Source organism: Sphingomonas gellani (assembly GCF_900110035.1).
In the GTDB taxonomy this organism is placed as follows: Bacteria; Pseudomonadota; Alphaproteobacteria; order Sphingomonadales; family Sphingomonadaceae; genus Sphingomonas; species Sphingomonas gellani.
Genome location: NZ_FOCF01000002.1, coordinates 286863 through 341340, shown reverse-complemented (window position 1 = coordinate 341340; position 54478 = coordinate 286863). Strand labels below are relative to the sequence as shown.

58 protein-coding genes (2 of these 58 only partly in view) are annotated in these 54478 nt (G+C 67.6%); 25 read left to right on the top strand and 33 right to left on the bottom strand.

Annotated features, from left to right (window positions below; genetic code table 11):
• Both recJ and BMX37_RS05835 read right to left on the bottom strand, forming a co-directional pair.
• A protein-coding gene (recJ, locus tag BMX37_RS05840; RefSeq protein ID WP_093664537.1) for a single-stranded-DNA-specific exonuclease RecJ crosses the window boundary here: on the bottom strand, nucleotides 1-1297 show its 5' portion. Its footprint begins 482 nt before the window's first position; 1297 of the gene's 1779 nt are visible here — the first part of the coding sequence; the start codon lies at nucleotides 1295-1297; its stop codon lies off the left edge, out of view.
• Nucleotides 1298-1692: 395 nt separating this feature from the next.
• Nucleotides 1693-1992 carry a hypothetical protein gene (locus tag BMX37_RS05835; RefSeq protein WP_093664536.1) on the bottom strand — a complete coding sequence of 100 codons (300 nt, stop codon included), beginning with the start codon at nucleotides 1990-1992 and terminating at the stop codon, nucleotides 1693-1695.
• 129 nt (nucleotides 1993-2121) lie between these two features.
• Here BMX37_RS05835 and BMX37_RS18460 point away from each other — a divergent pair, with 129 nt between their 5' ends.
• Nucleotides 2122-2349 (top strand): hypothetical protein, encoded by a 228-nt coding sequence (locus tag BMX37_RS18460; protein WP_139198034.1) that lies wholly within the window; start codon nucleotides 2122-2124, stop codon nucleotides 2347-2349.
• A 128-nt stretch (nucleotides 2350-2477) separates the two neighbouring features.
• Nucleotides 2478-2705 (top strand): hypothetical protein, encoded by a 228-nt coding sequence (locus tag BMX37_RS18455; protein WP_139198033.1) that lies wholly within the window; start codon nucleotides 2478-2480, stop codon nucleotides 2703-2705.
• 165 nt (nucleotides 2706-2870) lie between these two features.
• On the opposite strand, the gene BMX37_RS05825 is transcribed toward BMX37_RS18455, so the two are convergent.
• Nucleotides 2871-3557, bottom strand: a complete 687-nt coding sequence (locus BMX37_RS05825; RefSeq protein WP_093664534.1) for a prolyl hydroxylase family protein — start codon at nucleotides 3555-3557, stop codon at nucleotides 2871-2873.
• Between the two features lie 151 nt (nucleotides 3558-3708).
• On the opposite strand from BMX37_RS05825, the gene BMX37_RS05820 reads away from it, so the two are divergent.
• Nucleotides 3709-4872 carry an MBL fold metallo-hydrolase gene (locus BMX37_RS05820; RefSeq protein ID WP_093664818.1) on the top strand — a complete coding sequence of 388 codons (1164 nt, stop codon included), beginning with the start codon at nucleotides 3709-3711 and terminating at the stop codon, nucleotides 4870-4872.
• Between the two features lie 27 nt (nucleotides 4873-4899).
• On the top strand, nucleotides 4900-7095 hold the full coding sequence (gene uvrB / locus BMX37_RS05815) for an excinuclease ABC subunit UvrB (RefSeq protein ID WP_093664533.1): 2196 nt from the start codon (nucleotides 4900-4902) through the stop codon (nucleotides 7093-7095).
• Nucleotides 7096-7214: 119 nt separating this feature from the next.
• On the opposite strand, the gene BMX37_RS05810 is transcribed toward uvrB, so the two are convergent.
• The gene (locus BMX37_RS05810) at nucleotides 7215-7727 is read right to left on the bottom strand and encodes a thioredoxin family protein (RefSeq protein WP_425288435.1); all 513 of its coding nucleotides are present in this window, start codon (nucleotides 7725-7727) and stop codon (nucleotides 7215-7217) included.
• Between the two features lie 215 nt (nucleotides 7728-7942).
• Between BMX37_RS05810 and BMX37_RS05805 the strand changes: the two genes are divergently transcribed.
• On the top strand, nucleotides 7943-9037 hold the full coding sequence (locus tag BMX37_RS05805; protein ID WP_093664532.1) for a catalase family protein: 1095 nt from the start codon (nucleotides 7943-7945) through the stop codon (nucleotides 9035-9037).
• 182 nt (nucleotides 9038-9219) lie between these two features.
• On the opposite strand, the gene BMX37_RS05800 is transcribed toward BMX37_RS05805, so the two are convergent.
• Entirely contained in the window at nucleotides 9220-9591 is a 372-nt protein-coding gene (locus BMX37_RS05800) for a PRC-barrel domain-containing protein (RefSeq protein ID WP_093664531.1), read from the bottom strand.
• Nucleotides 9592-9702: 111 nt separating this feature from the next.
• Between BMX37_RS05800 and BMX37_RS05795 the strand changes: the two genes are divergently transcribed.
• Nucleotides 9703-10218, top strand: a complete 516-nt coding sequence (locus BMX37_RS05795) for a hypothetical protein (protein WP_093664530.1) — start codon at nucleotides 9703-9705, stop codon at nucleotides 10216-10218.
• Nucleotides 10219-10732: 514 nt separating this feature from the next.
• Here BMX37_RS05795 and BMX37_RS05790 read toward each other — a convergent pair.
• The 5 genes from BMX37_RS05790 to BMX37_RS05770 all read right to left on the bottom strand — a co-directional run bounded on the left by BMX37_RS05790 (nucleotide 10733) and on the right by BMX37_RS05770 (nucleotide 15868).
• Complete coding sequence (locus BMX37_RS05790; RefSeq protein ID WP_093664529.1) at nucleotides 10733-10981, bottom strand: hypothetical protein; 249 nt, start codon at nucleotides 10979-10981, stop codon at nucleotides 10733-10735.
• 58 nt (nucleotides 10982-11039) lie between these two features.
• A complete protein-coding gene (locus BMX37_RS05785) occupies nucleotides 11040-11795 on the bottom strand; it encodes an ATP-grasp domain-containing protein (RefSeq protein ID WP_093664528.1) in 756 nt (251 codons plus the stop codon).
• Complete coding sequence (locus tag BMX37_RS05780; RefSeq protein WP_093664527.1) at nucleotides 11792-12484, bottom strand: hypothetical protein; 693 nt, start codon at nucleotides 12482-12484, stop codon at nucleotides 11792-11794. Before BMX37_RS05780 ends, BMX37_RS05785 begins: the two co-directional genes overlap by 4 nt.
• A complete protein-coding gene (locus BMX37_RS05775) occupies nucleotides 12481-14001 on the bottom strand; it encodes a fumarate hydratase (protein WP_093664526.1) in 1521 nt (506 codons plus the stop codon). Before BMX37_RS05775 ends, BMX37_RS05780 begins: the two co-directional genes overlap by 4 nt.
• A gap of 130 nt (nucleotides 14002-14131) precedes the next feature.
• Nucleotides 14132-15868 carry a methyl-accepting chemotaxis protein gene (locus BMX37_RS05770; RefSeq protein ID WP_093664525.1) on the bottom strand — a complete coding sequence of 579 codons (1737 nt, stop codon included), beginning with the start codon at nucleotides 15866-15868 and terminating at the stop codon, nucleotides 14132-14134.
• A 268-nt stretch (nucleotides 15869-16136) separates the two neighbouring features.
• Between BMX37_RS05770 and BMX37_RS05765 the strand changes: the two genes are divergently transcribed.
• From BMX37_RS05765 to BMX37_RS05740, 6 genes are all read left to right on the top strand, one after another.
• The gene (locus BMX37_RS05765; RefSeq protein ID WP_093664524.1) at nucleotides 16137-16613 is read left to right on the top strand and encodes a DUF2231 domain-containing protein; all 477 of its coding nucleotides are present in this window, start codon (nucleotides 16137-16139) and stop codon (nucleotides 16611-16613) included.
• On the top strand, nucleotides 16613-17911 hold the full coding sequence (locus tag BMX37_RS05760) for a PQQ-dependent sugar dehydrogenase (protein ID WP_093664523.1): 1299 nt from the start codon (nucleotides 16613-16615) through the stop codon (nucleotides 17909-17911). Before BMX37_RS05765 ends, BMX37_RS05760 begins: the two co-directional genes overlap by 1 nt.
• A gap of 17 nt (nucleotides 17912-17928) precedes the next feature.
• Nucleotides 17929-18378: a DUF3429 domain-containing protein gene (locus tag BMX37_RS05755; protein ID WP_093664522.1), complete on the top strand. Its 450-nt coding sequence runs from the start codon at nucleotides 17929-17931 to the stop codon at nucleotides 18376-18378.
• A gap of 340 nt (nucleotides 18379-18718) precedes the next feature.
• Nucleotides 18719-20638: a ribonucleoside-diphosphate reductase subunit alpha gene (locus tag BMX37_RS05750; RefSeq protein WP_244501414.1), complete on the top strand. Its 1920-nt coding sequence runs from the start codon at nucleotides 18719-18721 to the stop codon at nucleotides 20636-20638.
• A gap of 180 nt (nucleotides 20639-20818) precedes the next feature.
• The gene (locus BMX37_RS05745; RefSeq protein WP_093664520.1) at nucleotides 20819-21418 is read left to right on the top strand and encodes a serine O-acetyltransferase; all 600 of its coding nucleotides are present in this window, start codon (nucleotides 20819-20821) and stop codon (nucleotides 21416-21418) included.
• Between the two features lie 67 nt (nucleotides 21419-21485).
• Nucleotides 21486-21791: a hypothetical protein gene (locus tag BMX37_RS05740; protein WP_093664519.1), complete on the top strand. Its 306-nt coding sequence runs from the start codon at nucleotides 21486-21488 to the stop codon at nucleotides 21789-21791.
• Between the two features lie 119 nt (nucleotides 21792-21910).
• Here the strand turns inward: BMX37_RS05740 and BMX37_RS05735 are convergent, their stop codons facing one another.
• On the bottom strand, nucleotides 21911-22159 hold the full coding sequence (locus BMX37_RS05735) for a DUF2171 domain-containing protein (protein ID WP_093664518.1): 249 nt from the start codon (nucleotides 22157-22159) through the stop codon (nucleotides 21911-21913).
• Between the two features lie 86 nt (nucleotides 22160-22245).
• On the opposite strand from BMX37_RS05735, the gene BMX37_RS05730 reads away from it, so the two are divergent.
• Both BMX37_RS05730 and BMX37_RS05725 read left to right on the top strand, forming a co-directional pair.
• Nucleotides 22246-22446, top strand: coding sequence for a hypothetical protein (locus BMX37_RS05730; RefSeq protein ID WP_093664517.1), 201 nt, complete (start codon nucleotides 22246-22248; stop codon nucleotides 22444-22446).
• Nucleotides 22447-22590: 144 nt separating this feature from the next.
• Complete coding sequence (locus tag BMX37_RS05725) at nucleotides 22591-23646, top strand: ribonucleotide-diphosphate reductase subunit beta (protein WP_093664516.1); 1056 nt, start codon at nucleotides 22591-22593, stop codon at nucleotides 23644-23646.
• Between the two features lie 125 nt (nucleotides 23647-23771).
• Here BMX37_RS05725 and BMX37_RS19115 read toward each other — a convergent pair whose 3' ends face one another.
• Nucleotides 23772-24143, bottom strand: a complete 372-nt coding sequence (locus tag BMX37_RS19115; protein WP_342027845.1) for a thermonuclease family protein — start codon at nucleotides 24141-24143, stop codon at nucleotides 23772-23774.
• A gap of 370 nt (nucleotides 24144-24513) precedes the next feature.
• Here BMX37_RS19115 and BMX37_RS18740 point away from each other — a divergent pair, with 370 nt between their 5' ends.
• Nucleotides 24514-24651 carry a hypothetical protein gene (locus BMX37_RS18740; RefSeq protein WP_170841861.1) on the top strand — a complete coding sequence of 46 codons (138 nt, stop codon included), beginning with the start codon at nucleotides 24514-24516 and terminating at the stop codon, nucleotides 24649-24651.
• A gap of 70 nt (nucleotides 24652-24721) precedes the next feature.
• Here BMX37_RS18740 and BMX37_RS05715 read toward each other — a convergent pair whose 3' ends face one another.
• From BMX37_RS05715 to BMX37_RS05705, 3 genes are all read right to left on the bottom strand, one after another.
• Nucleotides 24722-25057 (bottom strand): HNH endonuclease, encoded by a 336-nt coding sequence (locus tag BMX37_RS05715; protein ID WP_244501413.1) that lies wholly within the window; start codon nucleotides 25055-25057, stop codon nucleotides 24722-24724.
• Between the two features lie 105 nt (nucleotides 25058-25162).
• Nucleotides 25163-25798, bottom strand: a complete 636-nt coding sequence (locus BMX37_RS05710; protein WP_093664514.1) for an opacity protein — start codon at nucleotides 25796-25798, stop codon at nucleotides 25163-25165.
• A 306-nt stretch (nucleotides 25799-26104) separates the two neighbouring features.
• On the bottom strand, nucleotides 26105-26449 hold the full coding sequence (locus tag BMX37_RS05705; RefSeq protein WP_093664812.1) for a DNA primase: 345 nt from the start codon (nucleotides 26447-26449) through the stop codon (nucleotides 26105-26107).
• Nucleotides 26450-26592: 143 nt separating this feature from the next.
• Between BMX37_RS05705 and BMX37_RS05700 the strand changes: the two genes are divergently transcribed.
• The gene (locus tag BMX37_RS05700; RefSeq protein ID WP_093664810.1) at nucleotides 26593-27549 is read left to right on the top strand and encodes an isopenicillin N synthase family dioxygenase; all 957 of its coding nucleotides are present in this window, start codon (nucleotides 26593-26595) and stop codon (nucleotides 27547-27549) included.
• A gap of 24 nt (nucleotides 27550-27573) precedes the next feature.
• Nucleotides 27574-28671, top strand: a complete 1098-nt coding sequence (dinB, locus tag BMX37_RS05695; protein WP_093664513.1) for a DNA polymerase IV — start codon at nucleotides 27574-27576, stop codon at nucleotides 28669-28671.
• A gap of 7 nt (nucleotides 28672-28678) precedes the next feature.
• Here dinB and BMX37_RS05690 read toward each other — a convergent pair whose 3' ends face one another.
• The 5 genes from BMX37_RS05690 to BMX37_RS05670 form a co-directional block, all read right to left on the bottom strand.
• Nucleotides 28679-30475 (bottom strand): sensor histidine kinase, encoded by a 1797-nt coding sequence (locus tag BMX37_RS05690; protein ID WP_093664512.1) that lies wholly within the window; start codon nucleotides 30473-30475, stop codon nucleotides 28679-28681.
• Nucleotides 30475-32376 (bottom strand): putative bifunctional diguanylate cyclase/phosphodiesterase, encoded by a 1902-nt coding sequence (locus BMX37_RS05685; RefSeq protein ID WP_093664511.1) that lies wholly within the window; start codon nucleotides 32374-32376, stop codon nucleotides 30475-30477. Before BMX37_RS05685 ends, BMX37_RS05690 begins: the two co-directional genes overlap by 1 nt.
• Nucleotides 32377-32464: 88 nt before the next feature.
• Complete coding sequence (locus BMX37_RS05680; protein WP_093664510.1) at nucleotides 32465-33382, bottom strand: ROK family protein; 918 nt, start codon at nucleotides 33380-33382, stop codon at nucleotides 32465-32467.
• A complete protein-coding gene (locus BMX37_RS05675; RefSeq protein ID WP_093664509.1) occupies nucleotides 33379-34302 on the bottom strand; it encodes a glycosyltransferase family 4 protein in 924 nt (307 codons plus the stop codon). Before BMX37_RS05675 ends, BMX37_RS05680 begins: the two co-directional genes overlap by 4 nt.
• The gene (locus tag BMX37_RS05670) at nucleotides 34299-34562 is read right to left on the bottom strand and encodes a hypothetical protein (RefSeq protein ID WP_093664508.1); all 264 of its coding nucleotides are present in this window, start codon (nucleotides 34560-34562) and stop codon (nucleotides 34299-34301) included. Before BMX37_RS05670 ends, BMX37_RS05675 begins: the two co-directional genes overlap by 4 nt.
• 243 nt (nucleotides 34563-34805) lie before the next feature.
• Between BMX37_RS05670 and BMX37_RS05665 the strand changes: the two genes are divergently transcribed.
• The 3 genes from BMX37_RS05665 (at nucleotide 34806) to BMX37_RS05655 (ending at nucleotide 35999) form a co-directional block, all read left to right on the top strand.
• Entirely contained in the window at nucleotides 34806-35183 is a 378-nt protein-coding gene (locus tag BMX37_RS05665) for a beta-barrel domain-containing protein (protein ID WP_139198032.1), read from the top strand.
• A 63-nt stretch (nucleotides 35184-35246) separates the two neighbouring features.
• Nucleotides 35247-35402 carry a hypothetical protein gene (locus tag BMX37_RS18735; protein ID WP_170841860.1) on the top strand — a complete coding sequence of 52 codons (156 nt, stop codon included), beginning with the start codon at nucleotides 35247-35249 and terminating at the stop codon, nucleotides 35400-35402.
• A gap of 105 nt (nucleotides 35403-35507) precedes the next feature.
• The gene (locus BMX37_RS05655) at nucleotides 35508-35999 is read left to right on the top strand and encodes a DUF1440 domain-containing protein (RefSeq protein WP_093664505.1); all 492 of its coding nucleotides are present in this window, start codon (nucleotides 35508-35510) and stop codon (nucleotides 35997-35999) included.
• A gap of 17 nt (nucleotides 36000-36016) precedes the next feature.
• Here BMX37_RS05655 and BMX37_RS05650 read toward each other — a convergent pair whose 3' ends face one another.
• From BMX37_RS05650 to BMX37_RS05630, 5 genes are read right to left on the bottom strand one after another with little or no spacing between them, the layout of a single operon-like run.
• Nucleotides 36017-36541 (bottom strand): hypothetical protein, encoded by a 525-nt coding sequence (locus BMX37_RS05650; protein WP_093664504.1) that lies wholly within the window; start codon nucleotides 36539-36541, stop codon nucleotides 36017-36019.
• A complete protein-coding gene (locus BMX37_RS05645) occupies nucleotides 36538-41565 on the bottom strand; it encodes a DUF11 domain-containing protein (RefSeq protein ID WP_093664503.1) in 5028 nt (1675 codons plus the stop codon). The genes BMX37_RS05650 and BMX37_RS05645 overlap by 4 nt, the downstream gene beginning before the upstream one ends.
• 60 nt (nucleotides 41566-41625) lie before the next feature.
• Nucleotides 41626-42735: a DUF11 domain-containing protein gene (locus tag BMX37_RS05640; protein ID WP_093664502.1), complete on the bottom strand. Its 1110-nt coding sequence runs from the start codon at nucleotides 42733-42735 to the stop codon at nucleotides 41626-41628.
• Nucleotides 42736-42766: 31 nt separating this feature from the next.
• On the bottom strand, nucleotides 42767-43192 hold the full coding sequence (locus BMX37_RS05635; RefSeq protein WP_093664501.1) for a hypothetical protein: 426 nt from the start codon (nucleotides 43190-43192) through the stop codon (nucleotides 42767-42769).
• Between the two features lie 47 nt (nucleotides 43193-43239).
• Nucleotides 43240-44124, bottom strand: a complete 885-nt coding sequence (locus tag BMX37_RS05630) for a hypothetical protein (RefSeq protein WP_170841858.1) — start codon at nucleotides 44122-44124, stop codon at nucleotides 43240-43242.
• Nucleotides 44125-44592: 468 nt separating this feature from the next.
• On the opposite strand from BMX37_RS05630, the gene BMX37_RS05625 reads away from it, so the two are divergent.
• Entirely contained in the window at nucleotides 44593-45279 is a 687-nt protein-coding gene (locus BMX37_RS05625; protein WP_093664499.1) for a response regulator transcription factor, read from the top strand.
• Between the two features lie 317 nt (nucleotides 45280-45596).
• On the opposite strand, the gene BMX37_RS05620 is transcribed toward BMX37_RS05625, so the two are convergent.
• Nucleotides 45597-45866 (bottom strand): hypothetical protein, encoded by a 270-nt coding sequence (locus tag BMX37_RS05620; protein ID WP_093664498.1) that lies wholly within the window; start codon nucleotides 45864-45866, stop codon nucleotides 45597-45599.
• A gap of 309 nt (nucleotides 45867-46175) precedes the next feature.
• On the opposite strand from BMX37_RS05620, the gene BMX37_RS05615 reads away from it, so the two are divergent.
• Entirely contained in the window at nucleotides 46176-47057 is an 882-nt protein-coding gene (locus BMX37_RS05615) for an alpha/beta fold hydrolase (protein WP_093664497.1), read from the top strand.
• Between the two features lie 21 nt (nucleotides 47058-47078).
• On the top strand, nucleotides 47079-48161 hold the full coding sequence (locus BMX37_RS05610) for a catalase family protein (protein WP_093664496.1): 1083 nt from the start codon (nucleotides 47079-47081) through the stop codon (nucleotides 48159-48161).
• Nucleotides 48162-48231: 70 nt separating this feature from the next.
• On the opposite strand, the gene pncB is transcribed toward BMX37_RS05610, so the two are convergent.
• Both pncB and BMX37_RS05600 read right to left on the bottom strand, forming a co-directional pair.
• Nucleotides 48232-49536 (bottom strand): nicotinate phosphoribosyltransferase, encoded by a 1305-nt coding sequence (gene pncB, locus BMX37_RS05605; RefSeq protein ID WP_093664808.1) that lies wholly within the window; start codon nucleotides 49534-49536, stop codon nucleotides 48232-48234.
• Between the two features lie 13 nt (nucleotides 49537-49549).
• Nucleotides 49550-50323, bottom strand: coding sequence for an NUDIX hydrolase (locus BMX37_RS05600; RefSeq protein ID WP_093664495.1), 774 nt, complete (start codon nucleotides 50321-50323; stop codon nucleotides 49550-49552).
• Nucleotides 50324-50382: 59 nt separating this feature from the next.
• Between BMX37_RS05600 and BMX37_RS05595 the strand changes: the two genes are divergently transcribed.
• Nucleotides 50383-50952 (top strand): cysteine hydrolase family protein, encoded by a 570-nt coding sequence (locus BMX37_RS05595; protein ID WP_093664494.1) that lies wholly within the window; start codon nucleotides 50383-50385, stop codon nucleotides 50950-50952.
• Between the two features lie 55 nt (nucleotides 50953-51007).
• Here the strand turns inward: BMX37_RS05595 and BMX37_RS18730 are convergent, their stop codons facing one another.
• The 5 genes from BMX37_RS18730 to BMX37_RS05575 all read right to left on the bottom strand — a co-directional run bounded on the left by BMX37_RS18730 (nucleotide 51008) and on the right by BMX37_RS05575 (nucleotide 53757).
• Nucleotides 51008-51184: a hypothetical protein gene (locus BMX37_RS18730; protein ID WP_170841857.1), complete on the bottom strand. Its 177-nt coding sequence runs from the start codon at nucleotides 51182-51184 to the stop codon at nucleotides 51008-51010.
• Nucleotides 51185-51313: 129 nt separating this feature from the next.
• Nucleotides 51314-52603, bottom strand: coding sequence for a glycoside hydrolase family 130 protein (locus BMX37_RS05590; protein WP_093664493.1), 1290 nt, complete (start codon nucleotides 52601-52603; stop codon nucleotides 51314-51316).
• Between the two features lie 115 nt (nucleotides 52604-52718).
• Nucleotides 52719-52943 carry a hypothetical protein gene (locus BMX37_RS05585; protein ID WP_093664492.1) on the bottom strand — a complete coding sequence of 75 codons (225 nt, stop codon included), beginning with the start codon at nucleotides 52941-52943 and terminating at the stop codon, nucleotides 52719-52721.
• 76 nt (nucleotides 52944-53019) lie between these two features.
• On the bottom strand, nucleotides 53020-53232 hold the full coding sequence (locus tag BMX37_RS05580; RefSeq protein ID WP_093664491.1) for a cold-shock protein: 213 nt from the start codon (nucleotides 53230-53232) through the stop codon (nucleotides 53020-53022).
• 132 nt (nucleotides 53233-53364) lie between these two features.
• Complete coding sequence (locus BMX37_RS05575) at nucleotides 53365-53757, bottom strand: hypothetical protein (protein ID WP_093664490.1); 393 nt, start codon at nucleotides 53755-53757, stop codon at nucleotides 53365-53367.
• Between the two features lie 534 nt (nucleotides 53758-54291).
• Between BMX37_RS05575 and BMX37_RS05570 the strand changes: the two genes are divergently transcribed.
• Nucleotides 54292-54478: the 5' end (the start) of a response regulator gene (locus tag BMX37_RS05570; RefSeq protein ID WP_093664489.1), read on the top strand. It continues 191 nt past the right edge of the window; 187 of the gene's 378 nt are visible here — the first part of the coding sequence; the start codon lies at nucleotides 54292-54294; its stop codon lies beyond the right edge, outside the window.

The following is a 54478-nucleotide window of genomic DNA, read 5'->3' as shown; positions in this document are numbered from 1 at the left end:
TCAGCAGGCCCGCCTCTCGCGCCGCCATCACCGCTGCGCCGAGATCGACACCGGAGATCGAACGGCCCGATCCCTTGCCAAGGCCATCCTCGCCCAAGGCGATGACGATCGCGGGCCGGCCGAGTTTCTCCTTCAGGCGCCCGGCGACGATGCCGATCACGCCCGGGTGCCAGCCATGGCCGGCCAGCACGGCGACCTGTGCCCCGCCCGGCAGGGCCTCCGCCGCCTCCTGCACCGTCGCCTCGATCGCGCGGCGTTCCTCGTTCAGCCGGTCGAGTTCGGCGGCGATAGCGCGCGCCTCGGCCGGGTCGCGGGTGGTGAGCAGCCGCACGCCCAGATCGGCGCGGCCGACACGCCCCCCGGCATTGATCCGCGGCCCAAGCGCAAAGCCCAGGTCGCTCGCGCCGACCGCCTTGGTCAGGCGGGCGGCATCCATCAAGGCGGACAGGCCGATATTGCCGCGGCGGGCCATGACCTTCAGCCCCTGTGCGACAAAGGCGCGGTTCAGTCCGCGGAGTTGCGCCACGTCCGCCACGGTTCCCAGCGCCACCAGGTCGAGCAGGTCGAGCAGGCGCGGCTCCGCCCGGTCCTTGAAGAACCCTCGCCCACGCAGCGTCCGCACCAGCGCGGCGGCGAGCAGGAAGCAGACGCCGACGGCGGCGAGATGGCCGTGGGCGGCGCCCTCCGCCACCTCGTCCAGCCGGTTCGGGTTCACCACGGCATGCGCGTGCGGCAGGGTGGCGGCGCATTTGTGATGATCCACCACCACCACGTCGACGCCGATGTCGCGCGCCACCGCCAGCGCCTCGAACGCCTGCGCGCCGCAATCGACCGTCACGATCAGAGACGCCCCCTCCCCCGCCAGCCGGGTCAGCGCGGGGCCGGACGGGCCGTACCCCTCGGTGAGCCGGTCGGGGATATAGGTGCGCGCCTCCAGGCCTAGCTCGCGCAGCACCAGCACCAGCACCGCCGAGGACGTCGCGCCATCGACATCATAGTCGCCGAAGATTGCGATCGCCTCGTGCCGCTCCACCGCGTCGGCCAGACGCTCGGCTGCGCGATCCATGTCGCGGAACACGGACGGGTCGGGCATGAAGCTCCGGATCGACGGCGCGCGGTGATGGTCGAGCGCCTCACGCGGAGCGCCGCGTGCGAGCAGCAACTGGGTGAGCAGATCGTCGGCGTCCGGTCCGCCGCCAAAGCCCCCCGTCGATCCGTCCCGCGCATCCGCCGCCAGTGCGCGCCAGCGCCACGGCTGCCCCAGGATCGAGCGCTCGATGCCGAGAACGTGGCTCATCGGCAGCCGTTCGCCGAGGTGAAGTGGAGAAAGTGGAGAGCTGAACGCATGGTCGTCATGTCGGGTCGGATGTGCCGGCCCGCCAGAGTCCGAGGCAAGCGATTTCGCATACGCCGGCATGGGTGAAGTGGAGAAAGTGGAGAGCTGAACGCGGTGTAGCGTGACTTGCCGCACGTGACCGCATGCCGGCGTACCATCACCGAAGACGGACGGCTGTGACCGGGATGGTGGAGTGTGACGAACATTCGCGACGCCATAGCCGGCCGGCAGGACTGTAGGACAGCGATGATCGCCAGTCCGACAGCTTGCACTGGCAGTGCGTCAGCGGGCGTCTAATCATCGCTGTCCGCCCTCAGCAAAGCGTACGCCGAAAGCGCCTTTAGGCCGCCATTCGGCTACCGCTTGAGCCGCGCAAGCCGACGCGTCAACGCAACCGCAGCCATCGCCGGCACCGCTCCGATGATGCACCCGACCGCGATCGAAAGGGCCTGCACGACCAACATGACAGCGAACATGCCGAAGTCCCGCCATGAAGCCGTGTACCAAGGCTGCATGAGCAGCACACCGAGGATATAAGAAAGAAGAAATGGTGGACGGAGAGTTGGCACATGTGACGACAAGGCCCTGACGCCGACGATCCACATTGCGGTGATAAGCGCCGCAAGCGGGGTCAGAAGCAGGCCCGAGATGTCCATATCAAATACTAGCCGCGGCTTTGGCGGCTTTCCACCCTCTCCCGGCGAAAGCCGAACGCCTGCTGTCCAGGCGATTGCCGACTTACCTGTTTTCGGGGTAGCTTTGCTTCGAAAAGGGGAACGAGCAGGATGTGGTGGAAGCTGGTGGCTTTAATGAGTGCTGCAACGGTGCTGATCTTCTGCATCATTCCGGTGCGAACCCATGCAGCCCTGTTCGATCCGGCCAATCTCCCACCAAAGCTGACCATCCGAACCATGGTGGCAAACATGTATTTCACCCCAGGAACAATAGTCGCAATCGCGGCAATCATTGCTGTAGCAACGGCGCTCGGCATTTGGATCGTACGCTCGGCCTGAAACTGCCGTCGCGAGGTAACCAACGCCCAATTTCGACTTTCCAAGTCGTCTGATCCTCGGCCTGATTGCGGACGTTCGCTTACCAGGCCACGACTCCTCATATAACGAGATGTCTTAAGGGCAGAGTTTTGAACAGGCTCGTTGCAGTTGCCCTCATAGTAGCGGCGTCCGCCTATACGCTCATGATCGTCTTCATGGTCGCGTTTACGTACGGCTCTTTCCGCTTCGGAGACATCGGCAACGATCTGACGGCGCTGGTCGTGTTCTGCCTGATGGCCGTTTCGCCGTTGGCGGTATGGCGGTATTGCCTGAAGCGGTCGAAAGCTTGGCTCAGGAGTGAACGCTCAGCCTTTTAGCACAAACCCGCCGGTGTGGCCGCTTAAGCTATTCATCGCCGACAGGCGGCCACTCCACCCCAGCACCGGAGCCGATCATCCCGCGCCTCATCTCCAGGCACGGCTTTGAAAGGGTCAGATGCTCGGGGGGACCGAGCGTGCTGCGAATTGGATCCGGGTTTTCGCTCAGCCTGCGCCGGACCAGCGGTTTTCGCGAAACCATTTGGTGATGATGTATTTGACGCCCTCACCGACCGCCATCCCCTCATGGATAGTCAGTTCGTTGGGGCTGCCGTCCGCTTTCATGTTGTTCCAGGTGAGCAGCATGCCGCGCCGGGGCGCGACCTTTATCCCGGCGGAGGGGAACCAGGTCGCGCCACCCTCGGCCACGTCGTTCAGGTAGATCATCGCGGTCCAGGTGCGCTGTCCGCCGCTGGCCTTCATCGCGGGCCAATAGCTTTCGGCCTCGTGGAAATAGTCGTGGTGGGCCTTGAACTGCTGACCGGGGGCGTAGCGCTGGCCCTGCATGGTTTCGGCATGGGCGGGATCGATGCCGAGCAGGGCCGCCACCGCCTCGTCGGTCGGCTTCACGGCCGGCGAGTTGCGATCCATGTCGCAGCTTTCGCTGGTGCGGAAATCGGGGCCGCCCTTGTTCGACAACAGCGTGGATGGGCGCCGGTTGGCATCGACCAGCGCGATCAGCGCTTCGCAGCGTTCCGCCGACAGGAAATCGAGCTGGTAGTAGATCTGCGCGCCGGCCAACTCCACCCGCTGCATGGCGGGATTGGCGTCCAGCCGGGCTGCGACGTCGCGGCCGACCGCCCCCCGGACCTTGGACGCATAGGGAGCCTGTTTGCGCGAAAAACCGAACATGGTCCGCGATGTCGCGCCGGGCGCGGCGAAAGGCAAGAGGACGTTCGGCCGGCATGACAGCCGGTCCGCGCCCCTTCTTCGCCGACACGGGACCTCGTGGCCGCAAAGGCGCGTTGGGGCGTCGGCACTGCAGGGAGGCGGCGTGAGACTTATCGGACGGCGGATCGGGGCCCTGCTCCTTTGGCTGGTAATCATCGCGGCCCTGATAGTGACGATCGTGCCCCGGTTCCTGGACCGCATCTATTATCGGGGTGACCCGTCGGGGCATTTCGACGGCGCGCGCTTCTTCAATCCCGATGGGGACGAGGACACGGTCCGGCCGCCGACCGGGCGTAGCCGGGGCGGTTTCCTGCTGCGCTATCTGAGCGGCAACGATGGGCGTCCCCCCTGGCCGGAGCATGTCGCGGTGACGCCCGTGGCACCGCCGGATCGCGTGGAGGGCGCACGCATGGTCGCGACCTGGGTCGGGCACGCGACGGTGCTGGTGCAGACGCAGGGGCTGAACATCCTGACCGATCCGATCTGGAGCGAGCATGCCGGACCGTTCGGCGTGGGGCCTAGCCGCGTGGCGGCGCCGGGCATCGCGTTCGATCAACTGCCGCGCATCGACGTGGTCCTCATCAGCCACGATCATTACGATCACATGGACCTGTCGACGCTGAAGCGGCTGTGGGACCGCGACCGGCCGCGGATTGTCACCAGCCTGGGGAACGACGCGGTGATCGGCAATGTCGGGGTGCCCGCGACCGCGCTAGACTGGGGCCGGCGCATGACGGTGAAGCCGGGTGTCGATGTGGTGGTGACGCGCAACCACCATTGGGGCAGCCGCTGGTTCGCCGATCGCAACCGCGCGCTGTGGTCCAGCTTTGTCGTGACGCTGCCCAGCGGGGGCAACATCTTCTTTGCGGGCGACACGGGCATGGGCGACGGGCGCTGGCCGGCAGAGGCGGCACGCTATGGCCCGGTACGGTTCGCGATGCTGCCGGTGGGCGCGTTCCGCTTCGGCCCCGGTCAAATGGGGATCGGCAGCCATATGGGGCCGGTCGATGCGGTGGAGGTCTATCGCCGGCTTGGCGCCGCGCGCGCGATCCCGATCCATTGGGGCACGTTCCGCCTGAGCTGGGAAGGTTATGACACGCCGCTCCGCCTGCTCGACGCAGCGATGGCGTGCACGCGGCAGGTCGGCTTCGCCAGGGTGGAGTTGGGGCAGCCGACCGAGATCGCGCCCTATGCGCGGCCGAGCGCGGTGCCGGAGATGCCGCGCGCGACGCTGCTCCGCTGTCTCGACACGCCTGCCGTGCGCGCGTTGCGCTGAGCCGCCGCGTTCCCATATTGTACCACGATGGCGATCCAGATCCGCACCACCCTGGCCGAACCCGAAACCGGCGAGGACTTCGTCCCCCACCGCCCGCAGCGCCCGCCCAAGGTCGAGGGGGGCAAGCGGTTCAAGCTGGTGTCGGAGTATTCCGCGTCCGGCGACCAGCCGACCGCGATCCGCGAACTGGTCGACACCGCGCTGGCGGGGGAAAAGGACCAGGTGCTGCTGGGCGTCACCGGGTCCGGCAAGACGTTCACCATGGCCAAGGTGATCGAGGAATTGCAGCGCCCCGCGCTGATCCTGGCGCCCAACAAAATCCTGGCCGCGCAGTTGTACGGGGAGTTCAAGTCGTTCTTTCCGGAGAACGCGGTGGAGTATTTCGTCAGCTATTACGACTATTATCAGCCCGAGGCGTATGTGCCGCGGTCGGACACGTATATCGAGAAGGAAAGCTCCGTAAACGAGGCGATCGACCGTATGCGCCATTCGGCGACGCGGTCGCTGCTGGAACGCGACGACGTCATCATCGTCGCGTCGGTGTCGTGCCTGTACGGCATCGGATCGGTGGAAACCTATTCCGCGATGATCTTCGACCTGAAAAAGGGTCAGTCCGCCGATCAGCGCGAGATCGTGCGCAAGCTGGTCGCGTTGCAGTACAAGCGCAACGACGCGGCGTTCCAGCGCGGCAATTTCCGGGTCAAGGGCGACAATCTGGAGCTGTTCCCCTCCCACTATGAGGACAGCGCCTGGCGGATCAGTTTCTTCGGGGACGAGATCGAGGACATCGTCGAGTTCGATCCGCTGACCGGGAAGAAGGTCGCGTCGCTGAACTCGGTTCGCGTCTACGCCAACAGCCACTATGTCACGCCGGGGCCGACCATGAAGCAGGCGACCGAGGCGATCCGGCATGAGCTGACCGAACGGCTGAAGGAGCTGGAGGCGGAGGGCAAGCTGCTGGAGCATCAGCGGCTGGAGCAGCGCACCAATTTCGACCTGGAGATGATCGCCGCTACGGGATCGTGCAACGGGATCGAGAATTACAGCCGCTTCCTGACCGGGCGCCTGCCGGGCGAGCCGCCGCCGACGCTGTTCGAATACCTGCCCGAGAATGCGGTGCTGTTCGTGGACGAAAGCCACCAGACGATCGGCCAGATCAACGGCATGTCGCGCGGCGACCACCGTCGCAAGATCACGCTGGCCGAATATGGTTTCCGCCTGCCCTCCGCGATCGACAACCGTCCCTTGCGCTTTAACGAGTGGGACGCGATGCGCCCGCAAACGGTGTGCGTGTCGGCGACGCCGGGCCCGTGGGAGATGGACCAGTCGGGCGGCGTGTTCGCGGAACAGGTCATCCGCCCGACCGGGCTGATCGACCCGCCGGTCGAGATCAAGCCGGTCGAGGAGCAGGTGCAGGACCTGATCGTCGAGTGCAAGAAGACGACGGAGCAGGGGTATCGCACGCTGGTCACGACGCTGACCAAGCGAATGGCGGAGGACCTGACCGAGTACATGCACGAGGCGGGGATCAAGGTCCGCTACATGCATTCGGACGTGGAAACGCTGGAGCGGATCGAGCTGATCCGCGACCTGCGCCTGGGCGTGTACGACGTGCTGATTGGCATCAACCTGCTGCGCGAGGGATTGGACATCCCCGAATGCGGGCTGGTCGCGATCCTGGACGCCGACAAGGAAGGGTTCCTGCGGTCGGAGACGTCGCTGATCCAGACGATCGGGCGCGCGGCGCGCAACGTCGACGGGCGCGTCATCCTGTACGCCGACCGCATCACCGGCTCCATGGAGCGGGCGATGAACGAAACGGCCCGGCGTCGTGAGAAGCAGGAAGCGTACAACCTCGAACACGGCATCACGCCGACCACGATCCGCCGGCAGATCGGCGACATCATTGCCCATGTGGCGAGCGGCGATCAGGTCACGGTACCGATCGACGAGGATCGCCCGCACATGGTCGGCCACAATCTGCGCGCGTACATCGAGGACCTCGAGAAGAAGATGCGCAAGGCCGCCGCCGACCTGGAGTTCGAGGAAGCGGGCCGCCTGCGCGACGAAATCCGGGGCCTGGAACAGGAGGAGCTGGGCCTGCCCGTCCACGAGCAGAAGGCGCCGATGATGGGCCGGTCGAACGAGGGCAAACCCGGCACGCGCAAGACGCGGTTCGGCAAGCAGCAGCAGATGCGCGCGGGGCGGCGGAGTTCGCGTTAGCCCGGTGGCCGGCCCCGCATCGGTGCCGGGCGGGGCAGCGTGCGTCGGCGTCGCGCGCACGGCGCCTTGATCGCGCCCGCCGGATGCGTCCCGGCCGCCCGCGCCTCAGGCGACCGGCGTCACGCCCATTGCGCGAGCCAGTCGGCCAGCGCCTGAGGCGTCATCGACCGGGCATCGGCCAGCGCAGTAACGCGGCCGGTATTGACCAGTCGGCCGGTGCGGGGGTCGACGATCAGGATGGCGGGCACACCCTCCAGCCGATCCTTTATGCCGTAGCGCGCGGCGATCTGGCCGTTCTTGTCGAAGCGGCCGATGTCCACCGTCACCACCTCGAAATGGCGGGCAACGAAGCCCTTCAGCTCCGGCAGGTCCATGATGCCGGCGAGGATGCGGCAGTCGAGGCACCAGTTGCCGCCCAGGTCGATCAACAGCCGGCGCCCGGTCGCCCGCGCCCGCTTCTGCGCGGCCGCGACCTGTGCGTCCGCATCGGCGCCCGTGTCATATGGCAGGGGCAAGGGGCGCGGCAGCTGCTCGACGCTGGCGATCCGTACATGCGGGGCCGCGGGCGCGGAGGCGGCGGACATGCCAGGCAGGGCGAGCAGGGTGGAGGCGAAAAGCAGGCGAAGCATCATGGGCGGCATCCCGATCGTGTCGACCGTCAGCGTAGCGGCTGCTGCCGCCGGGCCGAACCAAGTTCGTGCAGCATCGCCGACAAGTCCGGCTTTCCTGCCCGGACCACCCCCCTGCCGCGCAAGCGCCCGGTTTGACGGGCAAATTTAAGGTCAACCGGAACCAACCGCCCGATCCGCACGCTTCGCGATCCAGTTCAAAGTCACAGGAGCCGCGCATGTCCCAATCCCCTGTCCGCTATTCGGATGCCGTCGAAAAGCCGATCGACGATGAGGAGCAGGTTCACCGCGACCTGATCGACACGATGCGCTCGATCACCGAGACGACATCCAAGGATTACGGCCACGCGGTGCGCAGCGTGCATGCCAAGGCGCATGGCATCATCGGCGGCGAGCTGACGATCGCGGCGGACTTGCCGCCCGAATTGGCGCAGGGGCTGTTCGCGACGGCCAGCACGCACAAGGTGGTGATGCGGATTTCCACCAATCCGGGCGACATCCTGGACGATTCCGTGTCCGCCCCGCGCGGCCTGGCGCTGAAGATCCTGAACGTGGACGGCGAGCATCTGCCCGACGCGCAGGGCGAGACGACGCAGAACATCGTGATGGCCAGCGCGCCCGCCTTTGCCGCGCCGGATGCGGCGGCGTTCCTGAAAAGCCTGAAGCAACTGGCGGCCACAACCGACAAGGCCGAATGGGCCAAGAAGCTGCTGTCCACGACCCTGCGCGGCGTGGAAAGCGCGATCGAGGCCGTGGGCGGCAAGAGCGCGATGCTGACCACCATGGGCGGCGCACCGATCACGCATCCGCTGGGCGACACGTTCTACAGCCAGACGCCGTACCGGTATGGCGACTATATCGCCAAGTTCGCGCTGGTGCCGGTGTCGGAGAACCTTACCCGACTGACGGGCGACAAGGTCAACACCAGCGATCGTCCCGATGCGTTGCGCGAAGTGGTGCGCGAGGAGATCATCGAACAGGGCGGCACCTGGGAACTGCGCGTGCAGCTGAACACCGACCTGGACAAGATGCCTGTCGAGGATGCCTCCGTCGAGTGGGACGAAGAGGCCAGCCCGTATCGCACGGTCGGCCGCATCACGGTGGCCCCGCAATTGTCGATGGGCACCGATCTGGCAGGCGCGGCGGACGAGAACACCTTTTTCAGCCCGTGGCATGGGCTGGTCGCGCACCGGCCGCTGGGGTCGGTGAATCGCGCGCGGCGGCAGGCGTACGAGGACTCGTCCAATTTCCGCGCGAAGTTCAACGGGTGTCCGATGCACGATTCGCGGGCGCTGGAATCGCTGAACGCCTGACAAAAGTTGGCAAGGTGCGGGCGGTCTGGATGGCTGCCCGTCCCTGAAGATCGCGGCACTGTGCCGGGCGCGTTCGAGATCGAGTCGCCCTGCGATCCGTACACGGCGGAGTTCGCCGGCCCTAATCCTCAGAACATGATGGCCGGGCGGCGGTGATGCGCCGCCCGTCCGTTTGCCGTCGTTCAGCCGATCGTCAGGTCGTCGCTGGCGGCGCCGTAGTAGCTCGCCACGCGATCGGCATAGGCCTGGTCGAACACGGGCGCATTGTTTGCCCAGCTCGGCCCGCCTTCCAACAGGCGGCGATCGATCGTGACCACATAGAGGTCGCGCACCGGATCGAACTGCAGCAGCGAAAAGGGGATCGGGTAATAGCTTTTGCCCATGCCCAGAAACCCGCCCAGGCTGAGCACGGCGTGCGTGACCCGGCCCGACCGCTTGTGGACCATGAAGGAATAGACCGTGCCGACCGCGTCGCCGTCCCGGCTTTCCACCTTGACGCTGTGGGCGGTGTTCGCCTGAACCAAAAGCTGGGTAGGCGTGATGTTGTCGGCCATGGCATTCTCCTGTTGACGGGCTGTCGAACCGGCGGACCGCTTTGCCGGTTCCCGCAGCCGTATAGCGCGGCAGGCGTTGAGCCGGGCGGCATCGTACCGCATAAGCGCGCGATGCGCCGTTCCTTTCGTCTTCTCCCCCTGCTCGCCGTTGTCGGCTGTGTCCCACAGGCGGCCCCGCCGCCCGCACCGGCACCCGTCCCTGTCGCGCCGCCGCCGGCCGCGCCCGCCCCGTTGGCGCGCGATTGGCGCGACTGGCCGGTCACACCGGGCGACTGGACCTATCGCCGGGACGCGCGCGGCACGGTCGCGATGTTCGGCCCGCGTGGCGCGGACGCGGCGATGGTGCTGCGATGTGACGCCGCCCGGCGACAGATGTTCGTGTCGTTTCCGGGCGCCTCGGCGACCAACGCCACGGTCAGGACCAGCAGCGTCGCGCGCGTCCTGCCCCTGACGCCGACCGGCGGCACGCCCCCCTATGTGGCGGCGGCGCTGGCACCCACCGATTCCGTTCTGGACGCGATGGCGTTCAGCCGGGGACGCTTCGCGGTCGAGGGCGTCGGCGCGACGCCGCTGGTGGCGCCGGCCTGGGCGGAAATCGGACGTGTGGTGGAGGACTGCCGCGGGTGACGCGGACGGCGGCCCAAGCGGTCGAGTGTTGCGCCAAATCCTGCGCAAAACAAGGCTTGTAAGTCGCCGCGTCCCACCGCACATTCGCGTCTGTGAGCAGCTCTGTTCACATGGCTATCCACAAGCGAAAGGAGGTGATCCGATGTCTCATGGTTCAGCAATGGGGTCGGTTCAGTTCGTTCGGGGGACTGGCTTCTGATCGGGACGGTGCCGTGCGGGAGGGTTCCTCCTCTAGTCAACGCATAGGTGCCGGAACAACAGAGGTCCCATGGTCTCCCGGGCTGGAGCTCTCCGGCCGCTGACCATGTTTAGGGGTTGTCGGGCGCGTCGTTGAGGCCGCCCGGCAACCTCTTCTCATTTCTGGAGTATTGCGGACGGCTGGCTGCCGGCTCGTGCCAAGTTCGTGATGATGCAGAGCCAGTCGCGTCGGGCTTCCGCGGAATCAGAGCCGATGTTCGTCTTCCCGGTCGACATGACTCGGGCTGACTGCCCTGGTCTCCTCCCCCACGTTCCGTCAGGTCGTGTCGCCGTCCCCCAGGTCGTAGCGCGCGGCCACCTGCATCACGGCGCGGCGGCACAGTTCGTCCAGTCCTTCCGGGCAATAGACCGCGACATCCCAATTATGGTCGCCGCCCTGTTCGGGATCGGCCGGAGTGGGCAGCATGAACTCGATCTTGCCACCCTCCCCGTCCAGCGGCAGGCGCAGCGCGGCATGGTTGAGTTCGTCGCGGATCTGCTCGGCGGTTTTGACCATGCGCGCCATGTGGAACTCCCATTCCCACGCCCGCCGATCTGCGCCGCCCGGCGGCAGCGCCCAGGGGTCAGAGGGCGGCCAGATGCGCGTCGAGATAGGCGCTCACCTCGCCCACCAACGATCCACCGAAGCGCGGGTTCAGTTCCAGGATCATCGGGCGATCATCCTCGATCTTGTAGTTGAAGCAGCACGTGCCCTCGAACCCCAGCGCGTCCAGCATCGCGGTGCATGGCTCCAGCGCGGTGGCGATGTCGGCCGGCACGGTGGTCACCGGTCGGTCGGCCGCCCCGCGCACCGCCAGCGCCCCGGCCATGGTGTAGCGATAGGCGAGCGCATAGCGGACCCGGCCATCGACGCGCAGCAGGTGCAGCACCTCCTCGTCCGCTCCCGCCACGGCGCGCTGGCAGAAACTGTCGGGGAGCGGTGCGTCTTCGCCGGGCGCGCGCACCATGCGGATGCCCTGGCCATAGTCGCCGCGCCGGCTCTTGCGGATATAGGGATAGGTGTCGGGCGCGTCGCCCAGGAGGTCGGGCACGAAGGCGCCGAAGCCGAGGTCGATCAGCCGGCGGTTAAACGCCAGCTTGTCGTCGCAAAGGTCGAGCAGCTCCGCATCCGGCAACACCGCGCGCCGCCGCCCGTCCGCATTGGCGACGCGTGCGGGGGCGAACTGATCGATGCGGAGCGGTACGATCAGGTCGTAGGCGAGAAAATCGATGTCGGCGAATTCGGCGAACGAGACGTCGAAACGCGTGTGATCCACGAACTGGCGGATCGCCGGCATCTGGGTGCTGTGATCGCCGAACAGGACGCGCGGGCGGGTCACAGGCCGAACAGCCTGTCCACCGATCCGCCGTTGCGGGCCAGCTCGGCCGCGACGCGGCGGCGTGCGTCGAAATAGGCCAGCGCCGGCGCATGGGGGTCGCTCGCGCGCAGCCGCGCGGCATCGCCGGGCTTCAAACTGCTCTCCTGCGAGACGTAGTCGGCATATCCTTCGGCTTTCCAGCTTGGCAAAAAGGGCTCGCGCCACTCGCCGACATGGCGGGCGACCAGGATATGCGTGGTCTCATGGGCGATGGTGCCCGACAGCGTGCGTTGGTTGGCGACCGGCGCGTCGTTGAACACGCGGTCGGCGGCCACGTCGCTGCGGTTGAAGGTGAGCACGGTGCCGAAGGGGCGTCGCAACCCGAAGCCGCCCGCCGCGGTCAGCGACAGGACGCGCCAGCGCCACCCGCCGTCGGTCAGCACCACCGTGCGCGCGATCCCCGGTTGATCGATCGGACTGGCGGCGAGCAGCCGGTCGGCACGTGCCAGCACGGCGGGCATGTTGGGTGCGATCGGCACGTCCGACAGCACGGTGGTCGCGCCGAACTGCGCCCGGTACGGAAAGGCGAGCGCGGCGGGAACGTAGAGCACGGCCGCCAGCATCGCCCCGGCCACACCGACCGCGACGCCAGCCGGTCCGCCGCTCACCCGCGACACGATGCCGCGCCCCGATCGCCCCCGTCGCGTCACGCCGGCTGCAACAGGCGTTCGCGGGCGATCTTTTCCCGCCAGACCAGCGGCGCCAGCTGGTGGACGTTGGCACCGTCCGAGTCCACGGCGACGGTGACGGGGAAGTCCTCCACCTCGAATTCGTAGATCGCCTCCATGCCCAGATCCTCGAACCCGACGACCTTGCTGCCCTTGATCGCGCGGGCGACCAGATAGGCGGCGCCGCCGACCGCCATCAGATAGGCGCTCTTGTGGTCGCGGATGGCCTCCACCGCCGCCGGGCCGCGTTCCGCCTTGCCCACCATGGCGAGCAGGCCTTGGTCGAGCATCATCCGCGTGAACTTGTCCATGCGGGTCGCGGTGGTCGGGCCGGCGGGGCCGACCACCTCCTGCCCCACCGGATCGACGGGGCCGACATAATAGATGACGCGGCCACGAAATTCGACCGGCAGCGGCTGTCCCGCCGCCAGCATGTCCGCGATCCGCTTGTGCGCAGCGTCGCGGCCGGTCAGCATCTTGCCCGACAGCAGCAGGCGGTCGCCCTGTTTCCAGCCCTGCACCACCTCCGGCGTCAGGGTGTCGAGGTCGACCCGCTTCGCCGCACGGTCGGGCGTCCAGTTCACGTCCGGCCAGTCGGACAGCTTGGGCGTTTCGAGGAAGACCGGGCCGGAGCCATCGAGCGTGACATGCGCGTGGCGGGTGGCGGCGCAGTTGGGGATCATCGCCACCGGCTTCGACGCGGCATGCGTCGGCCAGTCCATGATCTTGACGTCGAGGATGGTGGACAGGCCGCCCAGCCCCTGCGCGCCGATGCCCAGCGCATTGACCTTGTCGAAGATCTCGATGCGCAGCGCCTCCAGGTCGTCGCGCGGACCCCGCTGTTTCAGCTGGGCCATGTCGATCTGGCCCATCAGCGATTCCTTGGCGAGCAGCATCGCCTTTTCCGCGGTGCCGCCGATGCCGATGCCCAGCATGCCGGGCGGGCACCAGCCGGCGCCCATCTGGGGGATCATCTCCAGCACCCAGTCGACGATCGAATCGGACGGGTTCATCATCTTGAACTTGGACTTGTTCTCCGACCCGCCGCCCTTGGCCGCGACGTCGATCGACACCGTGTCACCGGGCACCATCTCGACGTGAAGCACGCTGGGCGTGTTGTCGCGCGTGTTACGGCGGGTGAAGGCCGGGTCGGCCAGGATGGAGGCGCGCAGCCGGTTTTCGGGGTGAAGATAGGCGCGGCGCACGCCCTCGTCGACGACCTCCTGCAGGCTGCGGTCGCCCGACAGGCGGCAGTTCTGTCCCCATTTGACGAACACGGTGACGATGCCGGTGTCCTGGCAGATCGGGCGATGCCCCTCCGCGCACATGCGGCTGTTGGTCAGGATCTGCGCGATCGCGTCCTTTGCGGCCGGGCTTTGTTCGGCGGCATAGGCGTCGCCGAGCGCGCGGATGTAATCCATTGGGTGGTAGTAGCTGATGAACTGAAGCGCGTCGGCCACGCTTTCGATCAGGTCGGTGTCGCGGATGATGGTGGTCATGGTCGCCGCTGTAGCGCGGGCCGGCCCCCTGACTCAATCGCGGCGGCGTGTCCGAAAACACGCCGCCGCGACCGGCACCGCAGCCGAGGGAGGGGGGAAGCCGCGGTGCCTAGCTCTGATGCTATGCTGTTCAGGCGGCGAGCGCGGGGCGCCAGCCGGTGATGCGCGCCGGATGCTCATCGGTCGGCGGCAGGGTGAAGGCGGCGACCTGACGGGCGAGCGCGTCGGCCTCTCCGGCCAGGCTGCGCGTGGCGGCGTTGGATTCCTCCACCATGGCGGCGTTCTGCTGGGTCACGCCGTCCATCTCCGCCACAGCGATGTTGACCTGTGCCAGGCTGGACGATTGCTGTTCGGTGGAGGTGGCGATGGTGGCCACCACGCCGCTGATGTCGCCGACATGCCGGGCGATGCGGTCCAGCGCGTCGCCGGTTTCCCGGACGAAGCGCGCGCCGTGCGCGACCTGTTGCTCGCTGGAGCCGACCCGCGCCTTTACGTCGTTGGCGGCATCGGCTGCCCGCTGGGCGAGGGCGCGCACCTCTGCCGCGACCACCGCGAAGCCCTTGCCGGCGTCGCCGGCACGGGCGGCCTCCACGCCGGCGTTCAGCGCGAGCAGGTTGGTCTGGAACGCGATGCCGTCGATCAGGCCGATGATCTCGCCGATCTCCTTGGAGGAGCGCTCGATCGCGGCCATCGCCTCGATCGTGTCGCGCACCACCGCGCCGCTGCGCTCCGCTTCCTCGCGCGCTTGGGTGACGATGACGTTCGCACGCGCCGCACCCGCAGCCGAGTCGCGGACCGACACGGTGACCTCGTCCAGCGCCGCCGCAGATTCGGCCAGGCTGGCGGCCTGTTGCTCGGTGCGCTGGGACAGGTCGCCGGACGCGGTGCTGATCTCCTCCGATCCGGTGCGGATGGCGTCCGCGCCGCGCGCCACGGCGCCCATCGCCCGGCTGAGCGCGGCCACCGCCGCGTTGAAGTCGTCCTCCAGCTTGCGATAGCCGGCGGGCAGTCCGGACAGGCTGGCGGTCAGGTCGGACGCGGCCAGTGCGCCGAGGCCGCCGGCGACCGCGTCCACCGCATCGCGCTGTTCGGTGTCGGCGCGCCGCTTTTCCACGGCCGTGCGCTGGAACACCAGCACGGTGGAGGCCATGTCGCCGATCTCGTCGCGGCGCCCCTCTCCCGCCACCGCCACGTCCAGCTTGCCATCGGCCAGCGAGCGCATCGCGCCTGACAGCGACTGCACGGGGCGCGCGATGCTGCGCGTCAGGACCCAGCCCATCAGCAGCGCGATCAGCAGCGCCAGGAACTCGCCGACGATCAGCGACACGATCGCGCCATGGCCCGTCGACACCTGATCCGCCCGGCGGTCCGCGATCACCTTTTCCTGGATGGCCAGCATCTCGGCCGACAGCTTGCGCACCGCGTTCAGGTCGTTCTGATCGGCGGCGACCAGAACCTGGAAGCCGCTGGCCGTGTCGGCCGCGATCTTGCGCTGTTGCAGCGCCTGCCATTCATGGACCATGCCGCGCAGCCGTTCGGCGCGGTCCGCCTGGTCGGGCATCTTGGTGTGATGCTTGAACCGGTCCACGGCGTCTTCGAACGTGTCCCGGTGGCGTCGGAACGCGGCGAGGAAATCGCCCTTGCCGCTGGCTACCACGAAGCCGCGCACCGCATTCTGTTGTTCCAGCACGGCGGCCATCATCGCCTTGCCCGCCTCGGCGACCACGATGCTGTTGTCGTTGGCGGCGGCGGACGCCTCGATCTTCTTCAGGTTCGAATAGACCGACAGACTGGAGATCACCGAAGCCGTGATGAGCATAGCGAATGCGATCACCAGCTTGCGTGCGATCGATAGGTTACGAAACATATTCCTGCCCCTACGTGTTTCCCGTAGAGCTAATCCGGAAATCTAAACAAAATCAGAAACATCCGGATTCGATCTTAATCCAGGTTATTGCGTCCGGGCGGGTGCGGAGTGGGCGTGAAGTCAATCGGGAAACCCCCTTAGTCCCTGGCCCTCCACGCCGTTTCCGACCGCCGACGCGGCAAGTTGCCGGGCATCGCCCATCGCTTCGGAACGGAGCGCGTCGCCGAACGTAACCCATTCACTCTCCAGCAAGGATCGTGTCACCGCCATGGCCAGCATCTATACCGGCGGTTCCGCCGCGCGCGTCCGGCGCGCCCGATCGCATCCCATTCACGGCATCCTGTCCGCGTTCCCGCTGGCTCTGTTCACGGCGGCGCTGGTCGCCGACATCGCCTATGCCAACAGTGCGAACATGCAGTGGGCGAATTTCGCCGTGTGGCTGATCGCCGGCGGGTGCGCGGCGGGGGTGCTGGCGGCGGTGGCTGGCATCGTCGACGCGCTGCTCATGCGGCGGCACCGCACGTCGCGGCGCAGGCGGGGCGCGGCCGACCTGGCGCATGGGCTGGGCACGCTGGCGATGCTGTTGCTGGGGATCATCAACGGCTTCGTCCACAGCCGGGATGCCTGGACGTCCGTGGTGCCGACCGGACTGACGCTGTCGGTGATCGTCACGCTGCTTGCCTGGATCACGAGCTGGGTCGGGTACACCGTGCGCGACGAAGCCGTTGTCGAGGAGGTCCGCTGATGTCGCGCGCTCTTGCAACATGGTCGGGGCTGGCGCTCACGATCGCGCTGGCGGCATGCAGCGGCGCGGGCGGTGATGCCTCGTCGCAGCTGGGCCCCAACCCGCACCTGCCCGAACAGAACCAGTTCCTGGTGCCGCCGATGCATATCGCCCGGCCGGCGCCCTGGGGCAACGCAACTCCGACGGTCCCGGCGGGGCTGAAGGTCGAAGCATTCGCCACCGGCATGAAGAACGTGCGCGAGCTGTTCGTGCTGCCCAATGGCGACGTGCTGGCGGTGGAGCCGAAGGGTCCGCAGGAGCCGGTGTCCCGGCCGAAGGATATCCTGGTCAACTGGATCCAGGGCTTCGGCCATTCCAAGGTGAAGGGCGCCGACCAGATCACGTTGCTGCGCGATGCCGACGGCGACGGGCGGGCGGAGACGCGGTCGGTGTTCCTCGACCATCTGGTGTCGCCGTTCGGCGTCGCGCTGGTCGGCAGCGACCTGTACGTCGCCAACACCGACGCGATCGTCCACTTCCCCTATCAAACCGGACAGACTCGGGTGACCGCGCCGGGCACGATCCTGACCGACCTGCCCGGCGGTCCGATCAACCATCATTGGACCAAGAGCCTGACCGCCGGCCCCGATGGAAGCAAGCTGTATGTCGGCATCGGGTCGAATTCGAACATCACCGAAAACGGCATGGAGGCCGAAAAGGACCGCGCCCGCATCTGGGAAGTGGACCGGGCGACCGGCGCGCACCGCAACTACGCAACCGGGCTGCGCAACCCCAACGGCCTGACGTTCGAGCCGGCGACGAAGCGGCTGTGGACGGTGGTGAACGAGCGTGACGAGCTGGGCCCCGATCTGGTGCCCGACTATCTCACCTCGGTGACGCCGGGGGCGTTCTATGGCTGGCCCTACAGCTATTGGGGCAAGCACGTCGATCCGCGCGTCAAGCCGGAGCGGCCGGACATGGTCTCGCGTGCGGTCATGCCCGATTACAGCCTGTCGTCGCACGTCGCGCCGCTCAGCCTCGCCTTCTACCAGGGCGCGTCGATGCCGCAATTCCGCGGCGGTGCCTTTATCGGCGAACATGGCAGCTGGGATCGCGGCCATTTCAACGGGTACAAGGTGGTGTGGGTGCCGTTCCAGAACGGCAGGCCTTCGGGCAAGGCGGTGGACGTGGTCACCGGCTTTCTGGATGGCGAGAATCATGCGCGCGGCCGCCCGGTCGGTGTGGCCGTCGACCGCAGCGGCGCGCTGTTGATCGCGGACGACTTGGCCAACGTGATCTGGCGCGTGTCGCCGCGCTGATCCGGCCGCCCGCATCCATGGGATCGCCACGCGTCGACACGCCGGAGCGGACGCAGCCGCTGGAGCTGCTGCTCGGCTACGGCCCGGCCTGCGTCATCGCGCTGCTTGCGGGGATGGCGTGGGCGGGCATCCCCTATGCCGCGGAGGCGACGCGGATCTGGGGCGCTGCGATCCTGATCTTTCTCGCCGGGGTGACGCGGGGCCTGAGCTTCTTCACCGAGGGCGGCGCGCGCTGGGGCCAGTTGGCGGCGATGGCGCTGCGATTCTGGTGCGGGATCGCGGCCCTGGTACTGCCGGCGGTGATCGGCGTGGCGTTGTTGATCCTGGGCTATGCCAGCATCGCCGCCTATGATCCCGTCGCGGCGCGCGGCGGCACCGCGCCACGCTTCTTCGCGCATTTGCGGCCATGGCAGATGGCGATCGCGGTCGCCGGTCTGGTCGCGTTGGAGGTGCTGCTCCTTCGGTGATCGCGCGGGTGCTGGACGGTAAATATTTTCCGCACCATATTGCCTTTCCGCGACCCGGCATGAATCCACGCGTCGGCCGCTCTCCGACCCGGGACGACGATTTCGACCCCCACAATTGGTGTTGACGCCGCCGGCCCTGCCACTAATCCTTGTGTTCAACGCCGGGGGTGGCCCCAACCGATAGTTCAGACACATCGCTCCGCCTCCGCGCGGGCCGTGCCGCCCTGCGCCGGTCACGGCAGAAAGCGGTCCCTGTTTGTTCTTCCTTCGGCTACAATCGGGTGCCTGCCGATTCGACCCGGCGGGTGAGGAGCGTTCAGTGGATTTCAGGGACAGCGACATGGCGACCGACACGATCGAAATGGCTGGCGGGGCGGCTGGTGAAACCGCCGCTGCAAACGGCACCGCATCCACGCAACCGGCAGAGCGCGACAGCAAGTCGGTGCGCCCGCAGCCCTATCCGGTCGAGGTCGATCATGGCCGCGACGCGCTGTTGACCGATTTCGGCAAGGAAACGCTGAACGACCGCTACCTGCTGCCGGGCGAGAGCTATCAGGACCTCTTCGTCCGCGTCGCCTCCGCCTATGCCGACGACGCGGCGCATGCGCAGCGCATCTACGATTATATCAGCCGCTTGTGGTTCATGCCCGCGACGCCCGTGCTGTCAAACGGCGGCACCGGGCGCGGCCTGCCCATCAGCTGCTACCTGAACTCGGTGCCCGACAGCCTGGACGGCATCGTCCAGACGTGGAACGAGAATGTCTGGCTGGCCAGCCGGGGCGGCGGCATCGGCACCTATTGGGGCAATGTGCGCGGGATCGGCGAGCCGGTCGGGCTGAACGGCAAGACCAGCGGCATCATCCCGTTCGTGCGCGTGATGGACTCGCTGACGCTGGCGATCAGCCAAGGATCGCTGCGCCGTGGATCCGCGGCCTGCTATCTCGACATCAGCCATCCGGAGATCGAGGAGTTCCTGGAGATCCGCAAGCCCAGCGGCGACTTCAACCGCAAGGCGCTGAACCTGCATCACGGCGTGCTGGTCACCGACGCCTTCATGGAGGCGGTGCGCGAGGGCGAGGAATGGGTGCTGCGTTCCCCCAAGGACGGGTCGGAGCGGGCACGGGTCGACGCGCGCGCGCTGTTCCAGAAGCTGGTCGAGACCCGGCTGGCGACGGGCGAGCCGTACATCGTGTTCGCCGACCATGTGAACCGCACCATGCCCAAGCATCACCGCGACCTGGGGCTGAAGGTGTCGACCTCCAACCTGTGTTCGGAGATCACGCTGCCGACCGGCAAGGATCATCTGGGCAACGACCGCACCGCCGTGTGCTGCCTGTCGTCGCTGAATCTCGAGACCTGGGACCAGTGGAAGGATGCTCCCGGCTTCATCGAGGACGTGATGCGCTTCCTCGACAACGTGCTGCAGGATTATATCGAGCGTCACGAACCGGGCATGGAACGCGCCGCCTATTCCGCGGGCCGCGAGCGGTCGGTGGGCCTGGGCGTGATGGGCTTCCACTCCTTCCTCCAGGCGCGCGGTCTGCCGTTCGAAGGCGCGATGGCGAAATCGTGGAACCTGCGCATCTTCAAGCACATCAAGGCGCAGGTGGACGAGGCGTCGATGCAGCTTGCGGTCGAACGCGGCCCCTGCCCCGACGCGGCCGACATGGGCGTGATGGAGCGTTTCAGCTGCAAGATGGCGATCGCGCCGACCGCGTCGATCTCCATCATCTGCGGCGGCACGTCGGCCTGCATCGAGCCGATCCCGGCCAACATCTACACCCACAAGACGCTGTCGGGCAGCTTCGTGGTCAAGAACCCGTATCTCGAAAAGCTGCTGATCGAGAAGGCCAAGAACACCGACGCGGTGTGGAACTCCATCCTGGAGCAGGGCGGCAGCGTCCAGCACCTGGAGTTCCTCAGCCCGGAGGAAAAGGACTGCTACAAGACCAGCTTCGAGATCGATCAGCGCTGGCTGCTGGAACTGGCCGGCGACCGCACGCCCTATATCGACCAGGCGCAGTCGCTGAACCTGTTCATCCCGGCGGATGTCGAGAAATGGGACCTGCTGATGCTCCATTTCCGCGCCTGGGAACTGGGCATCAAGTCGCTCTATTACCTGCGGTCCAAGTCGGTGCAGCGCGCCGGTTTCGCCGGATCTGAGGGCCAGGGCGGGGTCGAGGCGGACAACACCATCGACAAGCCCCAGTTCAGCCTGGGCGAGTCGACCGACTATGACGAATGCCTCGCCTGTCAGTGATCGGCGGCAGGGCGGCGGGCGCACGGCCCGCCGTCACCGGGCATGTGCATGCGGCCTGCCGCGCATTCGCACCACATTTCCGCGAACCGTTGAATTCACGAGGTCGGGCGCGGCGCATGGAATCGGGACTGTCATCGATGTGGGTTAATGACGATCGGTCATTAGCGGGCAGGAACCACGATGATCGCGGCGGACGTGCATCGGCAGTTCGGGCGGTTCGGATGGGCTCGGGCGGCCAAGCTTTATCTGCGCGATCCGGGATTTCGACCGATCGTGACATTGCGCCTGTATCACGGCACGCGGGACACGCGGCCGGGACGGTTGATCCGGCCGCTGTTGTGGCTGTGCCATCGACAAGCGTCGCGGCAGGCGGGGAGAGACCTGCCGATCCGCACGCAGGTGAGACCGGGGCTGCTGATCGCGCACAGCATCGGCATCGTGGTGAACGCGGCGGTTCGCATCGGCCGCAACGTGACGCTGTTCCACGGCGTGACGCTGGGCCGGGGCGACCGGATCCATCCCGACGGCACGCGCACCTCCGGCTTTCCGGTGATCGGGGACGACGTGTTCCTGGGACCGCACGCGGTGGTCGCGGGCGACGTGCGGATCGGCGCGGGCAGTCGCATCCTGGCGGGTGCGGTGGTGGTGAAGGACGTACCGCCGCGATCGGTGGTCGCGGGCAATCCCGCCACGATCATCCGCACGGATTGCGAGCCGGACGTCGGCAACCGGGTGCCGTTCGATGACGCCGATGGAGATGCGTGCAATCAGCCTGCGTGATCTGGATCAAAGATCATGAGGGCGGATCATGCCTTGGTGACGGTCGCTCAACAGGAGGAGACCCGTCATGCCCATCGGAACGTTCCCGGCCCTGCTCACGCTGGCCATCGTCGTGACCCTGGTGTCCGGCGCATGGTTGCTGATCAACGCGCGATCGGTCGCCGCGCTGTTCCGCGACAAGGCGAAGAGCGGGCGCAACGAGATGCTGGCCGGACCTGGCAAGCGGGCGCAGCCGCATGGGCGGGTGTGGCTGTTCCTGGTCCTGTTCAACCTGGGTTGGCTGACCTGCATCGCGCTGTGGTACACGGTGGCGAGCGGCGTCGGAAACGACGTGGTGAAGTCGCACGACCCCAGCGTGCAGCGACCCTACTGACCGCGCGCGCCGCAGCGGCGCGTCGTTCGTCCTCCGGATACGAAAAAGCCCCGGCCCGCACCCTTTTCGCAAAGGGGCGGACCGGGGCGTCGCCGCACGTCAATCGTGCGGCGGGCGGCTTATTCCTCTTCCTCGAACTGCACCGCCTCGGCGCCGTTCGCGGACAGACGTACCTTGCCATCCTCGATGTCGGCGACCAGGCCGATCGAGATGAAGTGGTGCTTCGCGCCCTGACCGTCCTCAGTCTGCGGGCTGTCGTTCTTGGTCAGCTTGATGCGGTCGCCCTGGACATGGTCCACGGTGCCGACATGCGTGCCGTCCGCGCCGATCACTTCGGCATGTTCCTGAATCTGGCTGACGTCGACCATTGCTTGAACTCCTTCGATAAGGTCGGGGGCGGAACGAGCGGGTCGCGGTTTGGATGCATGGTCGCGTGCGACCTGCGGCTAGCCGCATGAGCTGGCAGGTCCTGATCATGTTCGCCGTCGCCGCGGTGCTGGCGCTGGTCGGCACCGGCCTGTTGCTGGCGCTGTTCCGGCCGAGCGGCCCTGCCAGGGTCTATGTGTTCCGCATGGCCGGCGTGATGCTGCTCGCCGCCGGGTTCGTGCTGGCCGCGTCCGCCTGGGCGATGCAGCAATGGAGCCTGGAGCCATGATGCGCCGTTCCAACCGAGCCGCCGCATCATCGGCGCGCGGCATGGCGGCATCGCCGCCACGCCACTCTGTTTCCGTTCACGCCGCCGACGCGTCGGCCGGCACCCCACCGCTTTCCAAGACACGATAAAGGCCGGAGCAACGCCATGTCCCTTCTCGACGCCCGCAAGACCTACAAGCCGTTCGAATACCCCTGGGCCTATGAATTCTGGAAGCGCCAGCAGCAGGTCCACTGGCTGCCCGAAGAAGTGCCGTTGGGCGAGGATTGCCGCGACTGGGCGCAGAAGCTGACCCATCACGAGCGCAACCTGCTGACGCAGATCTTCCGCTTTTTCACCCAGGCGGATGTCGAGGTGCAGGACTGCTACCACGAGAAATACGGCCGCGTGTTCAAGCCGACCGAGATCAAGATGATGCTGGCCGCGTTCAGCAACATGGAAACGGTCCACATCGCCGCCTATTCGCACCTGCTCGACACGATCGGCATGCCGGAAAGCGAATACGGCATGTTCCTCGAATATGCCGAGATGAAGGACAAGCACGATTACCTGCAGAAGTTCGGCGTCGATTCCGATGAGGATATCGCGCGCACGCTGGCGATGTTCGGCGGCTTTACCGAAGGGGTGCAGTTGTTCGCGTCGTTCGCGATGCTGATGAACTTCCCGCGCTTCAACAAGATGAAGGGCATGGGTCAGATCGTGTCATGGTCGGTGCGCGACGAAAGCCTGCACTGCGAGGGGATCATCCAGCTGTTCCACACCTTCGTGAAGGAGCGGAACTGCCTGACCAAGGCGGTGAAGGACGACATCGCGGACCAGTGCCAGACGACCATCCGGCTGGAGGATGCGTTCATCGACCTTGCGTTCGAGATGGGGCCGGTGAACGGCATGACGCCCAAGGACATCAAGAAGTACATCCGCTACATCGCCGACTGGCGCATGGGACAGCTGGGCCTGAAGCCGATCTACATGATCGACGAGCATCCCCTGCCCTGGCTGACGCCGCTGTTGAACGGGGTCGAGCACGCGAACTTCTTCGAGACGCGCGCGACCGAATATTCGAAAGCGGCGACGCGTGGCCAGTGGTCCGACGTGTGGGACAGCTTCGAAAAGCGTCAGAAGGCGAAGAGCGTGAAGATCGCCAACGAGGATGCGGCGGAAGAAGGCGACATGTTCGCCAGCGCCGGCGTCGCGGCGGAATGATCGGATAAGATGGAAAGGCGGGTCGGTTTTGGCTGACCCGCCTTTTCGCAATGCGGCGCCCATCCGAGGTTTCTGGGCCGCATGGTGCGGCCGTCACGCCTAGACCAGACCAAGCACCGGTCGGATCAGGCGTCCTCGCACCAGGGCCGGCGACGCCCCTGCCATGGCCGCGCCAGCCCCTCCGCCACCAACACCGCGCCGAGCGACCGGCCATCGCGCTCGACACGGCGGAGCAGGCGGCCGTAGCGGTCCCGGTCGCGATCGATCGGCACCAGCGTCACGGGACCCGTGTTGAGCATCGCCTGAAGCCGCAGCGTGGCGGCCCAGCCCAGCTCCGCCTCCAACGCGCAGCGGGCGGGATGGATTTCGGGCGTGTCGATGTCTGCGATCCGGACCCGTTCCCCATCGATGCGGAAGGTGTCCCCGTCCACCACGCAGTCGCGGTGCACGCCACGGACGCACAGGCCGAAATGTCCGCTGCCCATGATGGTGCTCATGGCGGAAGGCGGGCCTGCAAAGGCGCGACTTGAGGGAAGCGTCACGGTCACCAACGCGACACCGATCGCGCAGACAAGGGCGAGCAGGGCCGCGGACCGGCGGTGAGCCGGACGGGCAGGCCCGCGGCGGCGGGTGTTGAGTGAAGAGCGAACCATGCCGCCCTAGTGCGCGCCCGAGCCGCCGCACGGGCGAGGATCGCCGCCGCGGTGGTGGCGACGACGCCACCCTGGCTCCATTCCGGTTCAGATTGCGTCGCGCACCGTCGCCCTTAAAGCTTCGGCAAGGGGAACAGGCTTACTGGGCGGACATGATGATCCCTCGCCGCGCCTGTTCCGCAGCCGCAAGGCCGCGCTGTTCTGGGCGGCCGGGGTGGTGTGGTTCGCGGTGGAAATGGCCGGATCGGCTCCGCATTCCCGCTCGCAGCAACAGGGCAACGCGGCGGATGCGACCGGAGAGACGGTGACTGCCGCCGATCTGTCGACGATCGCCAATGCCATGGCGCAATAACGCAGCGCTCGTTTAGCCGGGCCAGGCATGAGGCGATGACGGACCGATTCGATCTTGCGGACGCAGACCGTCAACGACCCCGCCGTGTCGGTGCGTGGAAATCTGGCGGCTTGTCCGCGATCCAGCGGAGGTAACGCGCGACGTCGTCGCGCGCGCGGAGCACGTCCAGGTCGGCATAGTCGCGGGCCAGATCCGCATTGGCGACCAGGGCGTGGATGGTGCGATGGCAGATCGGATGCACGGGCACCGTCTGCGTGCCGCCCTGGCTCTTCGGGATGCGGTGGTGCCACTCCACCTTCGCGCCCAGCGGGCGGTCGCACAGCGCGCATGCCGTCGCGGGCCCGTTGCGCGCGACCAGGATCGCCGCCTGCGCCAATCCCGCCTTGCGCTTCACCCGTCCGGCCATGCCGTTCCATTTAGGAAGCCGCCCGGACAGCAAAAAGGCGGGGTGCGACCATCGCCGCACCCCGCCCCTTTTTTCAGATCATCCGGCCGGTTGCGGCCGGAGCGATCAGAAGTGGCTCACCACACCGAGCATCGGGCGGAAGCTCTTGGCCGAACCGAAGGTCGACACTTCGCCGCGCAGGCGGAAGCCGGCGTTGCCCGTGATCCCCTTCAGGCCGATGTCCTTCGGGCCTGCCTCGAAGCCGATGCCGTAGGTAACGGCGCCGTAGTCCGGACTATCCTTGCCGAACCGGTCGAAGTTGACCCAGCGATAGCCGACCTTGCCGTAGAAGAGGCCGCTGTCGCCAGCGCGGAAGCCGAAGCGGCCGGCGGCGCCGTAGCCCCAGTCGATCGCGCCGTCGAAGCCCTTGGTCACTTCGCCCTCGGCGCCGACGAACACGGGGCCGAGCGGCACGTTGGCGCCGACCACGCCCGTCACGATGCCGCCCTGCAGCTTGCGACCGCCGATGGCCGTGTCAGGCACGCCGTGGCCGACGCGACGATCGAAGCCTTCCCAACCGCCCATGACGCCGAAGTACGGATCGATGCCGAACGCCTTCGAACCGTCGGGAGCGGCCGCTTCGCCGGGAGCGGCGTCGGCGGTCGGCATGGCCGAGGTGTCGGTAGTCGACATGTCCTGCGCGATCGCGGGAACGGCGAGGAAGCCAGCCGCAACGGCGGCGGCGATGGAAAGCTTACGCATGGGAAAAACCTTTAAACCTGTTGCTCTTGTCGGGAGAGGGTCGCTTCACGCGCCGCCTGGCCGAGGCCTTGCACAACCATGGGCATCCCCGACGGTTGCACGGAAAAAGCGAGCAACGGGCATGAAAGCAGCAGGTGTTGCAGCGCAGCAACGGTTCCTGTCAGTCGCGTGAACGAACCATGGCGCTGATGGGGCGATATAAGGGCAAGACGTCGGTTGAGCGTCTCGGAGCGTGTGACAGGGTGGTGCACACGCTCGAATGTGAGGCGGGCGCGATCACCGTGCACCGCCTGACATTTTTCGTTCTCAGGGCTTCAATGCCGCATCATCGGCGTCGTCCAGATCCTCGTCCTCATCCAACGTGTCGTTGTCGAAGTCGTCCTGGACCTCGTCCTCGTCTACATCGTCCTGGTCCATGGCGACGCTGGCATCGGTTTCGCCGACTTCCTCCGAATCCATGTCGAGTTCGTCGATCGGCTCATCCTCTTCATCGTCGTCGCCGAGATCGGGATCGAGATCGGTCAGCAACACGCCGTCTGTCGGCCCATTGCGGGTCGCCTCCAGGATTTCCGCGCGCTGGCTCTCGTCATAGCCCTCTTCATCATAGCCGTCGTCGCCCGAACCCATGCCCGGTATCTGGTGGCCGCCCATCATCTGCTCCTCTTGCGTCGAACAACACAGCGCGAACGGCGGGGCGGCGGCGGGGTTCCGGCGAGGCGCGCAACACTGTTGCGCGAGGTGCCGACTTCCTATGTAAGCGAGGCATTCGCTCCTACGCCTTGGACACCGACTTCATGCCCGATACCGCCTCCGCACAGGTTCCGACGCTCAGCCTTGCAGACCAGGCCCGCGACCCGGCGGCGTTCGCGCAGGCGTTCGGTCGATCGTTCCAGCGCTTCGGCTTCGCGATCGTCGCCGACCATGGCGTGCCGCAGGACCTGATCGGTCGCGCCTGGCAGCAGACGGAGGCGCTGTTCGCGCTGCCCGAGGAGGAGAAGCGCGCGTATCATGTACCGGGCGCGGGTGGCGCGCGCGGCTACACCCCCTTCAAGACCGAGATCGCCAAGGACGCCAAGCATGTCGACCTGAAGGAGTTCTGGCATGTCGGTCGCGAACTGCCCGAGGGGCATCGCTTCGCGGGGGACATGCCGGGCAACATCTGGCCCGACCGGCCCGAAGGGTTCCGCGACACGTTCGTCGACCTGTTCGCCGCGTTTGACCGGGCGGGCGACCGGTTGCTGTCGGCGATCGCGCTGTATCTCGGGCTGGATGAGCATTGGTTCGATCCGGCGGTGAAAGACGGCAATTCGGTGCTGCGCCTGCTGCACTATCCGCCGATCCCGGCGGATGCGGAGGGGGTGCGGGCCGGCGCGCATGAGGACATCAACCTCATCACGCTGCTGCTCGGCGCGGAAGAGGCCGGGCTGGAACTGCTCGACCGTGATTCCGGCGAATGGCTGGCGATCAAGCCGCCGGAGGGCGCGATGGTGGTCAATGTCGGCGACATGCTGCAACGCCTGACCAACCATGTGCTGCCCTCGACCACGCACCGCGTCGTCAATCCGCCGGTCGAGCGGCGTGGCCATTCACGCTATTCGATGCCGTTCTTCCTTCATCCGGCGCCCGATTTCCTGATCGAGACGCTCCCCGGCTGCGTGTCGGCGGAAAATCCCGACCGCTACCCGACCCCGATCACCGCGCACGATTACCTGCACGAGCGGCTGGTCGAGATCGGGCTCATCAAGAAGTAAGCGGGGCGGCCGGGCGACGCCGGCATGACGACCGACGCCACCCGCGCGCGCAAGGTGATCCATGTCGACATGGACGCCTTTTACGCCAGCGTCGAACAGCGCGACGATCCGGCGTTGCGTGGGCGGCCGGTCGCGGTCGGCGGGTCGCGGGCACGGGGCGTGGTGGCGGCGGCGAGTTACGAGGCGCGGGCGTTCGGCGTCAGGTCCGCCATGCCGTCGGTGACCGCGATCCGGCGCTGTCCCGAACTGGTGTTCGTGCCGCCGCGCTTCGATGTGTATCGGGCGGTGTCGGCGCAGATCCGCGCGATCTTTGCCGACTACACGCCGCTGATTGAGCCATTGTCGCTGGACGAGGCCTATCTGGACGTGACGGAGGACCTGCGCGGGCTGGGTTCCGCGCGGGCCATCGCGGAGGACATCCGGGCGCGTATCCGCGAAACGACCGGACTGACCGCGTCGGCGGGCGTCAGCTATAACAAGTTCATCGCCAAGCTGGCGTCCGACCAGAACAAGCCGGACGGCCTTTGCGTCATTCCGCCGGGCAAGGGCGCCGCCTTTGTCGCCGCACTGCCGGTGTCGCGGTTCCATGGGGTCGGACCGGTGACCGCGCGCCGGATGGAGGGGCTGGGCATACAGACTGGTGCGGACCTGCGCGCGCGCGACCTGCCGTTCCTTCAGCAGCATTTCGGCAGCCACGCCGCCTATCTGCACGGCGCGGCGCGGGGCGAGGATCATCGCCCGGTGCGCGTCGACCGGCCTGCGAAATCGATCGGTGCGGAGCGGACGTTCGAGACGGACCTGATCGATCCCGCCGCGTTGTCCGAGGCGCTGGACCGGGTCGCGGATGCGGCATGGGTGCGGGTGGAGCGACACGGCGCGCGTGGGCGGACGGTGACGTTAAAGCTGCGCTTTTCCGACTTCCGCACCATCACGCGAGCCCGATCGAGCAGCGTGCCGGTTGCGGACCGCGACCGGTTCCGGGCGATCGGCGACGAATTGTTGGCGCAGCAGATGCCGCTGGCGAGCGGTATCCGCCTGCTGGGGTTGACCCTGTCCGCCTTGGGATCGGCGCCGGAAGAGCCGGATGCGGCCGAGGAACGGGAGCCGGGTCTGCCCTTTTGATGCGCGCCTACGCTGCGTCGGAGAGGGCCAGCGCCCCTGCGGCAGGCAGGGTCAGCACGGCACAGGCCCCCCGCCCGCGCCCCTCGCTCTCCAGGCGAAGCGCGCCGTTCATCGACATCATGGCGTTCGCACACCAATGCAGGCCGAGGCCGCCGGATTTGTGATCGCGCGTGGAATAGCCGCGTCCGAACAGCCGGCCGGCGACAGCGGGATCGAACCCCTCCCCATCGTCACGGATTCGGATCGTCACCGTGTCGCCGCTGCGCGTCACGGTCACCGCGATGGTGCCGCTGCCACGCCCGGTCGCGGCGATCGCCTCCGCCGCGTTGACGAACAGGTTGCCGACCACTTGCGACAGGATCAGGCAGTTGGCGAACACCGGGCTGGGCGCGGCGGGAAAGGCGAAGCCGATCGACGCGATCTGCGAATAGCGGGCGATGGTGGCGTTGCGGGCGATGACCTCCGCCACGTCGCAGGATTGCAGCGCCGGGCGCTCCAGCGCGTGCTGTTGCTGCAGGCCGATGATCGCGAGCGCCTGTGCCATCGCCTCTCGCCCGGTTTGCAGTTCCGTGCGGTTGGCGTGGCGGGCGCGCTCCTCCGCCTCGATGGCCGCCGCGACGAAGGCGACCAGCTTGTGCCGCCTGGCCACGGGAATGTCGCCGGACGCCAGCTCGGCCAGCGCACGGTCCAGCGCGGGGCGATCGACGGGGGCCGCGCGGGCGACACCCTGGCTGAGGATGGTGCTGATCGGGCTGAGCGCGTTGCGGACATTGTGGATCACCGCCACGGCATTTTCCGACCGGCCGAGCGCGAAGCCCTGTACCGCGACCTGTTCGCGCAGCGCACCCAGCTGCGCCAGCATCGCGTTGTGGCTGCGAACGAGTGCGCCGATCTCATCCCGGCGGCGGTCGTCTTCCAGCATCATCAGCGTGCCATGGTCGCGCACCAGGCGCATGTGGCGGTCCATTCGGGCCAGCGGGCGCAGCACCATGTGCGCGATGGCGCGACGCAGCACCGCGAGCAGCACCAGGATCAGCAGGATCGAACCGCCGATCGCCAGCAACAGCATGCGCCGGCCCAGCACCGTCACGTCCGATCGGACATCGATCCCGATCACCGCGACGACATGTCGGTCGGGCCCGATGATCGGAACGGTTGCGCGGCGCGGGTCGGCGGATGCCGTGCCGCCGGGCAGGTCCAGCATGACCGGTCGTCGCAGAATACGCGACAGGTCCGATGCCGCAACCGGCCGCGCCGCCGCGACGAAGGCCGCGCCCGGCTCCCCATCGCGGACCGTGGCGACACCGATGGCGACGAGCGCGCCATCCAGCCGCATGAATACATGGCCGGACCTGTGCCCGTGCAGGACACGGGGCAGGTCCAGCCCGGCGAGCGCGGAGCGGAACGCCGCACGCCTGGCGGAGCGTGTGATGGACGTCGCCTCCTCACGCCACGTCACCCCCAGGACGCCGCCGTCCGCCGCAAGACGCGCGGTGCCGGCCGCATCGTCCGGAACCGTGCCCGACCCGGCGATCGCGGGTCCATCGGCCAGATTATGAGTGATCCTCTCCACAGCGAGGCCCTGATCGACGATGGCCCCGCGCGCCCGGTCGAGATCGGCCTGGGTCTCCGCACGTTGCAGGGCGTGGAGGCTGGGCGTCACGACGGCGGCAAGGATCAGCGTGACGCCGATCGCGCCCACCGCGCCCGCCGCCGCCAGGATCATCGCCAGCTTCACGCCCAGCGAAGCGGGCCGGAACAGGCGGCGACGCAGGCGTCGGACGAAGGCCGCCCGACCGGGCATCAGGTGCCGGACCCGACCCTGGACGCGCCGGTCGCCGGCTCCTCATCGTCATCGGTACCGCCAATGAAGCGGCGATCGGCCATCGCCTGTGCCGTGCCGGCGTCGATCGGGCTGGAGAAGAAGAAGCCTTGCAGATGGCTGGCCCCGGCGATGCGCAGTGCCTGCACCTGCGCCTCCGTCTCCACGCCCTCCGCGATGATGCCGAGGCCGAGTGCCCGGCCGAGATGGATGATGGAATGGACAATGGCGGCGGACTCCCGCTCCCGCCCCATGCCGTCGATGAAGCTGCGATCGATCTTCAGGCTGTCGAGCGCGAATTTGCGGATGTTGTACAGGCTGGAATAGCCGGTGCCGAAATCGTCCAGCGCGATGCGGAACCCCATCTGCCGCAGGCGGTACAGCGTGTCGGCGGCGCGATCGGCGTCGTCGAAGATCGCGGTTTCGGTGATCTCTATCTGCAGGCGCGACGGCTCCACACCGGCATGCTGAACCGCCTGTACGATGTGACCGACGAAATTGGGCCGGCGGAACTGGCGGGGCGAGAAGTTCACGGACACATACTGGCCCGGCCACGTCCGCACCTGCGCCAGGGCGGCGGCCAGCACCCAGTCGCCCAGTTCGTGAATGGTGTTCGATTCCTCCGCGATCGGGATGAACATCGCCGGGCTGACCGAACCGTAATCGGGCGTTTCCCAACGTACCAGCGCCTCGAACCCGACAACCTCCAGCGTGTCGCGCGAGACGATGGGTTGATAGGACAAGGTCAGCTCGTCCCGCTCCAGCGCCTGCGACAGCCCACCCTCGATCCGGCGGCGGAAGCGGATGCCCTCGTCCATGCTTTCGTCGAAGATACGCACGACGCCGCGCCCGGCCCGCTTGGAATCGTTCAGGGCCAGGTCCGCGCGGCGCATCACGTCGACAGGATCGCACCCCTCCGCGCCATCGACCACGACAAGGCCGGCTGACGCACCGCCGCGCACCGTGTGGCCGAACACGGTCATGGTGGTGGCGCACGCGGACACCATGCGGTTGCAGGCCATGCAGGCGCTGTCGGCACAATCGGTGTCGAACAGGATGCCGAACTCGTCGCCGCCCAGCCGGGCGACCACCGCACCGTCCGGCGCCGTGCGGTTGAGGATGCCGTAGATTTCGCGGATCAGCGCGTCCCCGGCGAGGTGGCCGAGCGTGTCGTTGACCAGCTTGAACCGGTCGAGGTCGATCATCGCCGCCGCGAACAGGCCCTTGCGCCGGACCCGCTTGCCGAGCGCGCGCTGGAACGCGGCGCGATTGGGCGCGTCGGTCAGCGAATCGTGCATCGCCATGTGCATGGCGCGGCTTTCGTTGGCGGCGAGTTCGGCGGCCTGCTCCTCCAGCTGGATGACCTGCGCGGCGAGCAGTGCGCGAGCCTGCGCCAGGTCGCGATCCGCCGCCCAGCGGGTCGCCAGCGCGGTGGCGGTCTGCTGCACCTCCGCCACTTCGAACGGCTTGGCGATGTAGAAGACCTGATCCGGCGGACCTGCGACCCGGCTGATCTCCGCCGGGGAGAAATCCGAATAGCCGGTCACGATGACCAGGTTGATGTCGGGGTCGATTGCGCGGATGCGGCGTGTCGTTTCCCGCCCGTCGATGCCGGGGGGCATGCGCACGTCGATGAACGCGACCGCGAACGGTTCGGCATCGGCGCGAGCGTCCTCGACCACGCGCACCGCCTCCTCGCCGGTAAAGCAATGGGTCAGCACAAAGGCGACCGGCTCGTCGGCATCGACCTGCGGATCATCGGAACCGCCGAACAGCTCGCTGGCCATGTCGCGCAACGCGCGCGCATCCGTGCCCGCGGCCGCGAAGCTGCGACGATAGCTGTCGTGAACCGCCTGTTCGTCATCGACGATCAGTATCCGCATGCCACCCCCCTTTCGCAGGCCTGCATCCCGCCGCTCACCGATCGGCCGAATTCCGGGACAAATCCTGCGAAGGCGTAACCCGGCGCGGTTAAGAGGTGGTAAACGCGGCCCCCAGCCGTTCCTCCAGCGCCTGCGCCCCGAGCAGGATCGCGCCGAGCGGCCCGGCCCGTCCGCCGAGTGCGGCGGGAACCACGAACGTATCGGCCAGCGCGACGTCCGGCGAGGACACATAGCCCGCGAGGCTGCGGGTCGTCGCGGTGCGGATCATGGGAAACAGATGCGGCATGCCGACCATGACGCCGCCGCCCATGACGATGCGGCGCGGCACGCCGGTCAGCACCAGCGCATGGCACAACTGGCCCAGCGCATGCGCGACGCCGTCCCAGACGGGATCGTGCAGATCCAGCGATTCCGCCGACTGGCCGGCGCGCGCCTTGATCGCCGGGCCGGATGCCAGCCCCTCCACACAGGCGCCGTGGAAAGGGCATGCCCCGACCCAGTCGTCGCCGGCCATGCGCACGGGGCGCAGATGCCCGAACTCGCCATGCCCCAGTCCGTCCACCGGCCGGCCGCCGGCGATCAGGCCCGCGCCGATGCCGGTGCCCACGGTGACATAGGCCATGTCGGCCAGCCCCTCCGCCGCGCCCCATCTGGCCTCCGCCAGAGCGGCCCCGACCACATCGGTGTGGAAGCCGGTGGGCACGCCCGCGACGCGCGCCAGGCGCCCCGCGATGTCGGCGCCCGACCAGCCCGGTTTCGGGGTCGCGGTGACATGGCCGTAATCGCCCGCATGCCGGTCGATCGAGACGGGTCCGAAGCTGGCGATGCCGAGCGCCGCGAAACCGCGCCACCGTTCCAGCACGGCCTCCACCGCCGCCAGCGTCTCGTCCGGCCGGGTGGTGGGGATACGCACCTCCTCCTCGATCGCGTCGGGACCCCGCGCCAGGATGCAGACGCATTTGGTCCCGCCCAGTTCGACACCGGCGAGAAGCGGCAATGCGGTCATGCCGCGTCCTCCATATAGGTGATCGTGTTGGAGCGGATCCAGGCTATGTCCTCGTCCGTCCCCCTGCTCCAGCGCAACATCAGGTCGCCCCACTTCACCGGGATCTGCAACCCCTCCCACGCCCGCTGCGCGGCATCCGAAAGGCGGCGGTACAGGGCGGGGTCAGCAAACAACGCCGCGACCCGGTCCGCCAGCGCCGCCGGTTGCCCGGCCGGGAAGATCAGCGCGGTCTCGCCGTGGGTCAGGTTGCCGAGGAACATAGGATGGTCGGACGCGATCAGCGGGGTGCGCGAACACAGCGCCTCGTAGATGGTGAGCGGCAACCCTTCCGGATAGCGGTGGCGGCTGGGCACGACCATGGCCGCCGCGGCGCGCATCCGGTCCGGCACGTTGGCATTGGGAACGGTGCCCAGAAACTCGACACGATCGGCGACGCCCAGCCGGTCCGCCAGGTCGCGGAACGTGTCGGCAGCGCCCTTGCCCGCGATCTGAAGGCCCACGTCGAGGCCGCGTCGTTTCAGGTCGGCGATCGCCTCGACCAGGTCGCCGACCCCCTTCAGCGCGATCACTTCCCCGGCGAAGAACAGCGTGGAGCGCCGCTCCCCCGGCCCGGATTTCGCCGGGCGATCATGCGGGCGGCGGACCTGGAGGAAATCGCAGGGCAGGACCTTTGCCGCCTTTACGCCGATGCGCACCAGCGAGCGACACGCGTTGCGGCCGTGATTGGCCACCCATTCGACGCGGCGGTCGTTGAGCTGCGCGTGCAGCCGGCCGAAGCGCCACAAGCGGTGCAGCGGCCCGGCGCTGAAGCTGTCGGCGAAGACGGACAGCACACGCGAACCCGACCGCCGCGCCCAGCGCAGGATGCGCGGCATCGGCGTCAGCACGACAACATGCGTGGGGCGGAACGCCTCCATCATGGCATGACCTGCGCGCTCTGCTTGTCGGAATGCGCGTCGGCGCCCATCACGGTGACGCCGGAGGGCAAGGCCTCCTGATAGCGGCTGCCCGACAGGCAGCACAGGATGGCGGTCTCCCCCACCTCAGCCTGGATGCGCCCCAATTGTTCCAGGACGTAGCCGTGGCCGAAATAGGCTTCGGCGCCGCTGCTCTCCAGCAGGCGGTGCGCCTCCAGGAAGTCGCATGCGAATTGCACGAAGAGGATGCGCGAAGCGGTCATTGTTGCCGTGTCCTTATCCGCTAAGGGGTCAGCCACCAAGATGCATGCCGACGAGCGGCCCGCCCCAGCCCAGCGCGTGACGCAGCGCCACCCACCCCGCCACCAGCAACGCGGTGGCGAGCGCGGCGGCCGCATCCTGTCGCCAGAACGAAAAGCCGATCTGCCGCTATCCGACGCCGATCACCACGTAACGGGCCACCTCCGCCAGGATGACTGAGCCGATCGCGCCCGCCGCAGGTGGCCGTGGCGGAGGCGCGCGCCACCTTCGTCCGCGATCGGGGCCAGTGGCAGGTGCAGACCGCCGACGATCTGGCCGCCGCGCGTACGGAGCTGGAGGCAAGGACACGCGGCATGCCCGCCCTGCAAAGCCGCATGGACCGCACGATCGTGCGCGCGCCACGCAGCGGCCGGGTCGACAAGCTGCTGGTCGCGACCGTCGGCGCCGCCGTTCGCGCAGGCGAGCCGTTGGTGGAGATCGTGCCCGACGACGACATGCTGATCGTGGAGGTGAAGGTCCGCCCGCAGGGTATCGGTCATGTCGCGCCCGGACAGACTGCCTCCGTCAACGTCACCGCATATGAGGCGGCGATCTATGGCAGCCTGACGGGCAGCGTTGCGTAGATATCCCCAGACGCGCAGGTCGACCAGCGTACCGGGGAAAGCGCCTATCTGGTCCGCATTCGGGTGCCGCATGCCGGGCCGACCGACAAGTCGGGCCGGGCGCTCCCGATCGCGTCGGGCATGGTCACCAGCGTCAGCCTGTTGGGCGACAAGCGTTCGGTGCTGTCATACCTGCTGCCGCCGATCACCCGATTGTCGGAAAACGCCCTGCGCGACTGACGAAGCATCGCGCGCGAAAAGGTGCCGTCCGCCGGATCGATCCCGGCGGGCGGCATTTTGCGTTCGGCCGGGGAAACCATCGCCGCGTCAATCGATTGAGCGGGCATGAGCGAACAAACGAACATGATGTGGAAGGGTGCGCTGGCGGGACTGGCCGCCGGACTGGTCGCCTCCTTCGCGATGGACAGGTTCCAGGCGGTGCTGACCGCCGCGTCTTCCTCATCCTCCGACGACGAAGACGAGCCGGCCACCAACAAGGCCGCCGATCGGATCGCCCGCGCGACGACCGGCCATGACGTGCCCGACGACAAGAAGGACGCGGCGGGCCAAGGCGTGCACTACGCGCTGGGTGCTGGGCTGGGCCTCGCCTACGGGATGGCCGCGGAGGCCAGCCCCGCGGTGACGTCGGGGCTGGGCACGGCCTTTGGCGGCACGGTGGCGGGCCTGCTGGACGAGGCGGCGGTGCCGGCGGTGGGGCTCGGCCCGGCGCCGTGGAAGACGCCTGCCTCCGGTCACGCCTACACGCTGGCGTCGCACATGGTCTTCGGCGTCACGGCGGAAATCACGCGCCGCCTGGTGCGCAAGGCGCTGGGCTGACGCGCGTACGCCTTCGTTCAGCGGAGGCGTACGCGGAAGCGGAGGGAGGCCGACGCGCCCGCGACGCATGATCCGGTCAGCTTCACCTGGATGTTGGTGACGCGATTGTCATAGCCATCGGCATCGGGTTGCGGCCTGTAGGTCCAGCTTTTTCCGTTGTCGGACGAGAATTCGATGCTGTCGCCCCGACTGTCGAAACTGGTGAAGGTGTAACCCAGCCCGCTGGTGCCGAGCAGCCCGCCGTTGAACGCCACCGGGCCGGGCGTCAGCAGCGCTATGTCACTGACCCGCAACTCGGTGCGCGGCGGGATAGCATCCTCCAGCACGATGCCGCTCGCCGCCGCGTTCAGCGTGGGGTTGGCCAGGGTGATCGTGTAATCGAACACCGCACCCGGAATGGCCTTGGGATAGGTGTTGCCGGTCGGGTCGGACACCAGCTGAGCCGTCTTGGTGACGGTGATCGGCGCGGCATGCGCGGCGCGCGGCAGCAGCAGCAACAGCACCACAGGCAGCAGCAGGCACAGGCCTCGCACCCGGATCATCGCCGCCCTCCGAGGAGGGATTGGTCGAACTTCATCCGCATGGTCAGATATGCGCCGCGTCGGCTCCACCGGTCCCCGTCGAAATCGCGGTCGCGATAGCCGCTGACATTGTATCCCAGCGTCAGCCACATGTTGGTCGCGGGCGACACGCCGACCGATGGGCCGGCGGACACCAGCAGGGTGTTGCTGGACCAGCTGTGCCGCACGCTCGCCTGCACGCCGACCGCGACGCGCGGGTGCAGGTCCTGGCGCACTTCCACGCCGATCACGTCGATCAATCCTTCCACCGTCTCATCGGCATAGCGGCCGCGCACATATTTGGCGCCGTGGAACAGGCTGGCCTCGAACCCGCGCCCCTCTCCCGCCGCGTTGATGCTGTAGTTCACGGCCATCATGTTCACCGCCCGCATGGTTCGCGCCACACCGTCGGCGAGCAAGGGGAGAGCGAGCGGGTTACCGGACGACCCCGCCGCCGTGATCGCATCTCCGCGCAGCTGAAAGCGTTCCAGCACCGACCAGCGGCTGCCCAGTGGACGCAGCGCCAGTGCGAGGTCGGCGGTCGCGGTGGACGAGGTGGCGCCAAGCGCGTCACGCACCCGGAATGCCCGCACCGCCGATGCCAGCGTGCTGCCCTCACCCAGCGTGCGGACCAGATTGCTGGTCAGACCCCAGCGCCTCTCCCGCGTGCCGTCGCGATACTCGACCCGTCCCGTCCACGACCAGCGATCCGCACGATAGCTCGCGCCCAGCGTCGCGGCGGTGAAGTCGCCGTCCAGCGCATCCGCCGCGGCGATGCCCGACCCGATCACGCCGCCGCCCGCAGGCGGATGGTACCGGCTGAGCAGATCGTCGGCGTCTATCCGCCCCGCCACGGTGCGGCTGGAGTCGAGCGTCGCATCGACCGTCCAGTTCTTCCCGATCGGCAGCGACTGGTTCAGGCCATATTGCGCAAAGGTGCGCGCGGCGTTTTCCGATACCCCGCCCTGGTTCAACGTCGCCAGCAGATGCGCGCCGGCCCACGGCGCGACGTCGAATCCGACCCGGGATGTCTTGGCGTGGAAGTCCTGCCCGACCGCATCCTCATGCGCCGCGACCAGGCGCACCGCGTCGTCCAGCTTCCACGTCACGCCGATCCTCTGGCGCGCGGGGAAGTCCACGCTCTCGTCATGGCCGCCGACCGCGACCTGCGCCTGGCCGTCCACCTTCACCCGGTCGTCGAACAAGGATTGCGTGCCGCCCAGCGTCAGCAGGCGCGACGTACGCGTGCCGGCAGCATCCGGGCCGCTGCCGATGCCGCGATCGGTTGCGAACTGTACGCCCGCGAACACGGTCCCGGCCGTACGGCGGTATTCCAGCCGCGCCTCTCCCGCAACGCGCCGGCCGCCGTCGCCGAGCTGGTCCTGCATCCAGCCCGATGCGGTCAGCGACAGCCGCTCACCCAGCCTCAGCCGCCCGTCCGCGCCGACCTTGCGGGTGCCGGCCTCGCCGGCATTCTGCTGGCCCAGGCCAAAGCGGGCATCCTGCTGGCCCAGGCCAAAGCGGGCATCCTGCTGGCGCGCATAGGCCAGCACGTCGGCGGCGGCACCGTGATGCTCGACCTCCGCCAGCCAGGCGCCACCGTCACGCACCCCGCCCTTGCCGCCGCTCGCCGCCTCCGCGCGCAGCGTCGTGCCGGCCGCCACCTGCAGCTTCATGTCCAGGCCGGCAATGGTCGCACCGGGCGCCAGCCCCTGGTCTCGCAGCACGCTGCCGCCGATTTCCGCGCGACCGATCTTCAGCGCGGCACGACCGCCCGCCGCCAATTTGCGGGTGCCGGCGTCGACCTCGTAATCGACGACGATGAAGTTCGGGTTCAACGCGGCATCGCGGCTGAGGATCGGTTCGCGAAAGCGGATGGTGCCGGCCTGAGAGTCGATGTCGTAATCGAGGTGCCGCGTCAGCTGGCGGGTCGCGACGATCCGTTCCGAGCGAAAACGGTCGCGTGTCTCCAGGCGCAGCTTGTCGCTGTTGGGCACGATGTCGCGGACGGACAGGCGATACGGGCCGCTCAGCCCGTTACCCTGGATCTCGTCGCGGCCGTACCGGCTGTCGTCGCGCGCCGCGAATGCGGAGAACATGACCCGGCGACCGGCATATTCCGCCTTCATGCCATTGACCGTGCGGCTGTACCGGGTCAGTCGCGTATCGAGCAGGCCGGTCTCCAGATCGCCGTACAGCGCGTAGAACTCGCGACGCTCCAGCCGGACGTACAGCTTGCCGCGCGTCGCCGCATCATGGCCCTGCAAGGTGCCGTCGCCATAGACGGTGTAATAACGGTCGGGATCGATCATGCCGAGCAGGCCGCGATCGGGATCGCGCCGCCGGTCGCTGTCATAGGCAGTGGTGAGCAGCCACGATCCCTTGATCCGACCCTTTGCGTACAGCGCGAGCTGTCCGTCGACGTTGAGCGGCCCGCGTGCACGCGACGGCAGCGGCGCTGCATGCGACAGGGCATCGTGGCCGATCGTGCCGCGCCCGAACCCGACGACCACCCAGTCGCGCAACGGCGCGGCCAGCCAGGCGCGAACGTCGCTGACCTGTTCGACACCACGATCGGTCGTCACCACGGCGATCCGTGCCAGTCCGGCCTGTCGCGTCGGCTGAAGCGGGATCAGCGCCAGACCCGCGTCACCGGTCACCCGGGCGACGGTTGCGTCGGCATCCGGCCGCGACAGCGGTCGCGCGGTACGCGTCGCGGCCTCCTGCCAGGCCAGATAGGGCGCCTCGACGCGGAACGGGACGGGAGTGCCCGCGCGGACCGGCCGCCCGTCGCGGTCGGTGACGCGCACAGCCACCAGCGGCCGGGTCAGGCCATCCGCCACCAGCGTCAACCCCGCGGCCACGAAGCTCGCGCGTGCTGCCACATTGGCATAATGCACCGTGCGATCCAGCGTCGCGACGACCGCGCCGCCCGCATCCAGCACACGCGCCTCCAGCCGGTTGTCGCGGTCGTGCAGCGACAGGCCGCTCCAGCTGGAGATCGCGACGCCGCGTGCGGGATCGCTTTCGGTACCTTCGAAGCGCAACGGATCGACCGGCGCGCCGTTCAGGCGCAGCGCAACCCGCTGTCCGGGCAGGTGCCGGATCACGACCCGCACCGCCGGGGCACGCGGATTGTGGTCGATCTCCGGGAACAGCCAGCCGATGCCGGGCTGCGCGCGGGCCAGCCAGTCGGCCCGGTTGCCGGCGGCCAGCGCCTCCGCCTCGGGCGTGCCGTCCGTGTCGAGCGAACGAGGCGTGGCGACGGCGCCGGTCGGGCGAAGCTGAAAGTCGACGCGGTGCAGGCTGCCGCCGCCGCCCGTGACGAAGCGGGAGGCCGCGTCGCCGGCGGCGCGGGTGTCGCCACCGCACACGACCGGCGCATGGGTCGCGGGAACGCTGTCGCGGTCGACCTGCACCACATGCGTGCCGGGGCGCACCCCCTCCAGATGGTACAGCCCGTCGCGGTCGGTGACCACGAAGCTGCCATCCTCCAGCATCAGGCGGATGCCCGCCATGCCGGTCAGCGTCGATGCCGGATCGCCGCAATTCCCGGCCGTGACGCGGCCCGTGATGGTCATAGCATCGGTGAACAGCGGCGCGGTGATGCGCACCGCCGCGCTCGCCTCGTTGCTGGCGCCAAGTCCGGGCGCGACCGCGGTCGCCCGGTTGATCGCATCGCCTGTCGGGGCGGCGGCGGTCACCTCCACCAGATAGGTGACGCGCGTGGCGGCACCGGCCGCCAGCGCCGGCACGGCGAAGCGCAGCTCACGACCGTCGGGCGTCACCTGTGGCTCCGCCAGCCCCCGGATCGATCCGGGCCGAAGGTGCAGGCCGGGGGGCAGCCGGTCGATGATGGTGACGTCCCGCGCCGGCGTGGAGCCCGTGTTGCGCAGGTCGAGCCGATATTGCACGAAGTCGCCGAAGGCCGCGACATGGGTCGACGCCACCTTGTCCAGAACCAGATTGGCATCCGCGCCGGGCGGATCGATCGGGACGTCGACGCGGATCGGCTCCACGCCCTCCACGATCAACACGCCGCCATAGGATGCGTCCATGATGCGGAACCGGCCCCGATGCTCGGGCAGGTCGGCGATCTGCGCCGGAGTGGCGCGGGACGGCGCGACATAGCCGGGCGGCGGCTGGACCTTCAGCCGGTAGCGGCCTGGGGCCACCAGAGGGAAGCGGAACCGGCCCCGCCCCATCTGGTACCGGTCGCCGCGCGCATCCACGACCAGGCTGCCGGTGACGACGGTGGAGGGATAGGCACTGACCCCGTCGTCACCCACCACCGCCGCTGGCTGGCCGCTATCCTCATCGATCAGGGTGACGATCGCGCCGTCCACGGGAACTCCGGTACGGGAATCGAAGACTTCGCCTTCCGGATCGATCAGCACCGACCCGTCCGCGGGCGCGCTGTCATCGCTGCCGACATAGTGAACGCGCACCTGCGTGGTCCTGGTGATAAGGATGCCGCAGGATTCCTCTCCGCCCGGCGCGGTGGCGGGCAGTCCACCGGCGAAGACGCCGCTGTTCGCAGAGGTTTCGGTCAGCACGATCTCACCGCGCGTCCGGCCGGCCTCGAACTCGATGCGCGCCGTATCCTGCCTGGCCGGATCCTTGTTCTCCGCCGGTGCCTCCAGCACGAAGATCAGCACATCGTCTTCCTGCGCGGACACCAAGGGTGCCGTCTCCGCCAGGTCGGCGTCCGAGACGGGCGACGGCGTCGTGGTCAGCGTCGGTGTCTTCGTGCATCCGACGCCGCGCAGTTGGTAATGGGGGCCGGGATGCCTGATCGTCAGGCGCGTCGGCTTCGTGACACGCGGCAGCGACAGCGAAACGGTGTTCGACGACACGCTACGCTGGTTGCCATCCGCGGAAAAGGTCAGCCGGGCGGTGTTGCTGATGGTCTGCCCGCGCGCCGGCGAATCCGCGCCCACCCCGGCACCGGCCAGGGTCAGCAGGACCGCCGAAGCGGTGGAGAGGATGGCGCGGACGATAGGCATAGCTGTGCCGTCCTCCGGCGCGGGTGGCGCCGGAGCCGAATCTGCTCCTGCTTGTTGACCTTATCGGATGGTGACGCGGAACCCGACGTTCAGCGGGACCAGCGGCGTCACCGACGGCAGCGTCGCACGCACGGTCGCGCCATCGAACGAACCACCGTAGGGATCGCTTTCATCGGCCCCCACCGCATCATCGTCCTCGATCGATCCGTTGAGGACGCAGGTGTCGCCCGTGCCGATACCGCCGACCGTCAGCGAGTTGGAAATATAGTCCGTGTTCGCCGGCAGGGCGTCCGTCACCGTGATCCCGTTGGCGACGTTCGGCCCGGCATTGTTGACGGTGATGCAGTATTCAACCACCGCGCCGGGAATGGCGTGGGGACTGGCCAGCCCGTTCACCGGATCGCTCAACACACGCGCCGATTTCCTCAACGTCACTACCGCGCTGCCCAGGCGATAGGCGTCGAACGCGCGCTGCTGCCCGTTGCGCGGCTGGTCGAGCAGACCGGTGTCGTCGGCGAAGACGATGTCCACCGTGGTCGGGGAATCGGGCGTGGTCAGCGGCGTCGCAACGACGTCGCCGCCAAGTGTTCCCGCCTGTCCACTATTCGCCGCGATCGCGTTCAGCGATACATTGGCCTGCGTGATCCCGGCCACATCGGGGATATTGGCGACGATGAACACGGTCACGGTCGCGTCTGGCGCCAGTTCGTCGATGAACGTCGCCCGGTCGACGCCCGCTTCGTACGTGCCGTTGCCGTTCGAATCGACGAAGACGCGAACGCTGGTCACGTTGAAGTCGTCGGTGCCAAGCAGGGGGATGGACACATCCTGCTGATCCGCCTCCAACCGGAAATCCTGCGTCGCGTTGGTCAGGTTGGTCACGGTGAACGTCGTCACCTGATCCGTCGCGCCGCGCGCCACGATCGTCGGCGTGCCGCCCAGCTCGGCGACGGCCAGGTTGATCTTCTTGTCGACCACGAAGGTCGCGGTGTTGGAGCTGGTGGTCAGCGACGATCCGCCGACCGAATAGCTGACGGTCGCCTGGTTGGAGATGGAGACGCCGGCGGCGGTGCCGGACCTGACCTGTTGAGCCAGTGCCTGCGGCGCGATCAACAGGCCGGCGCCGGTGCCCGCCAGCAGGGCGACGGGTGAAAGGATACGGTTCATCATGCACGTCCTCTGGTGAAAGGTGGTTGGGCGCTCACTTCACGATCGCGCGAAAGGCGACCTGTCCGGCCGCGCCGCCGGTCAGCGGGGCGGCGATGCGCCAGCGCAGCGCGCGCACGTCGGCGGCGATTGCGGGTCGTCCGTCGACGCGCAGTTGCGCCAGTGGGGCAAAGGCTTTTCCGTCGACCGACACCTCTGGCACCGCCGCCTTCTCGGCCGGGCCGGCGTAGAGCAGGTTGCCGGGAACCGGGCTGGCGACGACCAGGTCGGGCACCGGTTGGCTGCCGGTGTTGCGATATATGAGCGTGTAGACGATCGCGTCGCCCGGCGTGACGCGGGCGGGCGGGACCAGAACGATGCGCGTCGTACCGTCGGCGGCGGCCTGACGCTGTTCGACCAGCACCCGCGCCGTCAGCTCGATCGGACTTGCCGCCGACGCGGCGACGGGCGCCGACGCCATCAGAAGGGCGATACAGCAACGGTGTAAACGGATCATCGCAGAGTTCCTCATTGGATCGTCACCTGAAAACGGAGGGTGTGGGTGGTCGGCCCGGCAACATCGCCGAGCGACACGTCGATGCTTGCGCCGTCGCAGCGGCCGGCATCGCCGTCGGCGGCGTCAGTCAGCGCCTGCCCGTCGAGCAGCAGGCTGCCGGGCACGAAGCGGGTGCCGGCGGGAACGGGATCGGTCAGGTGAGCGTCGCGCAAGGGGGCCCCGCCCTCGAAGCGCGCCTCTATGGAATAGGCAACCGTGGCCCCCTTCACCGGCGCGGTGCCGCCGTCCGGCGCCGTGACCTGCTGCGTCTTGGTCAGCGTGACGTTCGGCGCTGTGGCGTCGTCATCGACCGTGAAGGTCACGCGCAAGGTGTCGGACGCCGTGCCGGGACCGACGATCGCGTCGCCGCCGCCATCCCCTTCGCCGACATGAACCGACCCCGGCTGTCCGGACGCGGTCTGCGCGTGCGCTTGGACGATCAGGTCGGCCGGGCCGGCTGTGTCACCCTGGACCAGCGCCAGCAGCTTGGCCGTCGCGCCGGCGTCCATCGGCGGTGTCACGGCGTCGGCGCGGAGAGGCAGATCGACCGCCGGATCAAACCGGCCGTCGCCGTCGCGATCAATCGCGAACGTCTGGACGGCGACACCGCCCTCGCTCTTGATCGCGAAGGCTTCGTGCCCGTTGCCCGTGTTGGCGAGAGTGAACGGCACCGCGGCGAGTTGCCCGCGCGGCACGTGCGGCTCCGTGGCGGCCAGGGCCAGCTTGACGTCCAGGATCTCGGCGACGGTCAGGGCGGCGGCATTGGACGCGATGCGGACATCCCGGCCCTCTCCATCCATCGTCGCGAAAGCGGTGTTCACGATCGTCGAACCCGCCGGGGTGGCCGCGGACGTCATCGTCGGGACGGCCAGTATCAGGGTGGACAGGAGGGCGAGCCAGCCGACAGGCCGCCATGTGCCGCCGCCCCCGGCCCCCCGCCGCGGATCCACCATAATGGCGGTATGATCGGCCCGTCGCGTCACGTTCGCCCCCGCTGTAATAATGCGGTATTGGCTTTTCTTTTTCGCCTCTTTCCAAGTAGTTAAACGAGTCGCTGCAGGGGCTTCGGGTTGGACCAAAGTCTAACGGCGCGGATGATCGCGGCATGTCGCGCCCTCGGTGAAGCGCACAAACTCGCGTGCAGGAACTTCAACGTCGATTGTGCGGCGAGGGGATAGCTTGCGAACACTGAAGCGGGGGCCCGGCCCTCTGAGCTGCGAGTGGCGATAACCTATGTAACTCCAATATAGCGGTTTTTTCGTTTGAACTGCGGTAACTACTTAATCTAGCTTGCAGGATCGTGTGTAAAACTCACGGAGGCCTGCATGAACGGTCCTGGGCGCGTGTTGATTGCCGACGATCATCCGGTCACGCGCGAGGGGCTGTGCCTGGCGATACGCGCCGTCGCCGCCGCCGCCGTCATCGACCAGGCCGCGACCATCGCGGAGGCGCAGGCACTGATACGACGGCACGGCCGGTATCGGCTTGTCGTGCTGGACGATATGTTGCCGGACGCGGGCGGCTTTGCGGGGTTCATGCGCATCCAGCATGAGATCGGCACGACCCCGATCGCGCTGATTTCCGACAGGTATCGCGCGGAACAGGCGGAGGCGGCGCGCGCGCTGGGCGCGGCGGGCTATCTCGACAAGACGCAGTCGTTCGATACGCTGACGATGCACCTCAGCCGGATCGCCAATGGTGGCACTGTCTTCCCGCAGGAGGGCGAGCGACCGCACCGGGCCGCCTCGCTGCGTGCGCTGTTGGACAGCCTGTCCAGCGCACAGTTCCGCACCCTGCTGGCATCGGCCGACGGGCGGTCGAACAAGCAAGTGGCCGGCGAACTGGGCGTGACGGAGGCGACGGTGAAGGCGCATCTGGGGGCGACGTTCCGCAAACTGGGCGTGCAGAACCGCGTTCAGGCGCTGTTGCTGCTCCAGCCGCTGCTGTCGCGCGGGCAGGCCGATGCGGCTCCGACACCGCTGGGCGAGGACCCGCGAACGGGGCTGGCCTGACGGTCACGTGCTTGGTTGAGCGGAACCCCGGGGGTGATGGTCCGGATCACCGCCTGCGCGTCCCTCCTCGGCACGGCCCGTTCCGGGCAGACAAGCACCTCGAACCCGGCGCCAATCTGGGTGGACATCACGTCCTCATTTCCGACCTCGGCTTCGTGTGCTGCGCCGACGGTCGTCAAAGTGTCTCGGCGGCCCGTCAGGAATGAGGACGAGATCGTGAAGCCGGTCAAGGCATAAGAAAGGGGCGCCCGCATCGAAGCGGACGCCCCCTCTTGCGAACGCGCGACCCTGGGGTCGGCGCGGCCGATCCGTCGGTCTTACAGACCGTTCGACAGGTTCGTGTCGGGATCGTTGGTGCGCATGTCCTTCGCCTTCAGGTCGCCCTCGTTGCGGACGGCGTCTGCCTCGTTGTTCAGGCTGTCCTTAGCGGCGGTCGTGCTGGCGTTGTCAGCGGCGTCCTCGAGGTTGTCGGCGACGCTGTCCGCGTTCGCTTCGATGTTGTCGGCGGCCTGCTCACGCGGGCTGGAATTGCAAGCCGACAGAGCCATCAGGCCGATCGCGGCGCCGAGAACAGAAATCTTCTTCATTTTTCATTCCCCGTTGTGGAACATTGAAACGCGGTGACCGTCATTGGAGGTCGGTAATCATCCGCACCCGTGTTTGTTCCGCCGCGCCCATGAGCGCACAGCCGAACGACCGCGAATGCGACCGCCACCGTAACAAGCTTCGCAACGGATTGCACGAGGTCGCTGCTGCTGCCTCGCACACCAGCCCCCGCAACATGGATTTCGGCCCGGCCAGAGGGTGATTCGACGCGGCCGGTCGCGGCTGCCGGAACACCGACGCGGCCGACAGGTTCTTCGTATCCCCACTGTTTTCCAAGAGGTTGCACCGCCATGCCGACGGTCCAGACACCGGATCTTGCGCTCCATTACGAGGAATTTGGTGCGGCGTCGGAAAACGCCGTGTTGCTGCTGCATGGCTGGCCCGACGATGCGTCCACCTGGGACGATGTCGCACCGACCCTTGCCGATGCCGGCCACCGCGTGATCGTGCCGACCTTGCGGGGATTCGGCGAATCCCGGCTGAACCCGGACGCGCCGCGCGTCGCTAATCCGGCGGTCCACGCCACCGACATGATGGCGCTGCTCGACACGCTCGGGATCGAGCGGCTGGCGGTGGTCGGGCACGACTGGGGGTCCAACATCGCGGAGGCACTGGCGGTCGGCTGGCCCGATCGGATCGAGCGCATGACCCTGCTCGCGACGCCGCCGCGCCTGGGCGGCATGAAGACGCCGCCGTTCGAGCAGGCGCAACGCTATTGGTACCATTGGTTCATGGCGACGGACCGGGGCGCGCAGGCCGTACGGGCCGATCCGCACGGCTTTGCGCACATCCATTGGGTGAACTGGGCACCCGCCGGCTGGTTCGACGAGGCGACGTTCCGGACGGTCGCACGATCGTTCGACAATCCCGATTGGGTCGACATCACCCTGCACAGCTATCGCTCGCGCTGGGAGAATGCCGCGCCGGATCCCCGCAGCGAGTGGCTGGAAACCAAGGTCAAGGCGACGACCAGGCTGTCGCTGCCGACGCTGTTCATCAAGGGCGACGAGGACGGCGTGACGACGCAGGACAGCTTCGCCGCCGTCCCCGCCAAGTTCGACGGGCCGTTCGAGATGGTTGGCCTGCCCGGCGTCGGCCATTTCCCGCAGCGTGAGGCGCCCGAGAAGGTCGCGGACCTGCTCGTCCAGTTCCTTGCCGGCACCCGGCCCTGATTTCCCGAGAAAGGGGTTCCCATGTCCTATCTTCGCTACCGACCCGAGATCGAACAGCCCGCCCCGAAGGAGCAGGAGACGATCGACGGCATCATCCGCGGCATGACGCAGCAGAGCGAAACCGTGGAGAAGCGCGAGCATCATGCCGTGCGCGCCAGCCACGCCAAGTCCAGCGCACTGGCGGTCGGCACGCTGGAGGTGGCCGCCGACCTGCCGCAGGAACTGGCGCAGGGCCTGTTCGCGTCGCCCGGCACCTACCCCGTCGCCGTCCGCTTCGCCCAGGGACCGGGCGAGACGCTGGGCGACCGCGTGTCGACGCATCGCGGCATGGCGATCAAGGTCTATGACGTGGCAGGCGAGAAGCTGGCCGGGCACGACGCCGACACGCAGGACTTCGTGCTCGCCAGCGGCACGACCTTTCCATCGGGCACGGCGGAGGGTTTCCTGCGCGACGGCAGCGTGATCGGGAAATCGGCTGGCCTGCCGGAAGTGGTGAAGAGCGCGGTGTCGGCCGGCGCGCGCAACTTCAACCGCCTGCTTCATGCGCTGGGCACGGAAAGCCCCAAGGCCGACTTTTTCGGCCACCCCTTCAGCCACCCGCTGGTCGAGGCGTATTTCAGCCAGGCGCCGATCCGCTTCGGCGAGTACGTGGCCAAGCTGGGCGCCTTTCCGGCTTCACCGGCGCAGGCTGGGCTGAAGGACTGGCGCCTCGATCCGCATGAGGACGAGGACGGTTTCCGTCACGCCGCCACCGCGTTCTTTCGCGACCACGACGTGGTGTACGAACTGCGCGCGCAGCTGTGGACGAATGCGGACACGCAGCCGATCGAGGACGCGTCGGTCGAATGGTCCGCCGACGAAAGCCCGTATCGCACGATCGCCACGCTTCGCCTGCCCGCACAGGAAGCGTACAGCGCGGCGCGACAGGGCTTCTTCGACGATCGCATGACGTTCCGTCCCGCGCACAGCCTGGCCGCGCATCAGCCGTTGGGCAGCGTGATGCGTGCCCGCCTTCAGGTGTACCGCGCGCTGGCAGCGTTCCGGCAGCATGAGAACGGCGTCGAGCCGGCGACTCAGCGAAGCATCGACGAAGTGCCCGCCTGAACGAGTGCGCGCGGGTGACGCGAAACCGGCCCGTCGGCATGACCGTCGGGCCGTTTCCAGCGCTCGTCCGCTAGACCTCGACCCGCTGCGCCGCGCGGCCTTCCTCCCCGAACAGTCGCAGATAGCGCGCGACCTCGGCCGGGTCGCCGGTCGCCTTGGCGGGATTGTCGGACAGTTTCACGGCGGGGCGGCCGTTGGCACTGGTCACCTTCGCCACCAGCGAGATCGGCTCCAGCGCGGTGCCGCCATCGGGGTCGCAGCCACGGAAGTCGTTGGTCAGGTTGGTGCCCCAGCCGAAGCTGGTCCGGACGCGGCCGTGGAAATGGCCATACGTCTCCATGATCGAATCGACGTCCATCCCGTCGGAGAAGATCAGCAGCTTCTCCTTCGGGTCGCGGCCATGCTGCTGCCACCAGCGGATCACCTGCTCGCCGCCGGCGATCGGTGGCGCGCTGTCCGGACGGAACCCGGTCCAGTCCGCCACCCAGTCCGGCGCATCGCGCAGGAACGCGGCTGTGCCGAAGGCGTCGGGGAGGACGACCAGCAGGTTGCCGCGATAATGCCGCCGCCATTCCTCCAGCACCCGGTATGGCGCCTGCCGCACGCCCTCGTCGGTCTCGGCCAGCGCCGCCAGCACCATGGGCAGTTCGTGCGCGTTGGTGCCGATCGCCTCCAGGTCGGCGTCCATCGCGAGCAGGACGTTCGACGTCCCCTTGAACCGGTCGCCTAACCCTTCCTTCAGCGCCTCCACGCACCAGCGCTGCCACAGGAAACCGTGCCGCCGGCGCGTGCTGAAGTCGGACAGAACCAGATCGGGCAGCGTGCGCAGTTGCTCCACCTTGGCCCACAGCTTCGCCTTTGCGCGCGCGTACAGCACGTCCAGCGCGAAACGGCCGTGATCCTTCATCGCGCTGCGTGCGCGCAGCTCGTTGATGATCGACAGGGCCGGGATTTCCCACATGGTGGTGTGGGTCCAGGGTCCGGCAAAGGTCAGGCGATACTGCCCGTCCTCCTTGTGCAACTCGTATTCGGGCAGGCGGAAGTCGGCCAGCCAGGCGATGAAGTCGGGCGCGAACATGCGCGCCTCGCCATAGAAGCTGTTGCCCGCCAGCCAGATCAGCTCCTTCTTGCTGAACCGCACGTCGCGGGCATGATCCAGCTGCGCCCGCAATTCACCCTCGTCGATCTCGTCGGCCAACCGCACCTGCGTGCTGCGGTTGATGAGGGAGAATGTCGCCTGCACGTCGGGGTGCACGTGCCGGATCATCTGCAGCATCAGCAGCTTGTAGAAATCGGTATCGAGCAGGCTGCGCACGATGGGATCGAGCCGCCAGCCATGGTCGTAGGTGCGGGTCGCGATGTCTGTCAGCGCCACGTCGTTCATCCTGTCACGAAGGAAAAGAGGGGCCGGCCGGGCCGGTCGTCGTGCGATCCGCCGCGCGCGCACGGTACAGTTCGGGCGGGCGATAGGAGGTGCCCGCCTCCCGCTCGCCAGTGGCGTCCAGCCAGCCGGTGTCGAGCATGCGGCGCCGAAACGCGGCCTTGTTGAGCGATCGCCCCAGAACCGCCTCATGCACCTCCTGCAACGCGCGCAGGGTGAACCGCTCGGGCAACAGCGCAAGGGCGATGGGCGAATAGTCGAGCCGCCCGCGCAGCCGCTTCACCGCAAGCGCGAGCATGTCGCCATGGTCGAAGGCGAGCGGCAACGGCTCGCCCGCCGCCGACAGCGCCACCGCCGCGCCGCCGCCATCGGGCGCCACGATGGGTGCGAGCGCCAGCCCGTCCACGCCATCCACCGCCCGCGCGAACCGCTCGCACGGCAACAGCGCGAAATAGGCGACGCTGATGATCCTGGCGCGTGGATCGCGACCCGGATCGCCGAACGTATAAAGCTGTTCGACATAGGCACCGTGCATCCTGGCCTTTTCGGTCAGCACGCGGCGCGCCGCTGCGTCCAGGCTCTCGCCCATGCCCACGAAGCCGACGGGGAGTGCCCAGCGATCCGCCCCGCCAGCATTGTCGCGGCGCATGAGCAAGGCGGCGGGCGCGCCATCGACCACGCTCATGAGCACCAGATCGACGGTCACGGACGGACGGTCGTAACCCGACGGATCGAAACTTTTCGACTGCGAGGATTTGGCGACCGGCACCTTATGCACCATATGCATTTTACTTATATTTGCAACGCGACTAAGCGGAAGCACGTACAGGGAGGCCGATGATGAAAAGCTTCGTGATCGTCGTTGACGCACAGGCCGATTTCCTGCTGGCGGACGGTGCCCTGCCGGTCGCGGGGGCAGAGGCACTCTTCGGGCCGATGCAGGACTGGATCGCTGCCCTGCGTCCCGATGACACGGCGGGCGTACTGTTCACCTTCGACACCCATGACGCCGACACCTACCCCTTGTCGGCCGAGGCGTTGCAGTTCCCGATCCACTGCGTGCGCGACACAGCCGGATGGCGCGGCATGCTCGACCCCGATGCGATCGACCCGGCGATCCCTCTTTTCCGGCTGGAGAAGAACGTGTTCGACATGTGGGCGGAACCGGGCGTGACGATCGACGATATGCGCAACCCCGCCGCGCCGGCCGCGCTGCGGGACGCATTCTTCGCGCAGTTGCGCGCGTCGGGGGTGGAGACGGTGACGCTGATCGGGGTGGCGGCCGATTTCTGCGTGCGCTGGGCAGCGCGCGGGCTGATCGAGCGCGGCTTCCGCGTCACCGTGCCCCCTGCCCTGACCCGTGGCATAGAGCGTCAGATCGAGGCGGTCGTCGCCGCCGATTTCGCCTGAGGCGGGCGAAAGGTTACAACAGGGCGGCGATCGACGGCAGGCGCATCTCGCCCGCTCAGCCCAACCATGCCGAAGGCGCCGGAGAGGCCGGCCGGCCGCATGAACAGGGAACGGCCGCAGCGCGCTGATCCTTGTCCAGGATCGCGAGCAGGCTGTAGAACGTGCCGTCTATTTTGCTGGGAAACCCGATGCGCAGCGCCCGCCCGATATTGTCGCCCGGTGTTGTCGCCATGGCTCCCATCGATCGCTGCACGATTCTCCGACCCCTCAATGACCCCTGTCGTGACCATCGTCGAATATGGTCAACATCCGGTTACCATGACGCCTCCTGCCTCCCTGATCGGGAGCAGGTCAGCCCCTGTCACTTCCGCTCCATGACGCTCAGCAGGTCGTCCACGCTGCCGACCGCGAAGGCGGTGTATTCGTCGCCGATGGCATAAGGCAGCAGGATCTTGCGACCGAGCAGCAGCGCGCCGCAGCTGTAGGTGACGTTGGGCACATAGCCGCCGCGCTGTTCGGCGCTGGGGAACAACAGGGGCGACGGCGTGCGGGCCAGCACCTTTGACGGGTCATCCTTGTCCAGCAGGCACGCGCCGACGCAATAGCCGCGCACCATGCCGACGCCGTGCGTGAACACCAGCCACCCCTCGTCGATCTCGATCGGAGAGCCGCAATTGCCGATCTGCACGAATTCCCAGGGGTATTCGGGCGCCATGATCCGCTCCCCGGTTTCCCAGGTGTACAGATCGTCGGAGCGGAGCAGCCAGATATTCTCGTTGTCCTGCCGCCCCAGCATCACGAAGCGACCGTCGACACGGCGGGGAAACAACGCCATCCCCTTGTACCCGGCCATCGCCCCGCCCAGCGCGCGCATCTCGTACGTGCGCAGATCGATGCCGCGCAGCAGTTCCTGGCGGGCGTCACGGCCATCGAATGCCGTGTAGGTGCCGATCACGCTCTCGACGCCGTCATGATCGGTGAAGTTCACCAGACGCAGATCCTCCACGCCCTGCCGCTGGCTGGGCAGGATCGGGAAGATCACCGTTTCGGACAATTCCTCGCTGTCCTCCGCCCGCATCTTTACCCAGCCCTCGTCATCGCTGTCGATGCGGGGCGGGACACCCTGCGGGCTGGCTGGATCGATGGTCAGGCCATGGTCGCCGTCCCATGTGCCGGTGCGGAAGGTGACGGAGGAGATATGCCCCTCCCCGATGCCGCGCAGCGACAGGATGAAGCGCACCTTGTCGTCGGGCACGTCCTCCTGGTCGGGGATGCGCACGATGCTCGGATTGAACAGGGCCGCGCTTTCAAAGGCATATTCCTGACTGAAATAGGCGCCGATCAGCAGGCGGTCGCATTCCCGCGTGATGGGCTCGTCCCCGATCTCCGCCTTCACCTCCTCGAACCGGCGCAGGAACGCCTTGTCGACGTTGCGATGCCGCTTTTCCATTGCGTTGGACAGCAGGCGGAGCATGCGATCGCGCATCTCCGGCGTCAGGGCGAGAAGCCGCGACACCACGGCCTGCGACCGTGTCGGGCGACCGTCTGAGAAGGCGGAGGGATAGGCAAAGCCGAACGGGCGCACCACGGTGCGGGAGGGGTCGGGCTTCAACTCGACCGAGAGCGTGGTGAAGACGTCCGCTGCTTCCATATCGCGCCTGTCCTTTCGGCAGTTGGCGGCCGGATCTGCGGCCGTTCAAGGAACAGGCTTAGCGCAAGGGACGCGCAATCGATCCATGTTAAAGCATTGCTGGACCGGATGGGGCTCAGTCGGAAGGCCGCGCTGGATCGAAGACGGAGGGCGCGATGTCGGCCAGCTCGCGGGCCTGCCGAGCGTCGCGCGACGTTTCCGCCTTTCGACTGCGGTCGGCCAGCGCCGACCATGCCGCCTCCGATCGGAGAGCGCGTTCGCGGACGTTGTCCAGGATCGCCTCATCCGCCTCGCGCCGGCAGCGTGCCGCTTGGCTGGAGTAATTGTCGCTGTCGCGCATGGTTCGCTTCCTCTTCCGCTACTGGATCACGGGCAGGGTTCGGGCGCGGCGGCCCCGGTCCCCCGCGCCACCCGCATCATTCCGCCGGCTGAAGGTTGACCGCCGCCATCTTGCCGCGACGATCCTGCTCCAGTTCGTACGACACGCGCTGGTCCTGCTGCAGCGAGATCATCCCGCCGCGCTCCACCGCGCTGATGTGCACGAATGCGTCGGTGCCGCCCGTGTCCGGCGTGATGAAGCCATAGCCCTTGTCGGCATTGAAGAATTTGACGGTGCCGGTGATGCTCATGCTTGTTCCCTCATGGGAGGGCGCTCCGGTGGCGGGACGCCCGCTGCCGTGGCAGCAGGGAAAGAAGGAAAAAGGGCCCGCAAAGCGCCGAAAAACCGTCGATTTGCGACTAAAGCCTATTCCAGATGGGGATCAGGAGAGCAGTTCGCAACCGTGCAACGCGGACGAGGCATGAGCCGCCAACCAGTAGGATGCGGTGATCGCAGTCATCGCGGCAGGATCGTAACGCATGGGACGGGTCCGCTCACTGCCCGGCTCCATGCCGTCGTTCCCCATCCACTGCGATGCCTCGGCCTCATCCGATGGCGGTTCCACCGACGGGGCGTCGCGGTTCACCCAATGCGCCAGCAACACGTCCAGTTCGCGCAGGCAATTCGCGGTGACGCGGTCCCGCAGAATACGCTGCCGATGGGACAATCGGTCGGCCTCCACGGCCCAAAGGGGCGCGATCCGGCGCTGCACCGTAAACAACCCGCGAATGAGGGCGTGATAGGCGGGATCGTCCGGGCGGCGGATCATGCTCATTGCCACCGTTCCCCCTTCGACTGGCGATGCCAGTACCAGCGCCGAACCAGGCGGAGCAGAATACGCATGGTTCAGCAAACGCCAGGGATGATCGCGCCGCGATGCGCAAGCACCCGGACACGATGGTCGCGGTATAACGGGTAGAGTGCCATGGATCGGCTCCGTCCGGACAAGCGGGAGCGCGAAGTCTCTCAGCCGCTGGCGCTTGCTGATCACATAGCCGGCGATGGGCCATGCCTAGCACGATCGAGCAGGCCACGTCGCATCAATTCGCGGACGAATTGGCGCGATCCCGGCGTGAGCGCCCCTACCCTCGTGAAACTACAATGGCCGCCGAAACCGGACCCAAGTCGCGCGAGCCTCGTTCAGATGCGACGGTCCGATGCGTGACGATCGCTGACGATCCTGGTCGGGGCGTCCCGATCCGGGGCGGTCGGCTCCCTCGACGGAACAGGGTCGGCCACCAAGCGTCGGGTACCATGCGGGCTCGATACCCGGGTCCGACATGCAGAGGCCAAAGACAAAGAGTGTGAGATGACCGACGAGTTGACCCATATCGCCCGATCCATCCTGCTGGTGGACGACGAGCCGATGATCCGGATCGATCTGGCCGACTTCTTCGAGGATGAGGGGTTCCAGGTCTTCGAGGCCCAGCACGCCGACGAGGCGATCGCCATTCTGGAAAAGAACCCGTCGATCCAGGTGGTGCTGACCGACGTCC

Coding starts and splice junctions, on each gene's coding strand:
- BMX37_RS05600 (WP_093664495.1), bottom strand. CDS start 50,323: ATGGTGCATAAGGTGCCGGTCGCCAAATCCTCGCAGTCGAAAAGTTTC.
- BMX37_RS05650 (WP_093664504.1), bottom strand. CDS start 36,541: ATGATCCGGGTGCGAGGCCTGTGCCTGCTGCTGCCTGTGGTGCTGTTG.
- BMX37_RS05745 (WP_093664520.1), top strand. CDS start 20,819: ATGATCGCGGCGGACGTGCATCGGCAGTTCGGGCGGTTCGGATGGGCT.
- BMX37_RS05750 (WP_244501414.1), top strand. CDS start 18,719: ATGGCGACCGACACGATCGAAATGGCTGGCGGGGCGGCTGGTGAAACC.
- BMX37_RS05625 (WP_093664499.1), top strand. CDS start 44,593: ATGAACGGTCCTGGGCGCGTGTTGATTGCCGACGATCATCCGGTCACG.
- BMX37_RS18730 (WP_170841857.1), bottom strand. CDS start 51,184: ATGGCGACAACACCGGGCGACAATATCGGGCGGGCGCTGCGCATCGGG.
- BMX37_RS05590 (WP_093664493.1), bottom strand. CDS start 52,603: ATGGAAGCAGCGGACGTCTTCACCACGCTCTCGGTCGAGTTGAAGCCC.
- BMX37_RS05705 (WP_093664812.1), bottom strand. CDS start 26,449: ATGGGCGGCCACCAGATACCGGGCATGGGTTCGGGCGACGACGGCTAT.
- BMX37_RS05640 (WP_093664502.1), bottom strand. CDS start 42,735: ATGATGAACCGTATCCTTTCACCCGTCGCCCTGCTGGCGGGCACCGGC.
- BMX37_RS05670 (WP_093664508.1), bottom strand. CDS start 34,562: ATGACCGCTTCGCGCATCCTCTTCGTGCAATTCGCATGCGACTTCCTG.
- BMX37_RS05615 (WP_093664497.1), top strand. CDS start 46,176: ATGCCGACGGTCCAGACACCGGATCTTGCGCTCCATTACGAGGAATTT.
- BMX37_RS05725 (WP_093664516.1), top strand. CDS start 22,591: ATGTCCCTTCTCGACGCCCGCAAGACCTACAAGCCGTTCGAATACCCC.
- BMX37_RS05715 (WP_244501413.1), bottom strand. CDS start 25,057: ATGGCCGGACGGGTGAAGCGCAAGGCGGGATTGGCGCAGGCGGCGATC.
- dinB (WP_093664513.1), top strand. CDS start 27,574: ATGACGACCGACGCCACCCGCGCGCGCAAGGTGATCCATGTCGACATG.
- BMX37_RS05610 (WP_093664496.1), top strand. CDS start 47,079: ATGTCCTATCTTCGCTACCGACCCGAGATCGAACAGCCCGCCCCGAAG.
- BMX37_RS05690 (WP_093664512.1), bottom strand. CDS start 30,475: ATGCCCGGTCGGGCGGCCTTCGTCCGACGCCTGCGTCGCCGCCTGTTC.
- BMX37_RS05635 (WP_093664501.1), bottom strand. CDS start 43,192: ATGGCGTCGGCGCCCGTCGCCGCGTCGGCGGCAAGTCCGATCGAGCTG.
- BMX37_RS05790 (WP_093664529.1), bottom strand. CDS start 10,981: ATGGCGCGCATGGTCAAAACCGCCGAGCAGATCCGCGACGAACTCAAC.
- BMX37_RS05730 (WP_093664517.1), top strand. CDS start 22,246: ATGAGCTGGCAGGTCCTGATCATGTTCGCCGTCGCCGCGGTGCTGGCG.
- BMX37_RS05645 (WP_093664503.1), bottom strand. CDS start 41,565: ATGCCTATCGTCCGCGCCATCCTCTCCACCGCTTCGGCGGTCCTGCTG.
- uvrB (WP_093664533.1), top strand. CDS start 4,900: ATGGCGATCCAGATCCGCACCACCCTGGCCGAACCCGAAACCGGCGAG.
- BMX37_RS05825 (WP_093664534.1), bottom strand. CDS start 3,557: ATGTTCGGTTTTTCGCGCAAACAGGCTCCCTATGCGTCCAAGGTCCGG.
- BMX37_RS05700 (WP_093664810.1), top strand. CDS start 26,593: ATGCCCGATACCGCCTCCGCACAGGTTCCGACGCTCAGCCTTGCAGAC.
- BMX37_RS05710 (WP_093664514.1), bottom strand. CDS start 25,798: ATGCGTAAGCTTTCCATCGCCGCCGCCGTTGCGGCTGGCTTCCTCGCC.
- BMX37_RS05675 (WP_093664509.1), bottom strand. CDS start 34,302: ATGATGGAGGCGTTCCGCCCCACGCATGTTGTCGTGCTGACGCCGATG.
- BMX37_RS05800 (WP_093664531.1), bottom strand. CDS start 9,591: ATGGCCGACAACATCACGCCTACCCAGCTTTTGGTTCAGGCGAACACC.
- BMX37_RS05835 (WP_093664536.1), bottom strand. CDS start 1,992: ATGGACATCTCGGGCCTGCTTCTGACCCCGCTTGCGGCGCTTATCACC.
- BMX37_RS05810 (WP_425288435.1), bottom strand. CDS start 7,727: ATGATGCTTCGCCTGCTTTTCGCCTCCACCCTGCTCGCCCTGCCTGGC.
- BMX37_RS05595 (WP_093664494.1), top strand. CDS start 50,383: ATGAAAAGCTTCGTGATCGTCGTTGACGCACAGGCCGATTTCCTGCTG.
- BMX37_RS05620 (WP_093664498.1), bottom strand. CDS start 45,866: ATGAAGAAGATTTCTGTTCTCGGCGCCGCGATCGGCCTGATGGCTCTG.
- BMX37_RS05735 (WP_093664518.1), bottom strand. CDS start 22,159: ATGGTCGACGTCAGCCAGATTCAGGAACATGCCGAAGTGATCGGCGCG.
- BMX37_RS19115 (WP_342027845.1), bottom strand. CDS start 24,143: ATGAGCACCATCATGGGCAGCGGACATTTCGGCCTGTGCGTCCGTGGC.
- BMX37_RS05805 (WP_093664532.1), top strand. CDS start 7,943: ATGTCCCAATCCCCTGTCCGCTATTCGGATGCCGTCGAAAAGCCGATC.
- BMX37_RS05680 (WP_093664510.1), bottom strand. CDS start 33,382: ATGACCGCATTGCCGCTTCTCGCCGGTGTCGAACTGGGCGGGACCAAA.
- BMX37_RS18460 (WP_139198034.1), top strand. CDS start 2,122: ATGTGGTGGAAGCTGGTGGCTTTAATGAGTGCTGCAACGGTGCTGATC.
- BMX37_RS05770 (WP_093664525.1), bottom strand. CDS start 15,868: ATGTTTCGTAACCTATCGATCGCACGCAAGCTGGTGATCGCATTCGCT.
- BMX37_RS05740 (WP_093664519.1), top strand. CDS start 21,486: ATGCCCATCGGAACGTTCCCGGCCCTGCTCACGCTGGCCATCGTCGTG.
- BMX37_RS05775 (WP_093664526.1), bottom strand. CDS start 14,001: ATGACCACCATCATCCGCGACACCGACCTGATCGAAAGCGTGGCCGAC.
- BMX37_RS05575 (WP_093664490.1), bottom strand. CDS start 53,757: ATGAGCATGATCCGCCGCCCGGACGATCCCGCCTATCACGCCCTCATT.
- BMX37_RS05755 (WP_093664522.1), top strand. CDS start 17,929: ATGGGATCGCCACGCGTCGACACGCCGGAGCGGACGCAGCCGCTGGAG.
- BMX37_RS05685 (WP_093664511.1), bottom strand. CDS start 32,376: ATGCGGATACTGATCGTCGATGACGAACAGGCGGTTCACGACAGCTAT.
- BMX37_RS05760 (WP_093664523.1), top strand. CDS start 16,613: ATGTCGCGCGCTCTTGCAACATGGTCGGGGCTGGCGCTCACGATCGCG.
- BMX37_RS05655 (WP_093664505.1), top strand. CDS start 35,508: ATGAGCGAACAAACGAACATGATGTGGAAGGGTGCGCTGGCGGGACTG.
- BMX37_RS05585 (WP_093664492.1), bottom strand. CDS start 52,943: ATGCGCGACAGCGACAATTACTCCAGCCAAGCGGCACGCTGCCGGCGC.
- BMX37_RS05580 (WP_093664491.1), bottom strand. CDS start 53,232: ATGAGCATCACCGGCACCGTCAAATTCTTCAATGCCGACAAGGGCTAT.
- BMX37_RS05795 (WP_093664530.1), top strand. CDS start 9,703: ATGCGCCGTTCCTTTCGTCTTCTCCCCCTGCTCGCCGTTGTCGGCTGT.
- BMX37_RS05765 (WP_093664524.1), top strand. CDS start 16,137: ATGGCCAGCATCTATACCGGCGGTTCCGCCGCGCGCGTCCGGCGCGCC.
- BMX37_RS05630 (WP_170841858.1), bottom strand. CDS start 44,124: ATGACGTCCGCGGCCACCCCGGCGGGTTCGACGATCGTGAACACCGCT.